This window comes from Sphingomonas sp. YR710 (genome assembly GCF_900101455.1).
Taxonomy (GTDB): Bacteria; Pseudomonadota; Alphaproteobacteria; order Sphingomonadales; family Sphingomonadaceae; genus Rhizorhabdus.
In genome coordinates, this window is sequence record NZ_FMZJ01000002.1 from 279,275 (window position 1) to 336,945 (window position 57,671).

Annotated in this window: 36 protein-coding genes and 1 tRNA gene (2 of these 37 running past the window's edge); 17 read left to right on the plus strand and 20 right to left on the minus strand. The window is 63.8% G+C overall.

Annotated features, from left to right (window positions below):
• The 3 genes from hppD to fahA form a co-directional block, all read left to right on the plus strand.
• Window positions 1-126 carry the 3' end of a 4-hydroxyphenylpyruvate dioxygenase gene (gene hppD, locus BLS13_RS03840; RefSeq protein ID WP_093449931.1) on the plus strand. Its footprint begins 930 nt before the window's first position, so only the last 126 of its 1,056 coding nucleotides appear in the window; the start codon falls outside the window, past its left edge; the stop codon is at window positions 124-126.
• A gap of 153 nt (window positions 127-279) precedes the next feature.
• Window positions 280-1,557: a homogentisate 1,2-dioxygenase gene (gene hmgA / locus BLS13_RS03845; RefSeq protein ID WP_093450153.1), complete on the plus strand. Its 1,278-nt coding sequence runs from the start codon at window positions 280-282 to the stop codon at window positions 1,555-1,557.
• A complete protein-coding gene (gene fahA, locus BLS13_RS03850) occupies window positions 1,554-2,834 on the plus strand; it encodes a fumarylacetoacetase (RefSeq protein ID WP_093449932.1) in 1,281 nt (426 codons plus the stop codon). Before hmgA ends, fahA begins: the two co-directional genes overlap by 4 nt.
• A gap of 19 nt (window positions 2,835-2,853) precedes the next feature.
• On the opposite strand, the gene BLS13_RS03855 is transcribed toward fahA, so the two are convergent.
• Window positions 2,854-3,954, minus strand: coding sequence for an HD domain-containing phosphohydrolase (locus BLS13_RS03855; protein WP_093449934.1), 1,101 nt, complete (start codon window positions 3,952-3,954; stop codon window positions 2,854-2,856).
• A 146-nt stretch (window positions 3,955-4,100) separates the two neighbouring features.
• Window positions 4,101-4,334 (minus strand): hypothetical protein, encoded by a 234-nt coding sequence (locus tag BLS13_RS03860; protein WP_093449935.1) that lies wholly within the window; start codon window positions 4,332-4,334, stop codon window positions 4,101-4,103.
• A gap of 338 nt (window positions 4,335-4,672) precedes the next feature.
• On the opposite strand from BLS13_RS03860, the gene BLS13_RS03865 reads away from it, so the two are divergent.
• Together BLS13_RS03865 and BLS13_RS03870 are read left to right on the plus strand one after the other, a co-directional pair.
• Window positions 4,673-5,458, plus strand: a complete 786-nt coding sequence (locus BLS13_RS03865; protein ID WP_093449937.1) for an SDR family NAD(P)-dependent oxidoreductase — start codon at window positions 4,673-4,675, stop codon at window positions 5,456-5,458.
• A gap of 235 nt (window positions 5,459-5,693) precedes the next feature.
• A complete protein-coding gene (locus BLS13_RS03870; RefSeq protein WP_093449938.1) occupies window positions 5,694-7,505 on the plus strand; it encodes an N-acyl-D-amino-acid deacylase family protein in 1,812 nt (603 codons plus the stop codon).
• Window positions 7,506-7,611: 106 nt separating this feature from the next.
• Here BLS13_RS03870 and BLS13_RS03875 read toward each other — a convergent pair whose 3' ends face one another.
• From BLS13_RS03875 to BLS13_RS03885, 3 genes are all read right to left on the minus strand, one after another.
• Complete coding sequence (locus BLS13_RS03875; protein WP_176943423.1) at window positions 7,612-8,448, minus strand: TauD/TfdA dioxygenase family protein; 837 nt, start codon at window positions 8,446-8,448, stop codon at window positions 7,612-7,614.
• Window positions 8,449-8,587: 139 nt separating this feature from the next.
• Window positions 8,588-9,991, minus strand: a complete 1,404-nt coding sequence (locus tag BLS13_RS03880) for an acyl-CoA reductase (RefSeq protein ID WP_093449941.1) — start codon at window positions 9,989-9,991, stop codon at window positions 8,588-8,590.
• A complete protein-coding gene (locus tag BLS13_RS03885; RefSeq protein WP_218123227.1) occupies window positions 9,988-11,352 on the minus strand; it encodes a hypothetical protein in 1,365 nt (454 codons plus the stop codon). The genes BLS13_RS03880 and BLS13_RS03885 overlap by 4 nt, the downstream gene beginning before the upstream one ends.
• Before the next feature lie 111 nt (window positions 11,353-11,463).
• On the opposite strand from BLS13_RS03885, the gene BLS13_RS03890 reads away from it, so the two are divergent.
• On the plus strand, window positions 11,464-12,114 hold the full coding sequence (locus BLS13_RS03890) for a TetR/AcrR family transcriptional regulator (protein ID WP_256325703.1): 651 nt from the start codon (window positions 11,464-11,466) through the stop codon (window positions 12,112-12,114).
• Between the two features lie 39 nt (window positions 12,115-12,153).
• Here the strand turns inward: BLS13_RS03890 and BLS13_RS03895 are convergent.
• Window positions 12,154-12,230, minus strand: a tRNA-Pro gene (locus BLS13_RS03895).
• 116 nt (window positions 12,231-12,346) lie between these two features.
• Window positions 12,347-13,603 carry an MFS transporter gene (locus BLS13_RS03900; RefSeq protein WP_093449944.1) on the minus strand — a complete coding sequence of 419 codons (1,257 nt, stop codon included), beginning with the start codon at window positions 13,601-13,603 and terminating at the stop codon, window positions 12,347-12,349.
• Window positions 13,604-13,745: 142 nt separating this feature from the next.
• On the opposite strand from BLS13_RS03900, the gene pnuC reads away from it, so the two are divergent.
• The 3 genes from pnuC to lepA all read left to right on the plus strand — a co-directional run bounded on the left by pnuC (window position 13,746) and on the right by lepA (window position 16,770).
• Window positions 13,746-14,342 (plus strand): nicotinamide riboside transporter PnuC, encoded by a 597-nt coding sequence (gene pnuC / locus BLS13_RS03905; protein WP_256325693.1) that lies wholly within the window; start codon window positions 13,746-13,748, stop codon window positions 14,340-14,342.
• Window positions 14,339-14,878 carry an AAA family ATPase gene (locus tag BLS13_RS03910; RefSeq protein WP_093449947.1) on the plus strand — a complete coding sequence of 180 codons (540 nt, stop codon included), beginning with the start codon at window positions 14,339-14,341 and terminating at the stop codon, window positions 14,876-14,878. Before pnuC ends, BLS13_RS03910 begins: the two co-directional genes overlap by 4 nt.
• An 80-nt stretch (window positions 14,879-14,958) precedes the next feature.
• Complete coding sequence (lepA, locus tag BLS13_RS03915) at window positions 14,959-16,770, plus strand: translation elongation factor 4 (protein WP_093449948.1); 1,812 nt, start codon at window positions 14,959-14,961, stop codon at window positions 16,768-16,770.
• 547 nt (window positions 16,771-17,317) lie between these two features.
• Here the strand turns inward: lepA and BLS13_RS03920 are convergent.
• On the minus strand, window positions 17,318-17,767 hold the full coding sequence (locus BLS13_RS03920) for a pyridoxamine 5'-phosphate oxidase family protein (protein WP_093450157.1): 450 nt from the start codon (window positions 17,765-17,767) through the stop codon (window positions 17,318-17,320).
• 338 nt (window positions 17,768-18,105) lie between these two features.
• Window positions 18,106-18,858, minus strand: coding sequence for an SDR family NAD(P)-dependent oxidoreductase (locus tag BLS13_RS03925; protein WP_093449950.1), 753 nt, complete (start codon window positions 18,856-18,858; stop codon window positions 18,106-18,108).
• A 113-nt stretch (window positions 18,859-18,971) separates the two neighbouring features.
• Here BLS13_RS03925 and BLS13_RS03930 point away from each other — a divergent pair, with 113 nt between their 5' ends.
• The 4 genes from BLS13_RS03930 to BLS13_RS03945 all read left to right on the plus strand — a co-directional run bounded on the left by BLS13_RS03930 (window position 18,972) and on the right by BLS13_RS03945 (window position 23,728).
• The gene (locus BLS13_RS03930) at window positions 18,972-19,901 is read left to right on the plus strand and encodes a LysR family transcriptional regulator (RefSeq protein WP_093449951.1); all 930 of its coding nucleotides are present in this window, start codon (window positions 18,972-18,974) and stop codon (window positions 19,899-19,901) included.
• 481 nt (window positions 19,902-20,382) lie between these two features.
• Window positions 20,383-21,504, plus strand: coding sequence for a Gfo/Idh/MocA family protein (locus BLS13_RS03935; protein WP_093449953.1), 1,122 nt, complete (start codon window positions 20,383-20,385; stop codon window positions 21,502-21,504).
• The gene (locus BLS13_RS03940; RefSeq protein WP_093449954.1) at window positions 21,501-22,526 is read left to right on the plus strand and encodes a Gfo/Idh/MocA family protein; all 1,026 of its coding nucleotides are present in this window, start codon (window positions 21,501-21,503) and stop codon (window positions 22,524-22,526) included. The genes BLS13_RS03935 and BLS13_RS03940 overlap by 4 nt, the downstream gene beginning before the upstream one ends.
• Window positions 22,523-23,728 (plus strand): glycosyltransferase family 4 protein, encoded by a 1,206-nt coding sequence (locus BLS13_RS03945; protein WP_093449956.1) that lies wholly within the window; start codon window positions 22,523-22,525, stop codon window positions 23,726-23,728. Before BLS13_RS03940 ends, BLS13_RS03945 begins: the two co-directional genes overlap by 4 nt.
• Window positions 23,729-23,730: 2 nt before the next feature.
• On the opposite strand, the gene BLS13_RS03950 is transcribed toward BLS13_RS03945, so the two are convergent.
• The 11 genes from BLS13_RS03950 to BLS13_RS04000 all read right to left on the minus strand — a co-directional run bounded on the left by BLS13_RS03950 (window position 23,731) and on the right by BLS13_RS04000 (window position 34,560).
• Window positions 23,731-24,021 carry a hypothetical protein gene (locus BLS13_RS03950; protein WP_093449957.1) on the minus strand — a complete coding sequence of 97 codons (291 nt, stop codon included), beginning with the start codon at window positions 24,019-24,021 and terminating at the stop codon, window positions 23,731-23,733.
• Window positions 24,022-24,044: 23 nt separating this feature from the next.
• Entirely contained in the window at window positions 24,045-25,085 is a 1,041-nt protein-coding gene (gene cheB, locus BLS13_RS03955; RefSeq protein ID WP_093449959.1) for a chemotaxis-specific protein-glutamate methyltransferase CheB, read from the minus strand.
• A 31-nt stretch (window positions 25,086-25,116) separates the two neighbouring features.
• Window positions 25,117-25,566, minus strand: a complete 450-nt coding sequence (locus BLS13_RS03960; RefSeq protein ID WP_093449960.1) for a chemotaxis protein CheW — start codon at window positions 25,564-25,566, stop codon at window positions 25,117-25,119.
• A 25-nt stretch (window positions 25,567-25,591) separates the two neighbouring features.
• A complete protein-coding gene (locus tag BLS13_RS03965) occupies window positions 25,592-25,960 on the minus strand; it encodes a response regulator (RefSeq protein ID WP_093449962.1) in 369 nt (122 codons plus the stop codon).
• 89 nt (window positions 25,961-26,049) lie between these two features.
• Window positions 26,050-26,616, minus strand: a complete 567-nt coding sequence (locus tag BLS13_RS03970) for a chemotaxis protein CheD (RefSeq protein WP_093449963.1) — start codon at window positions 26,614-26,616, stop codon at window positions 26,050-26,052.
• Window positions 26,604-27,629, minus strand: coding sequence for a protein-glutamate methylesterase/protein-glutamine glutaminase (locus BLS13_RS03975; protein ID WP_093449965.1), 1,026 nt, complete (start codon window positions 27,627-27,629; stop codon window positions 26,604-26,606). Before BLS13_RS03975 ends, BLS13_RS03970 begins: the two co-directional genes overlap by 13 nt.
• Complete coding sequence (locus BLS13_RS03980; RefSeq protein ID WP_093449966.1) at window positions 27,626-28,489, minus strand: CheR family methyltransferase; 864 nt, start codon at window positions 28,487-28,489, stop codon at window positions 27,626-27,628. Before BLS13_RS03980 ends, BLS13_RS03975 begins: the two co-directional genes overlap by 4 nt.
• Window positions 28,486-30,747, minus strand: coding sequence for a chemotaxis protein CheA (locus BLS13_RS03985; protein ID WP_093449968.1), 2,262 nt, complete (start codon window positions 30,745-30,747; stop codon window positions 28,486-28,488). The genes BLS13_RS03980 and BLS13_RS03985 overlap by 4 nt, the downstream gene beginning before the upstream one ends.
• Window positions 30,744-31,040, minus strand: a complete 297-nt coding sequence (locus BLS13_RS20595; protein ID WP_176943424.1) for an STAS domain-containing protein — start codon at window positions 31,038-31,040, stop codon at window positions 30,744-30,746. The genes BLS13_RS03985 and BLS13_RS20595 overlap by 4 nt, the downstream gene beginning before the upstream one ends.
• A gap of 28 nt (window positions 31,041-31,068) precedes the next feature.
• Window positions 31,069-32,937 carry a methyl-accepting chemotaxis protein gene (locus tag BLS13_RS03995; RefSeq protein ID WP_093449971.1) on the minus strand — a complete coding sequence of 623 codons (1,869 nt, stop codon included), beginning with the start codon at window positions 32,935-32,937 and terminating at the stop codon, window positions 31,069-31,071.
• Window positions 32,938-33,036: 99 nt separating this feature from the next.
• On the minus strand, window positions 33,037-34,560 hold the full coding sequence (locus tag BLS13_RS04000) for a globin-coupled sensor protein (RefSeq protein ID WP_093449972.1): 1,524 nt from the start codon (window positions 34,558-34,560) through the stop codon (window positions 33,037-33,039).
• A 137-nt stretch (window positions 34,561-34,697) separates the two neighbouring features.
• On the opposite strand from BLS13_RS04000, the gene BLS13_RS04005 reads away from it, so the two are divergent.
• The 4 genes from BLS13_RS04005 to BLS13_RS04020 form a co-directional block, all read left to right on the plus strand.
• Window positions 34,698-35,081: a response regulator gene (locus BLS13_RS04005; protein ID WP_093449974.1), complete on the plus strand. Its 384-nt coding sequence runs from the start codon at window positions 34,698-34,700 to the stop codon at window positions 35,079-35,081.
• Window positions 35,082-35,668: 587 nt separating this feature from the next.
• On the plus strand, window positions 35,669-37,498 hold the full coding sequence (locus BLS13_RS04010; protein ID WP_176943425.1) for a ShlB/FhaC/HecB family hemolysin secretion/activation protein: 1,830 nt from the start codon (window positions 35,669-35,671) through the stop codon (window positions 37,496-37,498).
• Window positions 37,498-54,630 (plus strand): S-layer family protein, encoded by a 17,133-nt coding sequence (locus BLS13_RS04015; RefSeq protein ID WP_143011857.1) that lies wholly within the window; start codon window positions 37,498-37,500, stop codon window positions 54,628-54,630. Before BLS13_RS04010 ends, BLS13_RS04015 begins: the two co-directional genes overlap by 1 nt.
• Window positions 54,627-57,671: the 5' portion of a CHAT domain-containing protein gene (locus tag BLS13_RS04020; RefSeq protein WP_093449978.1), read on the plus strand. The gene runs 60 nt beyond the window's last position; the window shows 3,045 of its 3,105 coding nt (coding positions 1-3,045); it begins with the start codon at window positions 54,627-54,629; its stop codon lies off the right edge, out of view. The genes BLS13_RS04015 and BLS13_RS04020 overlap by 4 nt, the downstream gene beginning before the upstream one ends.

A 57,671-nucleotide genomic window follows, 5' to 3' on the forward strand; every position in this document is an offset into this window, starting at 1 on the left:
GTCGGCCCGATCTTCTTCGAAATCATCCAGCGCAAGGGCAATGACGGCTTCGGCGAAGGGAATTTCAAGGCGCTGTTCGAGTCGATCGAGCTCGATCAAATCCGCAGGGGAGTCGTGAAGGTGTGACGAAAAGCCCTCCCCGCCTTTAGGGGGAGAGGGTTGGGAGGGTGGGACCACTCTCCGGCTCTGTCGCGATCCTCTTCTCCTCTGCCCTCTCCCCGACCCTCTCCCCTTAAAGGGGGGCGAGGGAGAAGAGAAAGAAGCATGTTGACCATATATATGCCCGGTTTCGGCAATCACTTCTCCACCGAGGCGATCCTCGGCGCGCTTCCGATCGGCCGCAATTCGCCGCAGCATGTGCCGTTTGGGCTCTACACCGAGCAGCTCTCCGGAACCGCTTTTACCGCGCCCCGCACGGAGAGCCGGCGAAGCTGGCTCTATCGTCTGCGCCCCACCGCAAGCCATGCGCCGTTCCGGCCCTATGACCGCAACCTGTTGATCCGCACCGCGCCGTTCGACGAAGTTCCGCCGACGCCAAACCGGCTGCGCTGGGATCCGCTGCCGCTGCCGGCTGGGCCAATCGACTTTATCGATGGCCTCATCACCTTCGGCGGCAATGGCGATGTCGCCTCGGCCACCGGCATGGCCGTGCATCTCTATGCCGCCAACCGATCGATGGATCGGCGAGCGTTCATGAATGCCGATGGCGAACTGCTGATCGTACCGCAGCAGGGTCGCCTCCTGATCACCACCGAACTCGGCCCGCTCGAGGTCGGCCCGCTCGAGATCGCCCTCATCCCCCGCGGCCTGCGCTTTTCCGTCGACCTGCCGGACGGCACCGTGCGGGGCTATATCTGCGAAAATTACGGCATCCCGTTCCGCCTGCCCGACCTCGGCCCGATCGGATCGAACGGCCTCGCCTCGCCGCGCGATTTCGAGGCGCCTGCCGCCGCCTATGAGGATCGCGACGAGCCGACCGAACTCGTCCAGAAATTCCAGGGGCGCTTATGGTCGACCATGCTCGATCATTCGCCGTTCGACGTGGTCGCCTGGCACGGCAATCTGGCACCTTTTCGCTATGACCTGCGCCGCTTCAACACGATCAATACGGTCAGCTTCGATCATCCCGACCCGTCGATCTTCACCGTGCTGACGGCTCCGTCCGAAATTGCCGGCGCCGCCAATTGCGACTTCGTGATCTTCCCGCCACGTTGGATGGTCGCCGAAGCTACGTTCCGCCCGCCCTGGTTCCACCGCAATGTGATGAGCGAATATATGGGGCTGATCCTCGGCAGCTACGATGCCAAGGCCGCCGGCTTCGTGCCCGGCGGCGGATCGCTACACAATCAGATGTCCGGCCACGGCCCCGACCGGGTGAGCTATCAAACCGGAATCACGGCCGACCTGCAACCGCAGCGGATCGACGACATGATGGCCTTCATGTTCGAAAGTCGGCTCGTCATCCGCCCGACCCGCTTCGCCACCGAAACCCCGCTCGCCCAAAGCGATTATGACGTTTGCTGGGTGGGCTTCCCCAAAGCCGAGGTTCCCGCATGACCCCATATCCGATCGACGAAACCCACGATGCCGGCCGCACGAGCTGGGTGCCGGGGGCCGACGGCCATTCCGATTTTCCGATCCAGAACCTGCCATGGGGAATCTTCAGCCTGGCGGGCGAGGCACCGCGCGCCGGCGTCGCGATCGGCGAACTTATCCTCGATGCGCGGGCCGCGATGCCCGATGTCGCGGCGCTCTCCGGTCCGACGCTGAACCTGTTGTTCGCCCTCGATCCGTCCGAGCGGATCGGCTTGCGGCGCAGGCTCTCGGCGATACTGAGCGATCCCGCGCATCGCGAGTCCGTCACCGCGCACCTGCACCGGGCGGCCGATTGCACGATGCATCTTCCGGCGGCGATCGGCGACTACACCGATTTCTATGTCGGCATCCACCACGCCAACAATATCGGCCGGCAATTCCGGCCCGACAATCCGCTGCTGCCCAACTATAAATATGTCCCCATCGGCTATCATGGCCGTGCCTCGTCGATCCGGCCGTCCGGGGTGCCCGTCACCCGCCCCAACGGCCAGCGGAAGCCGCCGAGCGAGGACGTGCCCAGTTTCGGCCCCTGCCGGCGGCTCGATTATGAGCTCGAGCTCGGGATCTGGATCGGCCAGGGCAACGATCTGGGCCGCCCCTTTCCGATCGGCGAGGCACAACGGCATATCGCCGGCTATTGCCTGCTCAACGACTGGTCGGCGCGCGACCTGCAGGCCTGGGAATATCAGCCGCTCGGGCCCTTCCTGGCGAAAAGCTTCCAGACCAGCATTTCGCCCTGGGTGGTGACGGCCGAAGCGCTCGCCCCATTCCACCTTGCCCAGCCCCCGCGTCCGGAAGGCGATCCGCAGCCCTTGCCCTATCTGTGGGATGAGGCCGACCAGGCATCCGGGGCGCTGGCGATCGATCTCGATGTTCACATCCGCACGCGGGCAATGCGCGCTTCCGGCGCAGCGCCGCATCGCCTGAGCCATGGCCCCGCCACCTCAATGTACTGGACGGTCGCGCAAATCGTCACCCACCATGCATCGAACGGCTGCAACCTCAGCCCCGGCGACCTGATCGGCACCGGCACCCTCTCGGCGCCGACAGAGGATGGATTCGGCAGCCTCATGGAACTATCCCGCGGCGGCGCGAAGCCGCTGACCTTGCCCGATGGCGAAACCCGTACCTTCCTGGAGGATGGCGACGAGATCACGCTTTCCGCCAGCGCGCGGGCTTCCGGCTTCGTGTCGATCGGTTTCGGCGAATGCCGCGCCCTCGTGGCGCCCGCATCCTGAACGACCAAACTGGCCGCGCTTATCGTTCGGCCCTGCTGTCTTCGCTCTCCGGATAGGCTTGGCGGATTGCGTCCATTTCCCCGCGCAGGGCCAGAAAGGCATCGATCAGTTGCGGATCGAAATGCTGGCCCGCGCTGGACCGCAGATAGGCTTCCGCCTGCTCAACGGACCATGAATCCTTATATGGCCGCCGCGACAGCAGCGCATCATAGACATCGCAAATCGCGGCAATGCGCCCCTCAAGCGGAATTTCCTCGCCGCGCAGACCGATCGGATAGCCTGCCCCATCCCAATGCTCATGGTGGGTGAGCGCGATCCGCCGGGCCATGCCGATCACCTCCGACGGGTGATCGGGAATGATCTGGCCGCCGATCAAGGCATGCTGCTGCATCATCGCCCGCTCGGCCTCGTCGAGCCGCCCTGGTTTGAGCAGCACGCCATCCGTGATTCCGATCTTGCCGACATCATGCAGCCGGCTCGCGATCATCATGTTGTTGGCCCAGCGATCGCTCTGCCCGATCGCCCGTGCCAGCCGCCGGCACATCATGCTCATTCGCATCAGATGGAGCCCGGTATCATTGTCGCGAAATTCACCCGCGCGTGCGAGGCTGAAGATCAGTTCCTGCGAGAGCGTTTCGAGGCCCTCGACATAGGTATCGTAATAGACCGAGATCGACAGGCCCATATCCAGAAAAGCAACCTGATTGATCGCCTTCATCGTCCGCCGCTGATCGAGGGGGCCATCCTGACAGGCCTGTTCCACCAGCCGGCTGAGCTGATCGAGGAACACCGAATAGGCGCCGACATAATGCAACAGGTCGACACCCAGTTCATAGTGACGCCGCCCCATCGCGCGCGCGGCAAGGCGATATTCTTCATCGAAACGCGCCCGTAACACATAGTTCAGCCAATGATGGCGCTGCGCGGCGCGCGCCCTCTCCCGCGATTTCGGTGAATCGAACAATGCCGACGCGGCAGCATCCTGATCGATCCTGTCGTAGAAAATATCGAGAACCTCATCGAGGCGCGGCTCGATCAGCGGTAATGCCGCAGCCAGAACGACCTCAGTATCCCTGTCGATATTGAAATAGTCGATCCAGCGCGCAAGCCGGTCAGCCACTCACACCCTCCGCATTATGGATGAATATCATACCCGCCGGTACTACAGGAACATTGACGCCGATCAACAAGGGTCGCCGGCGCCCGTCTTTCCGAAGGCTCGACCCGGGAGAGCCGCAGGCTGCCACCCCCTGCGCAGCGCGCGCGTCAAAATCGCGGGCGAACCAACTCATCCCCGCTCGCAAAGGCCTCGGTGGCGGCAGCCCACAGGTTCCGAAGCGACGAATCTCCCAATGTGGGAAGACTGTCGGCCATCGTTGCCCGCGCAACATCCAGCGAAATTGCGCCACGATCGACCAGATGCCGCAATATGCAGGCGATCGACTCTACAGCGACACGATCGTTCGTCATGCCGCCCTCCATGTCATCCGGCTTGTCCATCTACGCTTCCGCAACTCGGTACATGCGATACGGCTTACCGCAGACGATCCCGCGCATGGCGTGAGCGCCCTCACGTTTTCCGAATTTTTCGGCATTGCGGACAGAGATCCCAATCCATCCCGGTCCTCGCCTAAGCTATTGCAGCGATCCCTTGCAGGACCTGACGGCTCCGGATCAGGGAGGCGGTTTTCTTGCCTTGCTTTCTTGACCCGCCTGCTACGCGGCGGCATCACCCGGGCAAGTCATGAAGAATAGCATAGGAGAAACGTCCTCATGAGTACGCTAAACACCATATCATTCACGGGCATGCCTGCCCTCGATCAGCGCGTGGTTTCGCGATGAGCGGCGAACTTCCGCTTGCGGGCAAAGTCGCGCTGGTCACGGGCAGCGGCCGCGGGATCGGCGAAGGCATTGCGCGTGGGTTCGCGAAGGCGGGTGCCGCCGTCGCGCTCACCGCACGGACCGCGACCGAGATCGACGCGGTGGCGGCCGAAATCCGCGCAGAGGGCGGACACGCGATCGCCATCCCGTGTGATCTCAACGATCTTTCGAGTTTGCCGGGGCTGATCGAGCGCTGCGTCGCCGAACTGGGCGGGCTGGACATTATCGTCAACAATGCCGGCGGCTCGATGTCCCCGGCTTTCGTCGATACGACGGTCGAAGAGATTGAGGGGCATTTTCGCCTTATCGTTTCGGTGACCTTCGAACTGGCGCGCCTCGCCTTGCCGCACCTCCTCAAGCGGCCCGGCGCGTCGATCATCAACATCCTCTCGCCCGGCGCCACCAAAGCCCCGCGCGGGAATCTCGCTTATTATGTCTCGAAGGCCGCACTGGGACAGATGACCAAGCTCATGGCGGCGGATCTCGGCCCGCGCGTGCGGGTCAACGGCATCACACCTGGCCCGATCGTGACGCCGGCGCTCGAAAAAGTTTTCGCGCATAATCCGGCAATTCGCCCTGTTGCCGAGCAGTCGACCCGAATGCGCCGCCTCGGCCTGCCGGAAGATGTCGCAAAGGCGGCAATCTTTCTGGCGTCGTCGGCCGCGAGCTTTACGACCGGCGCCATTCTGCCCGTCGATGGTGGCGATGTCGAGGAGCGCCGGCACGTATCCGACGATCTCTGACCTTAGAAGATTCGGGCGCTGACGGAATCCGCGTCAGCGCCCGCCACGACCAATGCGAAGCCGGCACCTTTTCATCATGCCCGGTGTGATCCGCGACGCTCCCGGCACGTCCCTCCCGGCGTATTGAATCGCGGCAGGTCGAGACTACGTAGCAATACGGATCGATTCAGAATCGGATTGTGGTGTTCAGTTTGAAGAACGGGTCCGCGCCGGAAGCGGCTCCTGTTCATCGCGCATGGGCGCCCGGAAGGTGCGCCCATGCCGGCCCACATCCCGCGTTCCAAAGTCCATCGGAGAGGAATCAGTAATGTCTCAGCCTAACCCCGCCGTCGATCTGATCGTGCGCAATGGCCTGATTGTCGATGGTACCGGCGGGGAACCCTATAAGGGTGACGTCGCGATCAAGGACGGCAAGATCGTCGAGGTCGGCACAGTCAGCGGATCCGGCAAGGAAGAGATTGATGCCGCCGGTTGCATCGTCACTCCAGGCTTCGTCGATCTTCACACCCATTATGACGGGCACGTGCTGTGGGACACGCATCTGAAGCCGTCGTCGAACCATGGCGTGACGACCGCACTGATCGGCAATTGCGGCGTCGGCTTTGCCCCGTGCAAGCCCGAGACGCGGGCCGCGATGCTGAACTTCATGGAGGGCGTCGAAGACATCCCCAAGGAAGTGATGGAAGCGGGCCTGGCCTGGAACTGGCGGACCTTCCCCGAATATCTCGAGGCCGTGGCCGCGCGTCACCTGGACATGGATGTCGCCGCGCATATCGGCCACGTCCCGCTCCGCGCGTATGTAATGGGCCAGCGCGGCATCGATCGCGAACCGGCAACGCCCGAAGAGATTGAGGAGATGAGCCGTATCACCGAGGAGGCTGTTCGCGCCGGTGCGATCGGCTTCTCCACGTCGCGCACCACGCATCATCAGAGCCGCGATGGCTGGAAGACCGCCGGGCTTACTGCCTCGAAAGAGGAACTGGTCGCCATCGCGAAGGGCGTGCAGCGCGGCGGCGGCGGCGCGGTCCAGCTGATCACCGATTTCACGGATCATGAAGGCGAATTCGCGCTGATCGAAGCCATGGCACGCGAGGCCGACTGTCCGGTCTCCTTCACGATGACACAGAAAGACGACAATCTGAAGCGCCATGTGAAGACGATGGAGATGATCGAGAAGGCCAATGCCGAAGGGCTGGAGATTCGCGGCCAAGTGCTGAGCCGGCCGACCACGACTCTGCTGGGGCTTTCGGTCTCCGGCCATCCGCTGGCCTTCTGCCCGAGCTATCAAAAGATCGCGGATCTGCCGTTGCCCGAGCGGGTCGCGGAGATGAAGAAACCTGAAGTGCGCAAGGCGATCCTCGACGAGTTTCCCACGATCACCGAGCATCGCGCATCGAAAGCCTATACGATGCTCGACCGCATCTATGAGCTGAAGGCAGTCGAGCCCGAGCTTGAGCCGTTCAAGGAAAACAGCCTGGCCGCCATTGCCGAGCGGCTGGGCGTGCCGGCCAAGGAATATGCCTATGACCGGCTGATCGATGACGATGGGCTGACGATGTTCATGCTGCCGTCGACCACGATGATCGATCAGGCGATGGATGCCATCGAAAAGATGATGAAGCATCCGAACACCGTGCTCGCGCTGGGTGATGGCGGCGCCCACTCGACGCAGATCTGCGACGCCAGCGCGCAATCCTATATGCTCACCCGGTGGATCAAGGGGCGTCACGGCCGTTCGATCCCGCTGCCCGAAGGAATCAAGATGATCACCCTTGATCCAGCCGTGGCCGCCGGCATGCTCGACCGCGGCGTGATCAAGGTCGGCTATAAGGGCGATCTCAACGTGATCGACATGGACAATTTCGCGCTCTACCGGCCGTTGCGCGTCAACGACATGCCTGCCGGTGCCGGCCGGGTCATCATGCCCACCACCGGCTACCGCGCGACGATCGTCAGCGGCGAAATTACGCGACGGGACGACAAAGAAACCGGAAACCTTCCGGGACGCCTGATCCGCGGCCGGCAACCGGCGCCCGCCGCCGCCTGAAGATCATGCTCGCCCGGGGCGGCCCTGCGGGCGCGCTCCGTGCAGCGTGCGGCGCCCCGCCCCGACGGACTTCCAGCGCCCGCAAAATGCCGGCGCTGGAAATCTTTCAGGTACGGTCGTAAACGGGGCGCTCGTACTTGAGCTTGGGAATCGGCGCGATGACCTTGCGCAGCGTGCGGGTCGGACCATCCAGCGCGACCTCGCCGCGACCATGCTGCACGGCGAGGTTATCCAGGACCAGCAGGTCGCCATTGCGCCACTCATGCTCATAGACGCGGTCCGGAGCATAGAGTTCATCGAACAGTTCCTGCAGCACCGCTTCGCCTTTGTCGCCTGGAAGCTCAACGATTTCGCGCGTGTTCTGCTGGCTGACGTAGAGGATGGGCTGACCCGTGCGCGGGTGCGGGAGCGTGATCGGTGTCACGCGTGAGCGTTCCTGGTCGCGCTTCGGACTGGCCAACTCTGCGCCGCCGCGATTATATGCCTGACCGCTGGCCTGCACAGCGTGGAGGTCCTCGACGCGGTGGCGCAGATCGTCGGGAAGGCGCTCGAAGGCTGAGACACCGCTTGCAACCGAGGTGCTTGCGGAGCCGGGCTCGACATTGGTCGCGTAAAGCGAAAGCACCTTGAGCGGCTCCTCGGCCCACATCATGTCGGCATGGAACAGCAGCCGACCATATGGCGCCGCGCCGTCTTCCTTCTTGTTTGAGACGAAGAAGTTATCCCTCCGCTCAGCTGGCGGCGGACCATCGTCGTCGATGAGCATGCGGCAGAGCTTGTCCTGAAAATCGTAATCGATATCGAGGTCGCGGAAAACCAGAGCGCCGTTCTCAAAAAACGCCGCCTTGAGGAGACGACGGGTTTCGTCGTCGAATTCCTTGCCCGGGTCGAGACCGATGACTTCGGCTCCCACGCCCTTGTCGATTTTGCGGATTTCGAGCACGATTGAGGTTCCTCTTACCATTCACTTTTATCAGCGATATACGCCGACATCCAAACTCCCGCCACCTCCTATTGAGTCCGCTGGGCTCACCCGCAAGAGCAGACAGAAGCGCCCCAGGATCCTGGCCGAAGACCTGGACTTACTCGGCCAGGCCATCCTCGTGCACGATCCAATGAACGAAGCGATGCATAGGATACATGGCGTCATGCGGCGCGCCTATGGACATGCCGCCAGCGTCGCCCAGCCGGACCACCCGCTGCGCGCCCCCGCTCGCCAGGCCGTCGCGCAGTTCGACCTGACGCGCCGGCGGATAGATGCCAACGGTCTGGGTCGCCACGTTCACGAACCTGAGTGCCTGCTTCAGGGACGGGACCATGACCACATTGGCCGTCTTGCCGATAGGGTGGAAGTCCACCGGATCGTCCGATCGGATCACCAGCCCGCTCCCGTCGGCGACGCCCCAGACGCCGAATTCATCGTCCATCATCCGCAGCGTCTCGACCTCCTCGGCCAGGTCGCGCGGCAGGGCCGGCGCCTTGCTCGTGCTGGCGGTGTGTTCCAGCAGCTTCTGGCTCAGCCGTTCGCAGAAGCGGTCGACCTTGTTGCGCTCGCCTTCGATGAAGATGAAGCGGCTGGAGGTGCAGGCTTCCTGGTTGCTCATGCCCACGTCGCGGGCGGCCGCGCCGGCGACCTGGTCAAGGGTTGCTTCCGACTCGAAGACCTCCTCGCCGATCATCGATATTGAGGTCTTGGGGTCGAAGGAGACCAGCTGGAGGCCGGGCATCAGATATTTGATGACATTGCTGATGGCGTCACCGCCGCCCCAGGCGACGATCTTGTCGAAGAATTGTGGCCGGTAGATCGCCCGCTCGACCGCCTCGTCACCGCCCCGCCAGTACACCGCCGACATCGACCTCGGCACCGGATGATCGGGGTCAACCTCCAGCATCGTCCGCAGGAAAGCCACCGCCATGAAGGGGTCGCTCGAGCCCATCTTGAACAGGTTCACCGCCTTCACCATCGCGCCGAAGGCGATCGACTGGATGGCCGCGACGGGCGAATTGCCCGGCAGCACGTGGATCAGCCGCGGCGGAAAGGCACGCACGAAGCTCCGCCGGCCCTGGCTGTCGATGCGCGGGCTCCAGTCGTCGAGGACGCGCGGATCGGCGAAGTTCTGCTCGACATGTTCCATCAGGATGTTCTTGTCGAGGAAGTGGGCCGCGAACTTCAGGTTCGCGTCGAGGACCTTCGGCGTCATGACGTTGGTCATGGCGATTCGGTCGACGCATTCCTGCAGGAACGGGTTCCGGGCGAGATCCATGCGCTGCCCCGTCTCGGCCAGGAAGTCGATGATCTCCGCCAGCGGCACATCGAACAGCGGACCGGGTTGCGTCCTGGGCGCGACGACGGCGTCAAGATCGAGGCCTGGCGTCACGAACTCCACGTCCAGATCGCGCGACCGGTGGCGGGCGTCGGCGCCTTCAACCACCTTGCCCTGGATGAAGAAGGGGGCGCTGACGGCGGTGTCGGCAATCTGGTTCATGACACGCCCCGCACATAAGCGTCGATCGCACCGGCGCAGGCGATCTTGTCGCCGCTTGCGCCGTCGGCGTAACGCTGGATGTCGTCGGCGATCGACGGGCTTCTGGCGCCGCATGCGCAGCGCTCCCAGGTGACGCGGACCTTGTCGCCGGAGATGACCCCGCCCCAGCGGCCGTCAAGCGACAGGTCGAAGAAAGCGGCGCGGCCTTCCACCTCGCCGGTTTTCGGCGGCTCGATCAGCTTCTCCCCGGCCTCGTCCAGCAGTAGCAGCATGGTCCAGGCCGGCATATGGTAGCGACCGCACCGGCAGCGTGGCGCGTTGGAGTTCAGTTCCTGCATGCCGTAGCCCATGATGGTGTTCTGCGGCGACAGGTTGAACGTCTGCGAGATGACCTCGCGATAGTTCGCCGGAACCTGCGCTCGTTTGAGGCCGCCGGTCATGTACACGGTGTTTTCGGGGTGAAAGTCCTTGGCGGCAAAACCGCGGGCGCGCACCCCCTCGGCCAGGCGGTAGAGCGCCGCGAACATGGTGCTGATGTGCAGCTTCTCATGGCGGTGTGCGATGACCGCCTCGACCGTCTGCTCGATCGCCGAGTCCATCGCCTTCTGCCGCGCCGCCGACTCCGCCTCGTAACGGGCGATTTCGCTGGGCGTCGCGATCCCATCGGCCAGCTTCTTGCGCAGCACGATCATTTCCGTGACGGCACCGACGGTGATCGTCGGCGTGTTCGGGGTGAGAGGAGCCAGGCCCTTGGCGGCGATCGCCTCCATCATCGGCCGGCCGCTCGCCCGGGCCCGCGGCGAGGAAGCGGTCTGGCCGATGCCGACGATGCGGCGATCCTGGTTTGGCTTCAGCCCGGCCCAGATCAGCGCCTGCAGCAGGCTCTGGCCGGAGAATTCGAGGTCCCGCGCGTTTGCGGTCATCATCGCGCACTTGCCGGTCGTTCCGCTCGAGCAGGAGACATAGTGGCCCTGGCTCTCCAGGCGACCGAGCCAGTCGTCGAGCCCGTTCACATCGGACGTGTCGATCGGCTCGACGCGGCCAGTGGTGACGGTGTCGAGCCAGCGGCCCATCCGGTCCCACTTCTGTTCGGTGAGCCAGCTTTCGGGATAGCTCTTATACGCCGTGTGCGCGAACAGCAGCGGGACGATGTCGCTCGCCTGCCGAACCTGCGAGACACCGCCGGCCTCGGCCCGATTGCGCAGCAGTTTGATCTTGTCGATCCGGTCCTGAAACCGCTCATTCATCGCCTCGAGCTGCAGGGGCAGCATCTCGGCGATGTCGTAATCGAATGCGGCCTCCGTCCTGGCCACCTCTAACAGCGCGTCCACCTTGGAGGTGACATCCACGGCCGTGTTCATGCATAATCTCCTGTGACGGCTTGCCTCTTGCGGGCTTTGCTCAATAATAGCACCTGATGGTTCTACTTATGGGTGGGCGCCGCCGGGGGCAAGGAGAAAACATTGCAGCAGGTGGATTTGCGTTCCGCGCCGCGCAGCCGCGCCGGGCGCCCGGCCAAGGCCGAGGCCGAGCAGCGGCGCACGCTGGTGCTCGATCGCGCGCTCGAAGTCTTCCTGGAGCGTGGCTATGAGGGCGCGACGGTCGAGCTGATCGCGGCGGCCGTCGGCGCCAGCAAGCGCACCCTCTATGCGCATTACGAAGACAAGACTGCGCTCTTCAAGGCGGCGGTCGAGCGCGCCATCGAGCTCTACGCCGAGCCCGAGGGGCTGACGATCATCGAGAGCGACGACATTGAGGAGACTCTGGTCGCGCTTGGCCGCATGCGCCTGGCGCATGTGGTCTCGCCGGTGGGCATGCGCCTGCAGCGAATCCTGAACGCAGAAGCCTACCGATTCCCCGAGATTTTCGAATGGGCGATCGAACGGGGCAGCCGGCCCATGAACATCCTGCTCGCCGCCCTGCTGCGCCGCCATGCCGCACTCGGCCGGATTGAGGTTGGCAGTCCCGAACGTGCGGCTGCCGTGTTCCTCAGCATGGTGGTCGGCGGGCCGGCGCGTCTGCTGCAAGCCGGCGGCCGGATCGATGAGGCGGAACTCGAGGAATCGGTGCGCTTCGCGGTGCGCTTGTTTCTCAGGGGCGCTCTGGTGCGTCCGGCACCGTGAAGCGGTCACCACTTCAGACCGCTAAGCTGTTTGAAACGATGGTCGGGGAGAGAGGATTCGAACCTCCGGCCCCTGCCTCCCGAAGGCAGTGCTCTACCAGGCTGAGCTACTCCCCGACGGAGTTCCGGTCCTTGAAACGGCTGCGGGAGCCGACCGGATTTGGCCAAGTCGGGGCCGTATAGGTGCGTCGCCGGATCGTTGCAAGAGGCTATCAGCGGCCGCGCGTGCGCAATCAGGCAAGGCGTGGCTGCGCCTGCCGCGCGAGGGCGATAGCCATGACGGCGGCGAGCACGCCGAACAGGCCGGCGATCATGAAGGCGTATTGATAGCTACCGGTCTGCTCGCGGATCAGCCCGGCGCCGAAGGCGGCGGTGGCGGCGCCAAGCTGGTGCCCGGTCATCACCCAGCCGAACACGATCGGCGCGCGCACCTCGCCGAAATGGCGGTTGGCGAGCGCGAGGGTGGGCGGGACGGTGGCCACCCAATCGAGCCCGTACAGCACCGCGAACACGAGCAGGCCGTCGGTGCTGAAATCGAGGAATGGCAAAGCGATCAGCGAGAGCCCGCGCAGCGCATAATAGACGAACAGCAGCCGGCGCGGATCGTAGCGATCGGTGAGCCAGCCCGATGCGGTGGTGCCGAACAGATCGAAGAACCCCATCAGCGACAGCAGCCCCGCCGCCGCCACGGCCGGGATACCATTATCGCCGCAATAAGCGATCAGATGGGTGCCGACGAGGCCATTCGTGGTGAGGCCGCAGATGAAGAAGGTGCCGAACAGCATCCAGAACATCGGTTGCCGCGCGGCATCGATCAGCGTGTTGATCGCCAGCATCGCACCGCGCGGCGGTAGCGCCCTGGCCGGCGCACCCGCTTCCTCGCCATAGCGCGCGATCCCGATCGCCGCCGGGCTTTCGGGTACGAACAGGAACACCAAAGGCATCAGCGCCACCGCGCCCAGGCCGACGAACCAGGCCACCGGCGTCCAGGCGCCCGCGCGGGTGAGCCAGGCCATGAACGGCAGGAAGATCAGCGCGCCGGTCGCCGTGCTCGCGGTCAATAGCCCCATCATCAGCCCCTGCCGCTTCGCGAACCAGCGGTTGACCATGGCGGCGCCGAGCACCGGGGCGATCGCGCCGGTGCCGATGCCGGACATCACGCCCCAGGTCAGGATATATTGCCATGGCCGGGTCATGCCGAGGCTCAGCAGGGTCGAAATCGCCATCAGCCCGAGGCCGAGCATCATCGTCCGGCGAATGCCGAGCGTCTGCATCAGCGCCGCCGCGAAGGGCCCGGTCAGGCCGTAGAGAAAGATACCGATCGCCGCCGCCGCCGAAACGGTCGTGCGGCTCCAGCCGAAATGCAGTTCGAGCGGCAGGATCAGCACGCTCGGCGCCGATCGCAAGCCGGCCGCCACCAGCAGCGCCACGAACGTGATCGCGATGACGACGATGGCATAGGATGGGGCCGAGGCCCGGCGGTAGAGCATGTCGCGTCCTGCTGACGGAGGAGGGCTGGGCATAACCGGATTTCGGGCAGACATCGCCTGGAACAGGAAATGGGGAAATGGCGGGTTTGTGTCAATCCACGCATCTGGCCGGCCGGGTGGGGCGCTGCTATTCGCGATTCCCGTGGACAGTCTTCAATCGCTTGCCGTCACGCTTGGCTTTACCGACCGGCTGGAATTGCTCGCCGCCGCGCTGGGCCTTGCCAATATCGTCCTGCTCGCGCGGCGCAACATCTGGAACTACCCGTTCGCGATCGCGATGGTGATGATCTACGCAGACATCTTCCTGCGCGCCAAATTGTACAGCGATGCGCTGCTCCAGATCTTCTTCCTGATCGTCAATATCTATGGCTGGATCGTCTGGGCGCGATCGAAGGCCGACAGCGGCGCCGTCGTCGCACGGGCCTTGTCGGCGCGGCAGCGCGTAAGCTGGGGCTTAAGCGGCGCCGCCGGCATCGCGCTGTGGGGTGCGGCGATGGCGCGCTTTACCGATGCCGCCCTGCCCTGGTGGGATGCATCGATCGCGATCACCAGCGTCGTCGCGCAGATCCTGCTGTCGCGCCGCTATTGGGAGAATTGGTTGCTGTGGATCGCGGTCGATATGGTGTCGATCGGGGTCTATGCGGTGAAGGGGTTGCGGGCGACGGTCTTGCTCTATGGGATCTTTCTCATTCTATCGGTGTGGGGTTATGTCGGCTGGCGGCGGAGCGCTAAGCGATGATCGGCGGCGTCCGGCTGATCTGCCTGCACGGCCCCGAAAGCACCGGCAAGTCGACCCTGGCCGAGGCGCTGGCGCGGCATTTCGACACGATCTGGGTGCCCGAATATGGGCGCACGTATTGTGAGGAGCATGGCACCGATTTCGCGATGAGCGATCTGGTGGCGATGGCGAAGGGGCAATATACCGCGACGCTGGCGGCGATCCCGCGCGTGCGCCATGGGCTGCTCTTCCTCGATACGGATCCGCTGATGACCGCCGTGTGGGCCGACATGACGTTCGGCAAGCGCGATCCGTGGTTCGATCGTTTTGCCGATGTGGCAGATCTCTATCTGGTGCCGGGGATCGACCTGCCGTTCGCGCAGGACGATCTGCGGCTCCACGGCTCCGCCGAGGCGCGGCAGCTTTTCTACGATCTCAGCGTTGCCGAACTCGATCGCCGCGGCGTGCGCTGGGCGACCGTCGACGGCCCGGCCGGGGATCGGCAGGCCGCCGCACTGGCGGCGATCGGGGCGGCCGGCATCGCGCCGATCGACTGACGGCCCGCGCCGCTTTTGCTTCTGGCGCCGGGGATGCTATGGCGCCCGCAATTCCCTCGCATGCATGAGAATCCCACCCCGTGACCGTTCCGATCGACCGTATCCGCAATTTTTCCATCATCGCGCATATCGATCATGGCAAATCCACGCTCGCCGACCGGCTGATCCAGCAGACCGGCGGGCTCACCGAGCGCGAAATGTCCGCGCAGGTGCTCGACAATATGGATATCGAGAAGGAACGCGGGATCACGATCAAGGCGCAGACCGTGCGCCTGAATTACACCGCCAAGGACGGCATCGAATATACGCTGAACCTGATGGACACGCCGGGCCATGTCGACTTCGCCTACGAAGTGTCGCGGAGTCTCGCGGCGTGCGAAGGCGCTTTGCTGGTGGTCGATGCCGCGCAGGGCGTCGAGGCGCAGACGCTCGCCAATGTCTATCAGTCGATCGAGCATGATCATGAGATCGTGCCGGTGATCAACAAGATCGATCTGCCCGCCGCCGAGCCCGACAAGGTGAAGAAGGAGATCGAGGATATTATCGGCCTGCCCGCCGACGACGCCGTGCTCGCCTCCGCCAAATCCGGAATCGGCATCACCGACGTGCTGGAAGCGATCGTCACCCGCATTCCGCCGCCCAAGGGCGATCGCGATGCGCCGCTCAAGGCGATGCTCGTCGACAGCTGGTACGATCCCTATCTGGGGGTCGTGATCCTCGTGCGCGTGATCGAAGGCGTGCTGAAGAAGGGCCAGCTGATCAAGTTCATGGCCACCGGCACCCAGCATCTGATCGATCGGGTCGGCTGCATGCGGCCCAAGCTGGAGCAGCTGACCGAACTCGCGGCCGGCGAAATCGGCATCATCACCGCGCAGATCAAGGAAGTCAGCCAGACCGCGGTCGGCGACACGATCACCGACGCTAAGAAGCCGACCGCCGAGGCGCTACCGGGCTTCAAGACCGTGCAGCCGGTGGTGTTCTGCGGGCTGTTCCCGGTTGACGCCGCCGATTTCGAGAAATTACGCGACAGCCTTTACAAGCTGCGCCTCAACGATGCCTCGTTCAGCTTCGAGGCCGAGAGCTCGGCGGCGTTGGGCTTCGGCTTCCGCTGCGGCTTCCTGGGCCTGCTCCATCTCGAGATCATCCAGGAGCGGCTGACCCGCGAATATGATCTGGACCTGATCACCACAGCGCCGTCGGTGGTGTACAAGATCAAGCTGGCCCACGGCAAAGGCGAGATCGAGCTGCACAATCCGGCCGACATGCCTGACGTCATGCAGATCGCGGCGATCGAGGAACCGTGGATCGAGGCGACGATCTATGTGCCCGACGAATATCTCGGCTCGCTGCTCAAGCTGTGCCAGGATCGGCGCGGCATCCAGAAGAACCTCACCTATGTCGGCGGCCGCGCGCAGATCACCTATGAACTGCCGCTCAACGAAGTGGTGTTCGATTTCTACGACCGGTTGAAATCGATCAGCCGCGGCTATGCGAGCTTCGACTATCACCAGATCGGCTATCGCGAGGGGGACCTCGTCAAGATGAGCATCATGGTCAACAGCGAACCGGTCGACGCGCTCAGCATGATCGTCCACCGCGGCACCGCCGAATCGCGCGGCCGCGGCATGTGCGAGCGGCTCAAGGATCTGATCCCGCGCCACCTGTTCAAGATCCCGGTGCAGGCCGCGATCGGCGGCAAAGTGATCGCCCGCGAGACGATCGCGGCGATGCGCAAGGACGTGACCGCGAAATGCTATGGCGGCGATGCCAGCCGCAAGCGCAAGCTGCTCGACAAGCAGAAAGAGGGCAAGAAGAGGATGCGCGAGTACGGCTCGGTTAGCATCCCGCAGGAGGCGTTCATCGCGGCGCTCAGGATGGGGGATGAGAGTTGAGCGCCCGCGTGTAGCGAGGGGATTGCGCAGCACTCGCCGAGTAGCACGCGATCAGGCGCCAGCTCGGCCGACGACCGGCGGGACTTTCCCCGGCCGTGTCGTTCGAAGGCGCGGCTTTGCCGCGACGGGCTCGGGTGAATGCAGGCAAGACATCAAGAGGTGATTTGTTAATTCTGTTACAAAATAATGTGCGTTAAGTAATTGTAATAACTCATTTTTCATGGAAATTGCTGCAAAAATAAATTTTGCAAGGCTGGAGGCGCCCGAAGCCCATGCCGGCCACGCCAATATACCCGATCTGCCCCCATCCACACAACCGGTTTGGCAGCGGCCCTCAGGGCAATCGGGTGAACAGCAACTGAGCGCCCAAAAACCTGTCATCCCGACGAAAGTCGAGCTCCATGGACACGAACCGTCGCATTTCCCACCGGAACGGCGCCAATCTTCCTCCTACGCGCGCATCCATGGATCCCGACTTCCGTGGGGATCACCGATATTATGCAGCAAATGAACCAACGGTAATTCACGCCCCTACGCTATCGGGTGGCTACACAAGTGTATCCGAAACGACGGCATGGCTGCCCTCTTCGTCCGCCCTGATCTTGCCTCCGAAAAGCAGCTTCAGCTTTCCGGTCAGCGACATATCGGCCTCCCATAGTTCGGCTTCGTCGATGGAGAAGCGAAGCAGCGCGAGATTGGGATCGGTCTTTCCGCCAGGAAACCACGCCTCGACCGGCTTAGACCAAAGCTTGTCGATCATGGCCGGATTGTTGTCCACCGCGACGCGGCCCGACAGGCAAGCGAAGAAGTCCTGCCCCTTCGACACGAATTGAGCCATCGCTGCCCCACCTTTCGCCAAGCGGTTATCCTTGCCGATGAAGAACCAGATCGTGTCTACCTGGTCCCTGTCGAGCTGCGCGGTCAACGGTTCTGAATGGCTTCGGCCGTCCGCGAGACCGATCATAATAATCGGCCCCTTTTCAAGCTTGTCCCACATATGCTGCTTCAGCTTTTGTGTATTAACCGCCACTTCAATCTCCTCAGGCTGAGCAACAGACAACGCGAGGGATCAATCTGGGTTTCGCGTCACAACGGGCGATAGAAGACAAAAACCGCAATCCGTCCTTTCCTGTGTTTCGCGGATCGGTACACCGGTATGGTGAGCAACTCGCGCGGATAACCTGCCGGTCGGCAATACGCCTCAGTATCGGCCGTTGGAGATCTCTTTATCCGACCTGAAGGCGGCCGTCTGTTTATTGGCTCGCCTTTACCGCTGAACGTGGATGACGTTCTCATGAGGGAGGAACGCCATCCGCTTCACATCGAAGGCCGGGTTCAGATCTGAACCTGACCACCATCAACGAAGAGCTCGACGCCGTTGACGAAGCTCGCATCATCGGATGCCAGGAACAGCACGGCCTTGGCGATCTCCTCCGGCTGGCCGACCCGCCCGGCGGGGATCAGGCTGGCAAGATAATCCTTGGTGCCCTGGGCTTGCTCATCGCCACCGAACAGTTCGTTCAGACCTGCGGTGTCCGTGACGCCCGGGCTGACCGTGTTCACCCGGATGTGGCGGTCCTTGAGGTCGAGTATCCAGGTGCGGGCGAAGTTGCGCACCGCCGCCTTCGTCGCGGAGTAGACGCTGAAAGCGGGCGTACCCGACACGCTGACGGTCGATCCCGTCAGGACCACGGCGGCACCGTCCTTGAGAAGCGGCAGCGCCTTCTGCACGGTGAAGAGGACGCCCTTCACATTGGTGTCGAAGATACGCTGATAGTGCTCTTCGGTGATTGCACCCAAGGGCATCATGTCACCACCGCCCGCATTGGCGAAGACCACGTCGATCTGGGCATGCCGCTGCTGGACCGCGTCATAGAGCCGGTCGATGTCGGTAAGGTTGGACATGTCACCACGCACGCCGGTGACACGGCCCTTGATCTGCTTGATGGCCGCGTCCAGCGTCTCCTGACGGCGGCCGGTGATGAACACCGAAGCGCCCTCGGCGGCGAACGCCTTTGCCGTGGCGAGCCCGATGCCGCTCGTACCGCCGGTTACCACCACCACCTTGTTGTTGAACTTGTCCGTCATCGTCTGTCTCCTTGAGTTTCCGGCGAAGCGCCGGTGCCCCCTCAGATGAGCCAAGAACGATGATGCCTGTAGATGGCAAATATGGCACTTAGCGTTCTACTGGAGGAACGCTGGTGAAGATCGACCTTAACGACTATGCCTATTTTGCCGAAGTCGTGGCCCATGGCGGCTTTGCCGCCGCCGGTCGCGCCCTGCGCGAACCCAAGTCGAAGCTAAGCCGACGCATAGCCGGGCTTGAGGAACGCCTGGGGCTGCGCCTGATCGAGCGATCGAGCCGCCGGTTTCGCGTGACCGACACGGGGCAGGCCTTTTACGAGCGATGCCGCGCTATGCTGGCCGAGGCCGAGCAGGCGGAAGCGCTCGTCCTCCAGGCCCAGTCCGAACCCCACGGCCGCATCCGCTTCAGTTGCCCCACGGGCATGGTGGAGCCGATCTCCGACCTGATCTCTTCCTTCCTTGCCCGCTACCCGAAGGTGCGCCTCCGGCTTGTGGCGACAGATCGCGCGGTCGACCTGATCGAGGAGCGGATCGACCTCGCGCTCCGGGTGCGTGCCACGCTCGACAGCGATGCCGCGCTGACGATGCGGTCGCTAGGCAAATCGACCCGCATATTGGTCGCCAGTCCCCAGATCGCGAGCCGGCTGGCCACCATCGACGAGCTTGCCTCTCTACCGGCGCTGGCAACCAACGACGATGCAGACGATCTCGAATGGCATCTGGAGACGGAAGACGGCCGCAAGCAGGTCGTCCGCATCGCGCCGCGCATGGGATGCGCCGACATGACAGCCGTCCGGAACGCCGCGATCAATGGCCTGGGCGTGGCGATCCTTCCCGATCATGTTTGCCGGGACGCCCTTTCAACAGGGCGCCTCGTGCGCGTGCTACCAGCCTGGCGCGGGCTGCAGGGGATTGTGCATCTCGTCTTTACGACACGCCGGGGTTTGCCACCCGCCGTTCGCGCGCTCATCGACCATCTGGCAGCAGGTTTCCCCCGCGATATTGGAGGTGAGCTACGAGAGGCGGCTATTGGCAAGCAGTCCTGAGTCCGCGACGGTATCACCGATGATAGCCTTCGATCAGCCCTGGGCTGCTGATTAGCCTGAACGGCAGAATTTCCTTTCTTCGGTCATTCCGGAGCGGGCTGGCGAACGTCGTCTTCTGGTCGGGAGCAGATAGAGAAATCGACCGATGGCGAATGGAAGCTGAGCCATTTTCTTCGACCAAAAACCGTCAATCCGCTCACGGTCCAGTCTTCCCGTTCGGAGCCGCCGTTCCGCGCGGGCGCCGAAGCATTCGCAGTCCACCCATGGCGGACATCGCACTTGGTTCAATTGCTACATGGTGCCGGGGATGACGGCGTAGGATGCCGCCACGCCATTCACCCGATGACCCTGAACCATCAGATCGAATCGAAGAACTCGCCGTCCATCGCGACATCCGCCACCGGTCCAACCCAGATCAGCGCCAGCTGCCGATGCAGCACAGGGGCTGGCGCGGTGCGCCTGCGCTGCTAAGTTCGTTGCCATGGCGGGCTCACCAACGAAAATTGCGATCGTCGGCACCGGCTATGTCGCCGATCTCTATATGCCATCGCTGCGCACCTTCCCGAAGCTGCAGATCATCGGCGCGTGGGATATCGATGCCGCCCGTCTTGCGGCCTTCACCGCGCATTGGGCGGTTCCCGCCGCGACCAGCCTTGGCGGGCTGCTGGCCGACGCGCCGGACATCGTCCTCAACCTCACCAATCCGCATGCGCATGTCGCGGTCAACCGGGCGGCGATCGGGGCCGGGCGGCATGTGTGGTGCGAAAAGCCGCTCGCGATGACGATGGTGGAGGCCGAGGCGCTGATGGTGCTGGCCCGGCAGCACGATGTCCACCTCGCGTCGGCGCCGTGCAGCGCGCTCGGGGAGGCGGCGCAGACCGCTTGGATGGCGGTGCGGCAAGGGCGGATCGGGCAACCCCGGCTGGTTTATGCCGAGCTCGACGACGATTTCATCCCCGCCGCGCCCTATCGGAAATGGACGAGCGCGAGCGGCGCGCTTTGGCCGGCGGAAGACGAATTCCGCACCGGCTGCACGCTCGAACATGCCGGCTATTATCTGAGCTGGCTGATGGCGATTTTCGGGCCCGTCGACCGTGTGGTCTCCGGTTCCGCGCGGCTGCTCGATGCTGCGCAGACCGGCGCGCAGCATGACACGCCCGATTATGCGTCAGCCAGCCTGTTCTTCGCGTCTGGCATGGTGGCGCGGCTCACTTGCTCGATCGTCGCCCGGCACGATCATCGCCTGCGCATCTTCGGCGATGCCGGCGTACTCGAAATCGGTGACGCCTGGGCCAATGGAGCGGCCGTGCGGATCCGGCGGCGGCTGACCTTGCGGCGGCGGCTGGTGAACAGCCCGTTCGCTTCGCGGGTGCGGCTGAAGGGACCAATCCACCCGAAGATCGGGCGGCACGGCGCGGCATCGATGAATTTCGCGCTCGGAGTCGCCGAGATGGCCGATGCCATCGCCGAAGGGCGCGAACCCAAGCTTGCCGGCGATTTTGCGCTCCACCTGACCGAAGTGTCGCTCGCGATGCAGGCCGGCGGCGACCACGCCATGCGCACCGCTTTTGCGCCCGTCGCGCCGATGGACTGGGCCTTGTGATCGGTTTCGGAATTATCGGCACCGGCGCGATGGCGCACCAGATGGCCCGCACCATCGCGCTGTCGAAGCGCGCCCGCATCGTCCGTGTCGCTTCGCGTTCGGCAAGCCGCGGCACCCGCTTCGCAAGGCAGCACAAGATCGCGGCGTGGGGCGACGAAGCCGCCTTGCTGGCCGACCCGACGGTCGACGCAGTCTATGTCGCCGGCCGAAATGGTGAACATGCCGCCGCCAGCATCGCCGCGCTGCGCGCCGGCAAGGCCGTCTTGTGCGAAAAGCCATTTGCCTGCTCGTACGAAGAGGCGGTGGCGGTGATCGAGGCCGCGCAGACCGCTGGCAGGCTGTTCATGGAGGCGATGGCGACGCCTTTCCTGCCCGCCGTCACCGAAGCGATTGCACGGGCGACCTCAGGCGAATTCGGCGCGCCGCGGCATCTGGCGGCGTCGTTCGGCTACAAGGTGGATCGACACAGCCATCGCGGCCTGTTCGCCGAAGATGGCGGCGTGCTGCTCGACCGGGCGGTCTATCCGCTGAGCCTGGCGCTGCTCGCGCTTGGCCCCGCGATCGCCAGCGAGATCGACGGCGATCTTTATACCGACCGGAGCGGCCTGGACGTCGCCGTGCATATCCAGCTTGCCCATGAGGGCGGAGCGCGATCGGACCTGGCCGCTTCGCTGGTCGAGCGCCTTCCCAACAGCCTCTCGATCGGTTGCGAGCATGCGCAGATCAGGGTCGATGCGCCGCTGCTGACCGGCCGCCGGGTGACGATCGGGCCGCCCGTGCACGATCTCGCCGCGGCAATTGCCGATCGGCCGTTCGCGCAAAACCCCGTCGTCCGCCGCGTGGCCGACATGCTGGCCCGCCTGACCGGGAGTTGGCGCCCTTACGGCGCCAGCCCCTATCTGCCTGAACTCGAACATTTCTGCGCGCTGCTGCGCACAGGCCAGATCGAAAGCCCGATCCTCACGCATCGCCTGATGCTCGAAGTGCAAGCCATTATCAGCCGGGTGCGTTCGCCAAAATGACGCTGGCCTATCTCCTGAACAGCTATCCGATGACGAGCACGACCTTCATCCGGAGAGAGATTGCCGCGATCGAGGCCGCCGGCGTGCCGGTCAAAAGGTTCGCCGTTCGCCATTGGGCCGAACCGCTCGTTGATCCACGGGATCGCGCCGAACAGCGCAGCACCGAATATCTGCTGACCGGCCATGCCGCCGCGCTGATCGCGATGGGAATATGCGAGGCATGCACCCATCCGCTTCGACTGGCTCGGGCGGTGCCGTCGTTGATGCGTCTGATCCGGGCGGCAGGTGGCGGCGCGATTCGCCACATCGGCTATTTGCTGCAGGCCGTTCGCCTGCGTCGCCGCTGCGCCGAACTTGGCATCGACCATATTCACGCACATTTTTCGACCAACGCCGCGGCGGTCGCGATGCTCTGCCGCCTGATGGGTGGTCCGGCCTATAGTTTCACCGTGCACGGCCCGGACGAACTGGTGAATCCCGCAGCAAACGGGATCGTCGAGAAAGCGCAACACGCGCGCGATATTATCGCAATTTCGAATTACTGCCGAACGCGCCTGATGGAGGTGCTGCCGCCCGCCCAGTCGGCGCATATCGCCACGATTCCTTGCGGCGTCGATCTGGCCGAATTTGCCCGCCCCGCCGAAATAGCCGAGGACGCCGGTTCGCTACTGTGCGTCGGGCGGCTATGTCCGCAAAAGGGCCAGATCGAAATCCCGGTTGCCCTCGCGGCTTCCCTGAAGCGATTTCCCGAGCTTCGGATCGACCTGATCGGTGACGGAGAAGATCGTACCGCGATCATGGCGCGCGCCGCCGCGCTGGACGTGGCCGATCACGTCATATTGCACGGATGGCGCAGCAATGACGCCGTCCGATCGATGCTGCGTGTCTCCCGCGCGCTGCTGCTGCCGAGCCATGCCGAAGGGCTGCCGATCGTCATCATGGAGGCGTTCGCGATGGGGCGCCCCGTCATCACGACGCGGATCGCCGCCATTCCCGAACTCGTCGACGAGACGTGCGGCTGGCTGTTCGATGCCGGATCGGCCGAAGGCCTGCAGCAGGCGATCGCCGATGCGATGACGGCCGATGGCGCCCAACTCGCCCGCATGGGCGCGGAAGGGCGGCGTCGGATCGAGCAGCGGCATGATCTGCGCGATATCGCCCCACGGCTGATCGCGCTGTTCGGAACACCCCCGACACGCTGAAATCAGTGTGCCCGACGCTCCGTGAGCCCTTCGATCAGCGATTCGAGCCGGCCGGTTATGCTCTCCAGCGTCGCGGCATGGCTGGCAGCATGCATATCGTCCGACCGCAAGATCGCTCCGACCGACGCGCAGCGCTGGCCGACATAATCGAGCGCCTGAAGCTCGTTCATATGATGGCGCGCAATTTCGAAATTGCTGCACAATTTGACGCCGAGATCCTCGAGCTGCAGCCGGGCGGCGTCGAGTTCGTCGGCAAGCATCGACAAGAGCTTATCCTGGCTGATCGAGGTCATGCGGCCACTCCGTTTTTGATTTGTTAGGCTGCGTTGGCAATGCGGCGGCACGCGTCGAGCGCTGCTGCAGCAATGTCACCGAGGGGTAGTTCAAGTTCGACGGCGCCGGCGGCCTTTGCCGCGGCTGGCGCTTCATGGACCACCGACGTGGCGGCATCCTGACAAATGGTGCGGGCGCCTGTGGCGCGCAGCGCTTTCAGGCCAGCCGCGCCATCGGTCCCCATTCCGGTCAATACCGCGCCAATCGCATTCGCCCCGGCGGTTTTCGCGATCGTCGCGAACAGCAGGCTCGCCGAAGGCCGCACGCCATTCACCGGATCGGAGCGCAGCAAGCGCAGCGAAGGATTGGGCCAGCGATCGACGACGGCATGGCTGCCGGAATCGGTGACGATATAGATCGTCCCCTGCTGAAGCGCGAGACCGTCTTCGGCGAGCACCACGCCCGCAGAGCAGGATGCCTTGAGACGGCTGACCAGCGGATCGACGAAACCTTGTTCGATCTGCAGCAGGACAATCGTCGGCGGACAATTTTTCGGGAAAGTGGGCAGGAGTTGCAGCATCGCGTCGACACCGCCGACCGATGCGCTCAACGCAATGATCTTGCCGTTCCAATCGAAATGGGCGACCGACGCGACCGGGCGGGCCACCTTGACCTGCTTCACGCCGCCGGTGGAGGCGGCGATCACCAGGGCGGCGAGCTTCGGCGCAAGCGCGTTGAATTCGTCGGGCGTCGCGCTTTTCGGCTTCGGAAAGCAGTCAACCGCACCCAGCTCCAGCGCGCGAAACGACGTTTCGGCGCCTTTCTGGGTCAGTGTCGACAGCATGACCACCGGGGTCGGCCGCTCGCGCATGATCTCCTCGAGAAAATCGAGGCCGCTCATGCCCGGCATTTCGACGTCCAGCGTCACCACGTCGGGCTTCAGCCGGATCATCAGTTCACGGGCTTCGTCGGCATTTGCGGCCATACCGACCACGTCGATGCCACGCGCGCGCTCGAGCACGCCGCTGAACAGGGCCCGCATGGTCAGCGAGTCATCGACGATCAGGACACGGGCATTGCTCATTGGGGATTCCTGTCGAAGCGGAAGCGGTAATTCAGGCGGCGGCGGCCAACGGGATGCCGGCGAGATCGAAGGACAGCTGCTCGAGTTCGAGCACCATCACCATGCGATCCTCGACCGACACGAGACCTTCAAGATAGGAGGCCGTCGAATCCGCACCCAGGCTGGGTGGTGCCTGCAGATCCTCTTCGTTGATCGAAACGATGTCGTTGACGGCATCGACGATCAGACCGTGAAGCTGGTCCGCTATACGGACCACAATGATCACGTGCCGCGCCGTCGGATCGGTCAATCCCCATCCCAGCCGTGCCGACAGGTCGATCACCGGCAGCACCGTGCCGCGAAGATTGACGACACCGCGGACATGGTTGGGAACGTGCGGCAGCATCGTCGTCGGCGTCCAGGCGCGGATCTCACGAATCGCCATGATGTCTACGCCGAGATATTGTTCGCCGATCTGGAAGGTAATGAGCTGGCGGGCCATAAGACGACTCCTGCGGTCTGTTGGATCAATGCGAAACGCGACGTATGGCGGAAGCCAGCTTCTCCGGATCGAACGGCTTGACGATCCAGCCGGTGGCACCGGCTTCGCGAGCACGAGCCTTCTTCTGGTCCGAACTCTCGGTGGTGAGCACGAGGATCGGCAAATCGCGATGGCCCGGACGGGCCCGCAATGCTTCGATCAAACCGAAACCATCCATGCGCGGCATGTTGATGTCGGTTATCATAAGGTTAGGCTGCTCGTTCTTTTCGAGCCATTCCAGCGCCGCGAGGCCATCTTCGGCCTCGTGGACCGCATAGCCGCGCTCAACCAATGCGCTGCGCAGCAGCATCCGCATGCTGGGCGAATCATCGACTGTCAATATCGTCTTGGCCACAAGCGTATTCCCCGAAATCGGGCCCTTGGCCCGCGTTCTTCCTTGCTACGCCCTCCGGGTTAACACCCGGTTGCCGCAGCGCGATTTCGTCAGAAAAGTTCGACTTCGCCGATCTTGGCCGCGGCGATCGCCGGACGGCGGACCTCCACGGGCACTTCACTATCGACGACCCGGCAGCGCGCCTGACCAAGCGCTGCACGAAAATCCACACGGCGCGCGGACGTGCCCCCGAGATGACTGTGACTGAGCTGGATGCCGTCATCGTCGAGGAATTTGCGCGCGAAGCTGGCATTGCTGGTGCCGATCGCCTGCATACCGCTATGCAGATTGGCGCCGCCGTAAAGATGTGCCCGCATCCGCCCGCGAGTCGCGCCATGTTTGAGCATGTCGTTGACCAGCAGCTCCATCGCATAAAGGCCGTAGCGTTCCGCCTCGGCCGAATCGCGGACCATGCCGGCGCGCGGCTCGGACAGCAGGAAATGGTTCATCCCGCCCACCTTTGCGAAAGGATCGTACAGGCAGCAGGCGACGCAACTGCCCAGCACCGTCGTCAGCACGACCTGGCTGTCATCGGTGACATAGGTCGTCCCCTGGATGACGTTGATCCGCCGTTCCTGAGCGAATGCATTTTGCTTGTCTTGATTCAACGGCTGCATAGATCGAGCACCGCCTTGGAAATGCGATCGAGCGGAAGCGCCTCTTCGACGGCGCCGACTTCCTGCGCAGCGCGCGGCATACCGTACACGACGCAGCTGGCTTCATTCTGGCCGATCGTGCGGCAGCCGCCTTCGCGCATCTCGAGCAGCCCCGCGGCGCCATCGCGGCCCATCCCCGTCAGGATCACCCCCACCGCGGTATCGCCGACGGTCTGCACGACGGAACGGAACAGCACGTCGACCGACGGGCGGTGCCCACTTACCGGATTCGCCTCTATCAACCGGATCGCCGGCAGCTTGGCGCCCCGAATCATCAGATGACGCGTGCCACCTGGCGCAATATAGACATGACCTTGCTTGAGCGGTTCATCATGGACCGCTTCGGTGACCCGTGGCGGACATTGGCTATCGAGCCGGGCCGCGAAGGACGATGTGAAGGTCGCCGGCATATGCTGAACGACCACCGTAGGCGGGCAATTTTCCGGGAAACCCTGCAGCAACTTCATCAAGGCCTCGACCCCACCGGTCGAGGCGCCGATCGCGACGATTTTCCCGTTGGAATGAAAGGAGTCCTCGGACCGCTTCACAACCGGCGCCGCGATCGATGTCCGGCGTCGGCTGCGCGCAGCCTGCTTGACCATCTCGGCGAGCGTACCGTCATCGGTAGCGAGAACGTCATGCAGCCCGCCCCCAGGCTTGGCATAACAATCGACGGCCCCGAGTTCGAGCGCCCGGAGGGTGGCATCGGCGCCCTTCTTGGTGAGCGAGGAACACATGACGACCGGCGTGGGACGCAGCCGCATGAGCCGCTCGAGAAAATCGAGCCCGTTCATGTGCGGCATTTCAATATCGAGCGTGATGACATCAGGATCCAGCTCACGGATCATTTCACGTGCCATATGGGCATCGTGCGCCGAACCGATCACCTCGATCTCCGGGTCCCGGCCCAGCAGAGCCGCCAGCATCGCGCGCATGGTGGGTGAATCGTCAACGACTAGGCAGCGTACGCTCATGCGCGATCCTTTCGGTAGATCGTCTGTCCTATGGATGTGAACTTGTCGGCCGCAGGGCCGATGAACCGCTCGGAGTGGCCGATATAAAGATAGCCGCCGACCACCAGTTGATCGGCCAGGCGATCGAGCAGGCGCTCCTTGGTCGGCTCGTCGAAATAGATCATGACGTTGCGGCAGAAGATGACGTCGAACTGGCCCTTCAGCGGCCAGGCGTTCAGCAGATTGAGTTTCCGGAAACGCACCAGATCGCGGACCGGCCTGGCAACCGTCACACCGCCTGTACCCGACGTCGTCCAAAGCTGACCGTAACGCGCCGGAATATCGGCACCGTTATTGCCAGGATAGATGCCCGTCTCAGCCGCCCGCAGGACATGATCGGCAAGATCGGTGGCAAGCAGCGCCACGTCGCTCTCTGCGATCCGCTTGGCCTGGCTCTTGTCCGTGCCCAGCAGCACCATGGCGAGCGAATAGACTTCCTCGCCGCTCGACGCCGCCGACGACCACATTCGAAGCTTGCCGCCCTTCATCAGCCGTTCGATGAACGGCTGGCGCAGATGCTGCTCAAAATGTTCGAAATGGTGGTTTTCGCGAAAGAACTTGGTGTGGTTGGTGGTCAGCGCCTCGATCGCACGCGTGCGTTCGGCTGCGTCGGTACGGATCAAAGCGGTGTAGTCGTGGAATGATCCGATACCCTTCTCGCGCAGCAATTTGGTGAGCCGCGAATAAATGAGCATCGCCTTGCTCTCAGGCATGCAGATCCCGGCATGCGCATGGACCATATGGGCGATCGCTTCGAAATCGGCGCGCGTATAAGGGTATTCGCTGGGGCCATCGAAAGCCCGCGGGCTGAGCTGGTTCATGCCGACATCGCCACCTGCCAGCCGCGACCGGCCGAGCGTTCACCATGGGCACGGCGCGCGGCCGTAACCGCCTCGACATCGAGGATCAGCGCCACGCGGCCATCACCGAGGATCGTGGCGCCGGCGACGCCATCGACCTGCCGGTAGTTGGTCTCGAGGCTCTTGATCACCACCTGGCGCTGATCGCGGATCGCATCGACCATCAGCACGGCCTGGCCGGCAGCTTCGGAGTCGACGACAATCAGCACGGCCTTGGTCGGGTCCGTCTCGCCGCCCGGAATATCAAGCTCGCGCGCGACGGACTGGATCGGCAGCCATGTACCGCGGACATTGAGCATCGGCTGATTGGCGCCCATCTGCTTGACCTCGCCCGGTTTCGGCCGGAGGCTTTCGATGATGTGGGTCAGCGGGATGACATAAGTCTGTTCGCCGACCGACACGATCATGCCGTCGAGAATTGCCAGGGTCAGTGGCAAGGCAAGGGTGAAGGTCGATCCCTGACCAAGCTTCGACGAGATCGTGATCCGGCCGCCCAGCGACTGGACGTTACGACGAACGACGTCGAGGCCGACACCGCGGCCGGAAATATTGGAAATGGTGGCCGCCGTGGAGAAGCCTGGTGCGAAGATCAGATTTTCGATCTCTTCGTCGCTCAGCTTGGCATCCGGCGCAACCAGGCCGCGATCGACCGCCTTGGCGAGAACCTTCTCGCGATTGATGCCGCGGCCGTCGTCGGAAACGCAGATCAGGATCCGGCCAGAACGGTGTTCGGCCGACAGACGGACCCGGCCTTCCGGATTCTTGCCGGCAGCAATCCGCTCCTCCGGGCCTTCGAGCCCATGATCGATCGCATTGCGGATCAGATGGGTCAGCGGTTCGCCGATGCGCTCGACAACGGTCTTGTCGAGCTCGGTGGCTTCGCCGTCGACCTCGAGATGGACGCGCTTGCCGGTGCTCGCCTGCAGTTCGCGCACCATGCGGGGCACGCGGCTGAACACCGAACGGATCGGCTGCGCACGGATCGACATCGCACTGTCCTGCAACTCGCGCGTGAGGTGATCGAGATCGGTCAGCTCGGTGATCTGGGCGAGGCCACAATTGAGCAAACGCTGCGCCAGCATGGCCTGCGTTATGACGAGCTCGCCGACCAGATTGACCAGACGATCGAGCTTTTCAAGATCGACCCGGATGGTCTGCGTAACGCCCACCGGCGTGCCTGCCGCACCCGTCTTGTCAGGATCATTCGCGGCCGGGGTCGGCAATGCGGCCGCGTCCACCACCGGAGGCGGAGGCGCCACGACCGGGGCGGGGCTCACGGTAGGAGCCGGCGCAGCCGTTGCAACGGGCAATGGAACGATGACATTTTCGATGGGCGCGGCAACAGCCGCCTCAGACTCATGCGAATCTTGGTTTTCGGCCTGATCGCGGATGGGATCGACCGCCGCCGGGGCGCCGAACGACAGGGTGCAATCATCGGAAACGAATTCGAAAATCTCCTCGATCGTACCACGTTCAACATTGCCGGGCATTTCGATATGCCAGCTCAGATAAGCTTCTTCGGGATCGAAGCGATCGATCGTGGGGACAGCGGTCCAGTCGACATCGCGCACCTTGCCGCCAAGATCGATCAACTCGCGCAGCAGCAGCAACGGCTCACCGCCATGTGCCATAGCGCCGCGTGTCGGCCGCATGAACAAGGCCGTAATCTCGGGCATACCTTCGGCCGAGGCGTCGGTCTCCTCCCAATCGGCGCCCGGCGACGTCCCATCGTCCAGCGCACCCATCAGATCGGCCAGATCGAAACCCAGCGCTGAATCCGCACTGTCCTGGACTTCAGCCCCGGCTGTCTCGACGACGGCCGCAACATCCTCGCCAATCGGCTTGCCGGCCGCGACGTCCTGCAGCTTCTGCAACATTTCAGCATCGTCGGGCGCAGGCTTCTCGCCGCGGATCGCGCCGACATGGTCCGCCAATATATCAAACGCTGCCAACAACACGCCGACCAGTTCGGGGGTCAGCTTATGCTCACCGCCACGCACCTGATCGAGCAAGGTTTCGAAATGGTGCGTAAAATGCTGGAGGAGTGTGAAGCCGAACGCGCCGGATCCACCCTTGATCGAATGGACCGAACGAAAGATCGTGTTGATCGTCTCGTCGTCATGCTGGCCCGATTGCAACGCGAGCAGGCCGGATTCCGCCTGGACGAGGCCTTCGTCGCATTCCTGAAAGAAGATATCCTGAATTTCTTCGAGCTTCATAGCGTATCTCCGTTACCGGATACGGCGGCCGCACCGAAAATCACCCGCCCCATGCCCGCAAGCCTGACGGCGGCATCCAACGCTGAGCCGCTATTGATTGAAAGCTCGATGCCGCGGTGCTGACTTGTCTTGACCGCGCTGGCGAGCAATTGGAGTCCGGCCTGGCCGATCTGTTCGACATCCTGGCAATCGATTTCGATCGGGCCGCCACCGGCAAAAGCCGTTCGCAACCCTTCGACGTGCCGGGAGACAGCCGTGCTGTCCATGATCGGCGACAAGCTCATCCGCGTCATTCTGCTGATCCTTCTTGAAGTGCCGCTCTCAGAACTCGGTCCAGTCCCCGTCCGGCTCTTCGACCTTGAGCGCGAGATTGCCGATGGACTGCCGTGGAGCGGCCTTGGCCGTCGCCCTTTTCGCCTTCGGCGCGTCATACCGCGCGACCCCCGCGCTGGCATCCACACCGAGCTGGAACCGCCCCACGAGACGGCCGAGCTGATCGGCCTCGGACGTCAGGCTGCGCGCGGCCGCCGTCGATTGTTCGACCATTGCAGCGTTTTGCTGCGTCGTGCGATCCATCTCGCTGACGGCTACGTTGACCTGCTGGATGCTGCTGGCCTGGGCGTCCGAAGCCTGCGAAATGCTCGCTGCGAGCGAGCTGATCTCGGCAACCCGCGTCAGGATGCGATCGAGGGCCTCGCCGGTCTTGCCGACCAGCTGAACGCCACCGGTCACCTGCCGGGTGCTGTCGGTGATAAGATCCTTGATGTCCTTGGCCGCATCGGCCGAACGCTGCGCCAAGGCCCGTACCTCGTTTGCGACGACGGCAAAGCCCTTACCCGCGTCGCCAGCCCGCGCCGCTTCGACACCGGCGTTCAGCGCGAGCAGATTGGTCTGGAAAGCGATGCCATCGATCAGGGTCACGATCTGGCTGATCTTCTGCGAGGAGGAGGCAATGCCATCCATCGCGACGATCGCTTCGCGGACAACCTTTCCGCCTTCTTCGGCGTCACCATGTGCAATTCCGACCAGCTGGTGGACCTGTTCCGCACTGCGGGCCGATTTTTGAACCGACTGGGTGACCTGGTCCATCGCCGCGGCCGATTCCTCAAGGCTCGCAGCCTGTTGTTCGGTGCGACGCGAGAGGTCATCGGATGCCGCGCTGATTTCGTTCGAGCCCACGCCAATGCCGTTGGCCGACGCATCGAGCTGCCGCATGGCCGACAACAATTCGCTGGTCGCGGCGTTGAAATCGTCCCTCAGGCGCTCATAGGCGGGCAGGACCGGTTCGGTGATCTGCACGGTGAGATCGCGTTCGGCGAGGCGGCGGAGGCTGTCTGCCACCAGCGTCACCACACGATCCTGCTCGGCATCGGCTTCGGCCTTGGAGGCTTCGATCTGTTCCTTGGCGATCGCCGCGGAGCAGAATACTTCGACAGCCCGAGCCATCGTGCCGAGTTCATCCTGGCGGCCATAGCCGGGGATACCGCTCTTGTGATCGCCTTCCGCCAGATCCGTCATACGCTGGGTCAACCGAGCGACAGGCTTCGAAATTCCGACGCGGGCGATGAACAGACCGAAAGCCATGCTGAGAACGACACCGGCCACGCCGCTTGCGATTACGATCTGCAACGTCTTGCGCGATTCAGCCTGGAGCTCCGCCGTTGCCTTGGCCGCCGTCGCCTGATGCTGATCGTTGAACGAGACCATCGCATCGGAGAAGTCGGCAATGCCCATATCGACATCGACGAGAACGGCCCGCGCCTGATCGTCGAGATCCTGCATGCCGAGGGTCACGGCCTGCTGATTCTTCTCGTTCAGCTGATCGAGCTGTTCACGTAGCGGCGCGACCTCCTTGGCGATCATCGGATCGGATTTGATGGCCTCATCGAGGCTCTCGACAGCTTCCTCATAGGAGGACTTGGCCATCACCCTGGCGATCTTGGCTTGTTTCGAAGTGCCGTCATAGGCTTCAGCGCGATAGCCGGCATAGGCCATCTCGACAGCGAGTCGATTTGCCTTGGTCACCTGCTGGATCGCCGGAAGCACCGAGGTGGTGAGCTTCGAATAATCGGCTGAAAGCGAACGAAGTTGAAACGCCGCCATCGCGGTGATTCCCAGTGCAAAGATCGCCAGAAGTCCGATCGCGGCTGCAATCTTCGTCGATATCTTGCTGTTTTCGAGCAGTCTCATCTTTCAGGCCCTCAATATCCGCAAACCCAGTGCGGCTCGTGCCGCGATATCGGCCGGGTTTAGGCCCGGTCCGTAAAGATTCGGTTTAGCAAAACGTCGTCAGAACTCGGCCCAATCCTCATCGGCGGGCGCGATCGCCAGATTACCGCGAACGCGTGTGGATATGGCGACCGGGCGGCTAGCCGCGGCCTTTCTGCGCGGTGATGATGGCTCGGAGCGTTTGATGTTGAAGCGGGCAACCAGATTGCCGAGTCGATCCGCTTCGGTGGACAGGGAATGGGCCGCAGCTGTCGCCTCTTCGACCATTGCGGCATTCTGCTGAGTCGCCTTGTCCATTTCGCTGACCGCGGCATTGACCTGCTGGATACCGCTTGCCTGACCCTCAGAAGCCGTCGAGATATTGCCCGCCAGCCCGCTGATCTGGGAAATGCCGGAGACGATCCTCTCGAGCGCCTGGCCGGTTTGCCGAACGAGTTGAACGCCCGATTCGACCTGGCGCGAACTATCCGTGATCAGCGTTTTGATGTGCTTCGCCGCGTCCGCCGAACGCTGCGCAAGCGCGCGCACCTCGTTGGCGACCACGGCAAAGCCTTTACCGGCGTCCCCGGCGCGGGCCGCTTCGACGCCAGCGTTGAGGGCCAGCAGGTTGGTCTGAAAGGCAATGCTGTCGATCACCGTGATGATCTGCGCGATTTCTGCCGAGGATTTTTCGATTCCGTCCATCGCCACCACCGCGTCGCGAACGATCTGGCCTCCGCTCCGGGCGTCGTCCTGCGCCTTCTCGACGGTGACGCAGACCTCACGCGCGCCGCTGGCCGATGCTCGCACGGTCGTCGTGATTTCATCCATTGCCGAGGCTGTTTCGGTGAGACCCGCCGCCTGTTGTTCGGTTCGTTGCGCCAGATTGTCGGATGCATGGGTGATTTCGGACGCGCTCGTGCGGATGAGATCGGCGGCGCCCGCAACCTCGCTGAGCGCAGAGGCCATTCGCTGCCGCATCGCCTCAAAATCCTTGGCAAGGCGCTGATATTCGACCGGCAGCTCGCCCAGCTGTATATCGAAATCGCCCTCCGCGAGGCGACCGAGCGCCGCGCCGAGCTCTTCGATCACCGTCGTCCTGCGACTGCTTTCGATTTCCGAATAGGTCGAGATCGCGACATTCATGTCCATCAGACTGACCTTGACGAGCGTCGAGATTGCCTGAGCCAACGCCTTTCCGCCAATGCGGCGGCGCACCGATTGCGCCATCATCCCTTCGATAAGCGCTTCCAGCACATTGGCGTATCCGCCGATATACCAAGCCGGCTCGAGGCCGATTCGCGCATGAACCTGGCCAATCGTTTGCGCGCGTTTCAGATAGTGGCTGTCGAGTCCCTGGGAGAATAGCTTGCGCCAGTGCAACAGCTGCTGCTTACGGGCGTGCTCCATTCCGGCGGGTCCACCGAACATTTTGGCCAGATCCGGTTTCGAGTCGATCCGGTCATAAAGCGCCTGCAAAGCGGAGTCGGCATGATGATCGATCCCGTCGAGGATCGTATCAAATGCGGTTTTCATGTCCGAGCCAAGCCCGTAAAATGCCAGATGATCTCGGAAAGTCTGATCCGTATTTACTGTCGAGGTCATCACATACTCCCAATCTGTTGGGGGATTCTTGCAACAACATAGTTAATATTGTTTTTAAAAAGGTCTTCCACGGCAGCCGTCAGCACTAGGTAGTTCACCGGGAAGCGCGCATCGGCGAAGGGGCATAGAAGCTAACAATGCCGCCGCCCGCTCAGCCATCCGCGCTCGTCGTCGACGATGATGACTCCATCCGATTGAGTACCGCGATGCTGCTATCCGTCATGGGCGTTACTCCCGAACTGGCGGGGAGCGGCCACACCGCGTTGCAACTGATGCATGATCGGCATTACGATCTCGCAATCGTGGATCTCAGCCTTCCCGACATCGAAGGCAGCGATCTGATAGCGAAGTTTCATGCACTCGCACCGGATATGCTTATCGTGATCATGTCCGGCGACAATGATCGTATCAACCGCGTCCGGCATCTTGCCGATCATTGCGTGGAAAAGCCGATGTCGGCACATGCGCTGCGTTCCGCCATCGACAAACTGCTGCTTGCGCACCAGGAGATGCCCCTTTGATCTATTGGGCGTTGCGCGGGACTAAGTAAAAGAACGCGCTTCGCCCCATGCCGGTCCCCCGCTACAAGCGATCATGTCAGGCATGTCTTCCCCGCATGCGACGCGATCTCTGCTTCGTTCCCCAATCCGTCGCAGCGATCCCGACCGCAGACGCCCCCCCTGGGACGAAATGCCTGATTGACGGGAATCGGTGGCCCTCCCCCGCAGGGCGCCGATTCCCGCCCCGATTGGGATTATGTTCCGACTGGCACGCGGCGTCCGTACCACGGATATGCGCTTGGGCATGGATTCCATGCTAAAGTGTTGAATCAAGCTGCATCCATCGCATCGCCACCGACCGGCAAGATCTTGGTTCAGTGCGACATCGAAAAATGGGCCTGACAGGCTGAGTATCCCGCATCCCTTGCTGCAGGTGCAAAAAATCTCTGTGGCAACTCTCCCATCGTCAGGGGAGAAATTGCGCTGGATCGTGACAGTGAGCACAGTCAATGTCTTGATGACAATATATGGAAAGCGTCCTAATGACGGCGATCCGGGGCAACCGGCGAGGGGGATCGCTGGCCTGGAGCTACGTTGGAGGGGGTCGTTTGCGTACAGCGAATCTGTTCGGCTCGGGAATTTGCGCCCTGGCCTATGCGGCAGTCATCGTGCCGACGGCGGCGCTTCATGCCCAGGCTGCTCCGCCCGCTTCATCCGCGATAACTCCCGATCTCCGTTCATCGGCCGTTCCCACTCGCGAAGAACTCGACCGCTCCAAGCCAAAGGAAGCCCCGAAAACCGGCCGTTTGACGGTCGACGGGGATATCGAGCGAGCACCATGTGCGCTCGACGACCCGGCTTATGCCAATATCAAGGTGACGATCACCTCCGCCCAGTTCAACAATCTGCAGGGGCTGACGGCCGACGAATTGCGCCCGGCTTATGCCGCCTTCCTCGGCCAATCGCGATCGATCAGCACAATTTGCACGATACGCGATGCCGCAGCGACGATTTTGCGACGCAAAGGCTATCTGGCGGCTGTCCAAGTGCCGACCCAGCGGATCGAAAATGGTGTCGTGAAATTCGAGCTGTTGTTTGCACGCGTCGTAGCCGTCCGCGTCCGCGGCGATGCGGGCAGATCGGAAAAGATGCTCGCAGGCTATTTGTCTAAGCTCACCGCCGACAAGATCTTCAACCGTTTCACGGCGGAACGCTATCTGCTGCTGGCGCGCGACCTGCCGGGCATGGAAGTGCGGCTCTCGCTAAAGCCAGCCGGCACCGCGCCAGGCGAACTGGTTGGCGAGGTCAGCGTGATCAGGACGCCGTTCGACGCCGATATCAATTTCCAGGATTATGCCGCGCACGGCACCGGGCGCTGGTCCGGCATGCTGCGCGGTCAGGCTTACGGCCTGCTCGGCCAGGGCGATCGCCTTAGCGTGTCGACCTCGAGCACCGCCGATATCAAGGAACAGCAGATCGTTCAGGTCGGCTACGACATGAAGGTCGGCCATGAAGGCCTGAATCTCGGCGGCAACTTCACTTATGCCTGGACCCAACCCGATCTTGGCCTGGATCCGACTGCTCCGACCATCACGCTGAAGGCACGGACCCTTCTGGCGACAGTCGACGCCAGCTATCCGGTCATTCGAAGCCAGGCGTTCAGCGCGACGACGACGGCCGGCATGGATTTCCTCAACCAGTCGGTCTTCTTGGGCGCTCCGGGCAGCGCGCTTGCGGAGATTTCGAAGGACCATTTGCGGGTCGCCTTCGCACGAATCGATTTCGACGCCACCGATGTGTCCGAGACACGTTCGGCCAAATGGCGCGCATCGGGATCGATCGAATTCCGGCACGGACTGAATATTCTGGGGGCGAGCCATGATGGCTTCACGGGGTCGGTCGACGTAAGCCGCAAGCTCGGCAACCCGCAAGCATCGCTTATTCGCGCCGCCGCCGTGTTCGAATATACGCTGGGCGGCATCACCTGGCCGCAGTTCCTGCCACGCGTGGTGGCAATCGCACCGCGCGCACAATATGCGTTCGACCCTTTGCTCGGATTCGAACAGTTTTCGGCCGGCAACTATTCGATCGGCCGCGGCTATGATCCGGGCACGATCAGCGGCGACAATGCCGTCGGCACCTCCGTCGAACTGCGGTGGAACCGCCTGGCGCCGTTCCCGAAAATCAATTTCGGAATCCAGCCGTTCCTGTTCGAGGATCTTGCCTGGACCTGGCTGAAGCAGCCATTGGCCTCCGAAATTTCGCATGACAGGATCGTTTCGGCAGGCGGCGGTTTCCATGCCGCGCTCAACAACCGCTTCCGGCTCGACGGTACGGTGGCCGTGCCCCTGCGGAGAGCAGGGCTGCAAGGCGCGCTCCACCATCCGCGCTTTCTGATTTCGTTCACCACCAAGCTTTGGCCCTGGGGTAACAAGTGATGCGTAAACGCTTTTCCCAAACCGCGAAGGACATCCTCTCCTCGCGGAGTTGCACGTCGGCGGTGGCCATGGCCGCGGCGATCTGTGCGCACATGGCCAGCGCAACCGGGTTTGTGGGCAGCGTAAATACCAACACGACCGTCGGTGCTACCGTCAATGGCACCAACGACGTTATTACGGTCGGCAATTCCGACAGTACAGGAGCGATCACAGCCGTCGTCAACTGGTCGACGAACAACAGCCAAAGCGATTTTCTGCCCAGCGGCAACAGCGTGATATTTGAAGGCGGCAGCAACAATATCAGCGCCTATACCGTCCTGAATCGCATCAGCCCGACCGACAGCGCTTCTCCGGTCGTCCTCAACGGCGCAATTCAGAGCTACCTGGATTCGTCGCATAACACCACCGGCGGCAGTATCTGGTTCTACAGCCCCAGCGGCATACTGGTCGGCAGCAATGCGGTCTTCAACATCGGCAGCCTGCTGCTCACGGCCAACGATCCCGGGAACAACACGAGCTTCCTGAGTAACGGGCACTTCTCGCTGGCGCAGGCGAACGCCGGGACCGCGATCAATATCGCTTCGGGCGCACAGATCAACGCCTTGTCGCCCGGCAGTTATGTCGCCCTGGTCGCGCCGAAGATCGTCCAGAACGGCACCGTCACCGTCAACGGATCGGCGGCCTATGTCGCGGCCGGCGCCGTCGACATGACGATCAATCAGGGCCTGTTCGACATCGCTGTCACGGCCGGTACCGACGAGACCGACCCGATCAATCATGGCGGTACGACAACCGGCCCGGCGAGTACCGGATCGGGCGACATCCATCGCATCTACCTCGTTGCCGTGCCGAAGAACGACGTGATCACGCAGCTCTATATTGGCGGCGGATCGCTGGGCTTCGACATCGCGGGCGCCGCCGACGTGCAGGGCAATGCGATCGTCCTTTCGGCCGGCCGCAACATTTCGGGCGGCGCGATCAATTTCAGCGCGCCGGCGCCGGTCAACAATGCCGATATCACCATTTATGGCGGCACCTTCACGTCCGCGGTCTATGGCGGAGCCAACCGCTATATTTCGGTATACGACTATTATGGGCCGTCGAACCCGAATGGCGCCTCGACGCCATTCAACATGTTCGCCTCCGATCTCAATCTGCGCGGGGATGTTCAGGTCACCCTCGGCGGCACGCGCACGACCGACACGCTGGGTATCGGCGGCTCGGTCACCCTCAGCGCCAGCAAGGACGCGACCATCGCCGGCGAAAGCGTGCAGGCCGGATTTGTGGGCGTGTACGGGCAATATGGCGGGACGCTCAAGATTGGCGGCAACCTGTCCATGTATGCCGAGGCAACCGGCGCGGGCAGCGACGGCAACAGTGGCGTACCGGTCAGTGCGCATGGTGGCCAGACCGAAATCGTAACGCCGGGCGGAACGGTCGATGTCGCCGGCTCTGTGACGATGAGCACCAAGGCATTTGCGGGTTCGTCGGACTTCGCTCCCTCGACGCAACTGAGCGTCACCGGCGGTACGATCAGCCTGAACTCAGACACCAATTCGGGCCTGCCGGGGTCAATTCATATTGGCGGGGCGCTGACCGCGAATTCATCAGCTGACGGCGGCCAGGATGTGTCGGGCAACAGCGTCGCCGGTACCAATGGCAATGCGGGACCGATCTATTTGCGTGCCGGCTCGACCAGCGCATTGACGATCGACGGCACGACGACCCTCCATGCCGACGGACAGGGTGCATCGGTTCAATATGGGCCCTCCGGCGGCGCCGGCAACGGCGGCTTCATCAGTGTGGAAGCAGCAGCTGGTACGCTCACCCTGACCAACGGCCTGACGATCACCGCCGATGGCACAGGCGGCACGGCCTTCAGCACCGATGGACATGGCGGCGCCGGGGCTGGCGGAACGGCGGTAGCCGGCAGCGACTCCGGTGGTACGCTCAGCGTCGGCAGCTTCTTGGGGGCTTCCGCGCAGGGTGCAGGCGGATCGGCAAATTCGGGGAATAGCGTTGGCGGCGCCGGGACCGGCGGCTACGCCCAGCTCAGCGCCAGCTCCGGCACGGTCGCGATTACCGGAACGACATCGCTGGTCAGCAACGCGTTCGGCGGCAACGGCGTAACCGGCGGCAATGCCTCCGGCACCTACGCCAGCATCAATTCCAATGCCGGCAACATCTCCATCACCGGCGACGTTTCGCTTAGCGCCAGCGCCACGGCCGGCGGCAGTTACGATCCGTCACAGACGTTCACGCCCCAGTCCGGCAATGCCCATGGTGGCACGATTCAGCTTACCCAATCTGGAACGGGATCGGTTTCCATTACCGGCAATGTCGATACCTACGCTTCGGCATCGATCGGCAACGACTATCCCACCTATAATGGCGGTGATGCGACGGGCGGCAACGTCTATGTAGCGACCGATACCGGTGGCACCATTCACGTCACCGGACATCTTGCTGCCGACGAGCTTTCGGCGCAGGGCGGCGATAATCAGATCCTCACCGGTGCCACGGGCAGCGGGACCGGCGGCAATTTGACGATCGGTGCCGCCGACACCAGTTCGATCACGATCGATGGCGCGCTAACGGCTACATCCCACGGAACCGGGGGTAATGCCCATGGCACGGCGCTCGCGACCGCACTCGGCAGTCTTCAGGGCCTCAGCACCAACGCCGTAACCGGCGGCCATGGCATGGGCGGCGTGCTGATCATCGGCGGCGGCGCCGGCGGCGTGTCGATCGGTTCGGTCAACCTGACCGCGGACGGAAGCGGCGGCGACGGCCTGCTCGCGGGCGGCGTCGGCACCGGCGGCTCGTCGATCATCCACAGCCTGACGAGTGGCGGATCAGTGGCCATCGGCACCACCGCCACCTTAAGCGCGGACGGCACGGGTGGAATTGGCGATCCCTACGCAGAAACGATGGCCGGCGTCATGCCGACCGGGGGCGCTGGGCATGGCGGCGCCGTCACTGTGCAAGTCATTGGCGGCGCAATCACGATCGGCAGCGGACTGTTCGGACACGCAACCGGCAACGGTGGCAATGGCCTTGCGGGCGGCGGAAGCGGAACGGGCGGAGCCGCCAATATTACAACCAACGGCGGCTCGATCGGTGTCATGGGCGGTGCGACCATCCGGGCCGATGGTTATGGCGGCAGTGGCAATGCGGAGGGCAGTGCCGACACATTTGCCGGCGGTCAGGGGACCGGTGGCCAGGCGACGATCGAATCCGATGTCGGAACGATTACCATCCGCTCGCTCGCCAATGTCGAAGCCTATGGTCAGGGCGGCGCCGGATCGACCGGCGGCGCGGGTCAAGGCGGCAGCGCCCTCCTAAAAGCTGCGGGAGGCACGGTGAGCGTGACAGCGCCTCCGCAGGATTATTCGGGTTCGACGGGTGCCGTTGTCACCGCCGACGGTGTCGGCGGGGCCGGGCAGTCAACCCGACTCGGCATTGCCGGCGACGGTGGTGCGGCGACAGGCGGTGCAGCCGAGATCTCGGCGCGGACCGTTTCGGGCAGTAGCAGCACCATCACCATTCCGACGGCCTATGTCAGCGCGGTCGGTTTTGCCGGCACGGGCGGTAACGGATCGAACTCCGCCGGTGGCAATGGCGGCATCGGCGCGGGCGGGTCGGTCTATATGCTGGCCGAAGTGGGCAGCGGACATCTCTCCGTCGGTACGACCTCGCTCTATGCCTACGGCCATGGCGGCACTGGCGGCTTCGGCGCCACTGGTGGCGCGGGCGGCGCCGGCATCGGCGGTGGCGTCAATGGGGGCGTCGTCAGCGGCCCCGCATCACAGACGACAACCGGGACAGCGAGCTTCGGCGATTATGCTGTTGCAGCCGGCGGGTTCGGCGGGAACGGCGGCGATGCCAGCGAAGGCGGTACCGGCGGCGCGGGCGGAACGGGCACCGGTGGGGGCGGCAACATCCTGTCGCGCGGTGGGACGGTTACCGCAGCCTCTCTCAATTATGCAAATTATGGTGTCGGCGGCGATGGCGGGTCCGGATCGACCAGCGGCGCTGGTGGCGCGGGGATCGGCGGCGAGTTCGCCGTCATCGCCTCGCCCCGCTTCCAGACCCAGACCGGTGGCACGCTGACGGTCAGCGGAGCCCTATATGGCGATGCTTCGGGCCTCGGCGGTGGCGGCAGCAGCGCGGGCGCGACGACCGCCGGCAGCTACACCGTCCAGGCTCTGACCAACAGTTCGCTGACGGTCGACAGCGCGACGCTGATCAACTTTGGCGCGACGGTATCGGCACAAACCAGCCCGAGCGAAATCGGTGCCGTCGGCGGCACGCTGCATATCAACCACGCGCTGTCCGCCGGAAGTGCCGGCGATATCGGCCTTTTCACCGACGCGAGCGGCGCGATCAGCATCGGCGGCGCTGCGTCAATCAGCGCGCGATCAATCGTCTATGGCGCCGCCAACACGGCACCCACGACGCCCGGGACTGTCCAGGCCGGCAGCTTCAATTTCTCGGTCTTCCAGAATTTCACCAACGCCTCGACCTTCATCACCCCTGCCGATTTCACGCTTTCGGTGCCAGGGTCGATCCTGGTCGGCGGTATCACCAGCAGCGCAGGCTTCGTATCGGTCACCGCAGGCACCAGCCTGACGGCGGGCACGGTCTCGGCCGCGACGTCCCTCGGCCTCACCGCCACGGCCGGCGATCTCCTGCTCGACAGCGGAACCGCCAGCAATGGCCATGCCTCGATCAGCGCATCCGGCAATATCGGTGGGCGTGCCAACGGGACGCGCACCGCCGTAACAGCAGCGGGCACCAATCATAATGTCGCAATCACTGCGGGCGGCCAAGCCTATCTCGGCAATGTCGCGGCAACCGGCAGCGCGACCGTGTCGGCCGCATCGATTGACATATCCTCGAGCGGCGTCAGCCTGACCAGCGCCACCGCGAGCAACGGAGCGCTCTCGCTCGTCGCCACCAGCGGCGATGTCCTCGTCGACTCAGCCGCGGCGACGAACGGAAATACGACGTTGACCGCATCCGGCAACGTCAAGGGACGCACCAGCAATTCGCGCGCGAACGTCTCGGCAACGGGATCGAACCGCGACGTTGCTATCACCGCGACCGGCGGGCAGGCCTACCTGGCGTCGGTTTCGGCGACGGGCAGCGCGACGATAACCGGCGCCTCGGTCGATGTTTCGTCCTCAAGCATCAGCCTGACGAGCGCGACGTCCACCAATGGTGCGCTCAACCTCGCCGCCACCGACGGCGACCTGCTCATCGATACGGCAGCGGCGACGGGCGGCAACGCGACCTTGACCTCGGTGGGCAATCTCACCGGCCGCACCAGCAACGGCCGGGCGGCAATCTCGGCCGCGGGCACCAGCCGCAATGTTTCGATCACGACCAGCCTGATCGGCTATCTGGGCACGGTCAGCGCGACAGGAACGGCCGACGTCACGGCGGGATCGCTGGATGTTTCTTCAGCCGGCATCAGTCTGAACAGTGCGACCGCGACAAACGGGTCGCTCCAGCTCACGGCCACGAGCGGCCAATTGCTGGTCGACAGCATATCGGCCACCAACGGCGATGTAACGCTGAGCGCGCTCAGCGACATCTTCGGCCGCACGAGCGCCGGCCGCACGACAATCACCGTCAGCGGGACCGGCCAGAATATCGGCGCCACCGCCGGCGGCCTGATCTATCTCGGCAGCGTCACCGCGCCCGGCGCCGTGAGCTTCACCGGCGGGTCCGTCGATATTTCGTCGTCGAGCGTGAGCATCGATTCCGCGACGGCGACCAACGGCGTCGTGTCGCTGGTCGCGACCGGCGGCGACGTCCTCGTCGATTCGGTCTCCGCGACCAACGGCAATGCCACGCTGACCGCATCCGGCAACGTTACCGGACGGGCCGGCGGCGGACGAACCGCGGTGACGACCGCCGGCACCAGCCGGAACATCGCGATCACGGCGACGTCGGGGCAAGCCTTCCTCGGCACGATATCGGCAACCGGCACGGCAACGGTTACCGGCGCGTCGGTCGATGTGTCGTCGAGCGCCGTCCACCTGACTAGCGCGACTGCTACCAGTGGCACCCTATCGCTCACCGCGACATCGGGCGCGATCTCGACCGGCGCGCTGGCCGCCACGCAGAACGCAACCCTGAATGCGGCAACCGACATCACCACCAGCACGATCGTCGCCGGTGATTCGGTGTTCGGACAGGCCGGCGGCAATATCACCACCACCAATCTGACCGCAGGCCGCACCAACCCCTCGCAATCGAGCAACGCGATCTATGCGATCTCGCTGAGCGGCGCCAATTCGGTCAGCACGGGTACGTTGAGCGCGAAAGGCGACATCCGTCTGGTCGCCACCAGTGGGAGCCTCAACGTCGGCAATCTCACCGCCGATCTCAACCTGCTCGCGCTGGCGGGGCAGAATCTGACGTTCGGGTCGATCACGACCTCTGCCACAGGATCGACGCTGATCGGCAGCAGCAGCATGGATTCGCAATTCCCGCTGCCGCTCGACAAGTTTGCGATGCAGGCCGTCACCCCCGATCCGGCTGCCGGCGTGATCCAGATCAACGGCGCGGTAAGCACCGGTCTGGCATTTCGCGCAGCTTCGACCGGCGATTTCACGTCGGTGGGGATCTCGACGAATAGCGGTCTGCTGGATGTCGCAACCGGCGGCGCCTTTTCGGCTACGACATTGTCGGGTTCGACGGCAGCTACGATCACGGCTGCTTCGACCCTGTCAGCGACCAGCATCACCGGGCCGACCCTGGCAACCCTCACCTCCGGCGGTGCAATGTCGCTGGGAACCGTATCGATCTCATCGAGCGGGAACTTCACCTCGAACAGCGACATAACGCTGGGAACGGTCAGCGCCAGCGCAATCAATATCCAGGCGGATAACGGCATCACCCTGACAAGCGCCAGCGCGTCGGGCGGATCGCTGATGCTGTCGGCCGGCAATGGCGACGTGCTGGCCAATTCGCTGTCGGCGACGAACGGCAGCACGACCATTATCGCTTCCGGTAATATCAAGGGCCGCACCAACGGCACCCGTACCGCCGTGACATCGACCGGCGTGGGGAATAATCTCTATGTCGAGGCGACCGGGGGCCAAGCCTTCCTGGGCAACGTTTCCGCCGTTGGCACGGCAAATGTTGTGGGTCAGTCGGTCGACGTGCAATCGACCGGCGTCAGCCTGACCAGTGCGACCGCCACCGCCGGTGCGCTCAGCCTGGTCGCAACGACCGGCGCCGTGCTGGTCAACAGCGCGACAGCGACCGATGGCAGCATAACCGTCATGGCCGCGACCAACGTCAAGGGCCGCACGGCGAGCTCGCGCGCGTCGCTCACGGCTACCGGCACCAGCCAGAGCGTCGCGGTCACGGCAACCGGCGGCCAGGCGTTCCTCGCCACCGTGGCCGCAACGGGAACGGCAACGGTCACCGGCGCGTCGGTCGATGTGGCCTCGACCGGTGTCAGCCTGACCAGCGCAACTGCGACCAATGGCGCGCTTTCGCTCGTTGCCACCAGCGGCGATGTCCTGGTCGACAGCGTTTCGGCAACCAATGGCAATGCGACGGTTACCGCCTCCGCCAATGTTGGTGGACGCACCGGTGGCCGCACCGACGTGACGACAGCAGGCACGAATCGCAACCTGACGGTCACCGCCACCGGCGGGCTCGCCTATCTCGGTAATATCTCCGCAACAGGCACGGCATCGGTAAGTGGCCATTCGGTGGATGTGTCGGCGGCGAATGTAAGCCTTACCAGCGCGACCGTCACCAACGGCAACCTGTCTCTGGTCGCCACCAGCGGCGACGTACTCCTCGATACAGGATCGGCTGCCAATGGTAACGCGACCTTGCTTGCCGCAGGCAATGTCCAGGGCCGTACCACCAGTGGCCGCACTGCGCTGAGCACGACCGGTACCAGTCGCGATATCTCAATTACGGCAACCGGTGGACAAGCCTTTCTCGGTGCAATTTCGGCGACCGGCAACGCGACCGTCACCGGTTCATCGGTCGATGTCGCGTCAACCGGTGTCAGCCTGACCGGCGCGACAGCGACCAATGGCGCTCTCTCGCTGGTCGCCACGAGCGGCGACGTGCTCGTCGACACCGCTTCGTCAACCAATGGCAATGCAACGATCACCGCGTTCAACGCCGTCAAGGGACGTGTGAACGGCGCGCGTGCCGCGATCTCCGCCGCGGGTACCAACCGCAACGTGGCGATCACCGCCACCAACGGACAGGCATTCCTCGGCGCCGTCTCCGCCACGGGTAATGCCGATGTCACCGGTTCGTCGGTCGATGTCTCATCGTCCGGAGTCAGCCTGACCAGCGCCACCGCGACCAACGGCGCGCTCTCACTCGTCGCCACCAGCGGCGATGTCCTCGTCGATACCGCATCGGCAACGGGTGGCGACGCCACCCTCACCGCGTTCAGCAACGTCAAGGGTCGCACCAGCGCCGGCCGCGCGGCGATCTCGGCGAACAATATCGCCGTCACCGCCACCAACGGCGTCGCCTTCCTCGGCGCGGTCTCCGCGCCCGGCAGCGCAACCGTCACCGGTTCGTCGGTCGATGTTTCTGCGGCCGGCATCAGCCTCGACAGCGCAACCGCGACCAACGGCGCACTCTCGCTGGTCGCCACCAGCGGCGACGTCCTTGTCGACACCGCCTCCGCCACCAACGGCAATGCGACGATCTCCGCGTTCAACACCGTCAAGGGCCGCACCAGCAACGGACGCGCCACTGTCTCCGCCGCCGGCACCAGCCGCAACGTCGCGATCACCGCCACCAACGGACAGGCATTCCTCGGCGCCATCACCGCCACGGGTAATGCCGATGTCACCGGTTCGTCGGTCGATGTCTCATCGTCCGGAGTCAGCCTGACCAGCGCCACCGCGACCAATGGTTCGCTCTCGCTGGTCGCCACCAGCGGCGATGTCCTCGTCGATACCGCATCGGCAACGGGTGGCGACGCCACCCTCACCGCGTTCAGCAACGTCAAGGGCCGCACCAGCGCCGGCCGCGCGGCGATCTCGGCGAACAATATCGCCGTCACCGCCACCAACGGCGTCGCCTTCCTCGGCGCGGTGTCCGCGCCCGGCAGCGCAACCGTCACCGGTTCGTCGGTCGATGTCTCGGCCGCCGGCATCAGCCTCGACAGCGCGACCGCAACCAACGGCGCGCTCTCGCTGGTCGCCACGAGCGGCGACGTCCTCGTCGACACCGCCTCCGCCACCAATGGCAATGCGACGATCTCCGCGTTCAACACCGTCAAGGGTCGCACAAGCAACGGACGCGCCACTGTCTCCGCCGCCGGCACCAGCCGCAACGTCGCGATCACCGCCACCAACGGACAGGCATTCCTCGGCGCGGTCTCCGCCACCGGCACCGCCGATGTTACCGGTTCGTCGGTCGATGTGCAGTCAAATGCCGTGAACTTGACGAGTGCAACATCGACCAGCGGCGATGTTCTGCTGGTTTCGACAAGTGGGTCGATTGCCGCAGGTACGATCAACGCGGCAGAAAACGCCCTCTTCACGACGGCCGTCAACGCCGTCCTGGGCTCTGTGGTGGCTGGTAACAATATCAACACCCAGGCCAATGGCGGCAACATCACCCTCAACAGCGCCAGCGCCGGGCGGATCAATCCGTCGAACGCCAACGGCGCAACCTACAATATCGTGTTGGGCGCGACCGGTTCGATCTCAACCGGAACGCTCGACGCCAAGGGTACCGGTTCGCTCCGCTCAAACACCGGCAGCATCGCGACGGGCAACGTCGCAACCGATCGCAACCTCATCATATTCGCGCGCCAGGATGTGACACTGGGCTCGGTCACCACCGGAAGCGGCGCGAACGGAATTTACATCGCTAATAGCAGCATGTTGCCCACTCCGCAGGGCGTGCCGCTCTTCACGATCGCGCCTGTTCGCGTGGCCGGTGCGATCACGATCAACGGCGCGGTTTCCACCGGTCTGATCGGCGCCGCCGCGACCGGGGCGCTCACCACGCAGGCCATCACCGCCTCGTCGAACATCAATCTCGATGCGGGCGGCGCGATGAACACCGGCGCTTTGACCGCCGGAGGTAACATCAACCTGAACGGCGACGCCGCCATCACGACGGGCGCGCTGACCGCTGGCGACTCGATCGCCATCGGCGCGAACGGCCAATTGACGATAGCCAGCGCAAGCGCCGGCCGGGTCAATCCTTCGGCCGCACAAGGCGCCGAATATAAGATCAAGGTCCGCGGCGACGCCGGTCTCACCCTGGGCGCGTCGACCGCCAAGGGCCTGATCGGCCTTCTCTCCACCAACGGCAGCGTATCGGCCGCCGATGCCATCTCCGATGACAGCGTCATCGTGCTTGCCGGCCAGAACGTGAACCTGGCTTCGGTTACGACCGGAACCGCCCTTGGCAGCGGCTTCTATGTCGCCAACAGCAGCATGTACTCCCCGATCCAGAATCAGGATAACGGCAAGGCGCTCCTGTTCGCGCAGACCCCGGTGCGCATCGGTGGCGCGCTCAATCTGAGCGGATCGGTTTCGGCCGGCCTGGTCTCGGTTGCCGCTGCGGGCAATCTGACCGGCGGCGCCATCACCGCCTCGGGGACGCTCTTTGCCGATATCGGCGGCGCGACCAGCCTCTCCGGCGCCTTGTCGGCCGGCCAGGCGACGATCAACACCGGCGGCGCGCTGACAGCAACCACCGTGACGTCGCCCGGGAGCATCCTGTTCACCAGTGGCGGAACGGCCACTCTGGCCTCGCTGACCGGTGCCAGCGCGGCATTGACCGCCAGCGGGACGATTACGGCGACGAGCGCCACAACGACTGCGGGCGCCCTGTCGCTGGTCTCGACCGGTGGCGATATCCTGGTCGACGCAGCTTCGGCGACGGGCGGCGACGCCACCCTGACCGCTTTCAACAATGTCAGGGGCCGCATCAACGGCGGCCGCACCGCGATCGACGCGAGCAACGTTGCGGTAACCGCCACCAACGGGGTCGCCTTCCTCGGCGCTGTATCCGCGCCGGGCAGCGCAACCATTGCCGGCTCGGCGGTCGATGTCCTGGCAGGCGGCGTCAGTCTGACTAGTGCGACTGCGACCAACGGATCGCTCTCGCTCGTTGCCTCCAGCGGCGACGTGCTCGTGGACACCGCATCGTCAACCAATGGCGATGCGACGATCACTGCGCTCAACAACGTCAAGGGCCGGGTGAGCGGCAGTCGAGCCAGCGTCTCGGCCGCCGGCACCACCCGCAACGTCGTGATCACCGCCACCAACGGCCAGGCCTTCCTCGGGGCCGTTTCCGCCACCGGCAGTGCCAATGTCACGGGTTCGACCATCGATGTCGCCTCGGCCGGCGTCAGCCTGACCAGCGCCATCACTACCAACGGCCCGCTCTCGCTCGTCGCCACCGATGGCGATGTTCTGGTCGATACCGCTTCGGCAGCCAATGGTGCCGCGAACCTGACGGCGCTGAACAACGTCAGGGGTCGTACCAGCGGCGGGCGTGCCGCGGTTGGCGCCAGTGGCACCAACCGCAACGTCGTTATCACCGCAACCAACGGCCAGGCATTCCTGGGTGCGGTTGCCGCCACGGGCACGGCGAATGTCACCGCCGGCTCGATCGACGTCCTTTCGAACAGCGTCAATTTGACCGGCGCGACCGCCACCAGCGGATCGCTGGCACTGGTTGCCAGCAGCGGCGGGCTGACCCTCGGATCGGGTAATGCGGCAACATCGGCCACGATCAGCAAGCAGGGCAGCACCGGCATCCTGCAGATATCGAATCTGACCAGCGGCGGCAGTTCGACGCTGGTCTCATCAACCGATGCCACGCTCGGCCCGATCGTGGCTGGCGATGCAATCAACGTTCAGGTGCTCGGCAATGTCTCGCTGGTCAGCGGTAGCGCCGGCCGGGTGAACCCGTCGACCTCGCCGAACGCCAATTTTGGCATCTTCGTCCGCGGCGGCAATTCTGTGTCCACCGGCAACCTCAATGCCAAGGGCGGAATCCGACTGATCGCGAACAGCGGTAATATCGGTGCGGGCGACATCCTCACCGACCGCGGCTTCGTTGCCCTCGCCGGCCAGAATGTGACGACCGGCGGGATCACCACCAGCACAACTGCCGGCGGCGTTTACATCGGCAACAGCAGCATGGCGCAGCTGCCGAACACGACCCTGTTCGCTTCCGATCCGATCCGCGTTGGTGGTAATATCCTGATCAATGGGCCGGTGACGACGACCGCCTTCCAAGCCGCCGCCGCAGGGACGCTGACCTCCCAGGCGATCACATCGGGTTCGAATCTCTATGCCGATGCCGGCGGCGCTATCGCGACAGGCGCGATCCTGGCCGCATCCAACATCGATATCACCGGCAACGGCGCGATCACCATCAACAGCCTGACCGCAGGCGATTCGATCGACATGGGCGGCGATGGTATCGTTGCGATCGGCAACGCCAGCGCCGGGCGAGTCAATCCATCGAGCGCAACCGGCGCCGGCTATCAGCTCACGATCAGGGGGGATGGCGGCCTGACGACTGGCGATGTTTCGGCCAAGGGCCTGATCGGGTTGCTCGCGTCAAACGGCAGCATCACCAGCGGCAGTCTGACATCGGACAGCAACGTGGTCATCTTCGCTGCAAACAATGCCAATCTCGGCGCGGTGACTACCGGTTCAGCGAGCGGCACCGGCTTCTATGTTGCCAACAGCAGCATGTATCCGCTCGTGAAAAATGCGACCAGTCCGTTGCAATTGTTCTCGATGGATCCGGTCGCGATCGGCGGCGCTTTATCCATCAACGGGCCGGTCTCGGCCGGCTTCGTCAAGGCCGCCGCCACCGGCGCGCTGACAGCCGGCGCAATCACCGCCACCGGCGATGTCATTGCGACCGCAGGCGGGGCGGTAACCGCTGGTCCGATCACGACCCTTCAGACGATCAAGATCAGCGGATCGACTGACACGCTTGACGCGCTTGTCGCCGGCAACCGGATCACGATCAGTGGCAGCGGCAATGTCACCATCGCCAGCGCCAGCGCGGGTCGAGTCAACCCATCGACCGTCACCGGGGCCGATTATCAGATCGGCATCCGCACCGACGGCTTGCTGACGCTCGGTTCGGCAACCGCAGCCGGCAGCATCGGCTTGCTGTCGACCGCCGGCAGCATTGCCGCCGGCAATGTAACGAGCGACAAGAGTGTCGTGCTGCTGACCGCGAACAATGCCAGCCTGGGGACGGTTACCGCCGGGGGCGGGCAAGACGGTCTCTATATCGCCAATGCCAGCATGTATCCCATCGTGGCCGCCAATCTCGATCCGTCGCTCCTCTTTGCCAAAGCGCCGGTGCGAACGGGCGGATCGATCACGATCACCGGCCCCGTCTCAGGCGGCAGGGCCACGCTGGCGGCCGGCACCGCGCTGATAACGAACAGCTTCACGACATCCGACTATACAACGCTCGATAGCGGCGGAGCCCTGACCGTAGCGTCAATCGCTGCCGGTCAGAGCATCAACCTGACCAGCGACGCGGCCGCGACATTGGGGGCCCTGATCGCCGGGAATCGGATCACGGTCCAGGCGACCGATGCCACGATCACCAGCGCCAGCGCGGGCCGGGTCAATCCGTCGACCGTAACCGGCGCCGCATACACCATCGGCCTGTCTGCGAAGAATTCGCTGTCGATCGGTGCGCTCGATGCCAAGGGCGTGATCGGCGTGCTGGCGACCAATGGCAATGCCACGACCGGCGCCATCACGACCGATCAAAGCGCGTTCCTGTTCGCCGGAAACAATGTGCGAATGGCATCGGCAGCCACGGGCACCGGCAGCAGAGGCCTCTACATCGCCAACAGCAGCATGTATGGTCAGTTCTCGCAATCATCGATCAGTGCCTTCCAGGCGACGACGCCAGCGCGGGTCGGCGGGACCATCACCATCGACGGCGCGGTTACGGGCGGCTTCCTGAAAGGCGCATCGACTGGGAATTTTGCGGCAACCGCGATCAATACGACAAGTTCGAGCTATATCGATGCCGGCGGGACGCTGAGCGCTACCGATATCACCGCGACCGGCAATATCACATTGTTGAGCGGTGGCGCCGCGACATTGGCGACGATCACAGCCGGCCAGGCCGCCAATTTGACCGCCGACGGCAATATCGCGCTGACCAGCGCCGCGACCAACGGAGCACTGACCCTGGTATCGTCCGGTGGCAGCATCGCCGTCGATACCGCGCTGGCGACCAATGGTTCCGCCACGATCACAGCCGCGCAGGCGATCGGCGGCAACACCGCAGGCGGCCGTAGTTCGGTTTCGAGCACCGGCGGAAATGTCGCGATCACTGCCACGAGCGGCCAGGCACTGCTTGGAACGGTATCAGGGTCCGGGAACGCGACAGTGATCGCCGGATCGGTCGACATTGCTGCGAGCAGCATCAGCCTGACCAGCGCAAGCGCCACCAATGGCGCACTCTCGCTGGTGGCGACCAACGGCAGCGTGCTCATCGATTCGGCATCGGCGGCCAACGGCAACGCTGCAATATCGGCGACGAACAGCGTGCAGGGTCGGACAAGCAATGGCCGCTCCGCAATCACAGCCACCGGCAGCAATGCGAATGTGATGGTGATCGCGACGGGCGGGCAAGCCCTTCTCGGGGCCATTTCCGCGACCGGCAGCGCCAACATCACCGGCGCATCGGTGAATGTCTCCTCCGGCAATATCAGTCTGACGAATGCAACGGCTACCAACGGCGCGCTCAGCCTGACGGCGACTAACGGCAATATTCTGATCGACAGCGCCGCATCGGCCGGTGGCAACGCGACGCTGACGGCGTCCAACGCCGTGATCGGCCGCACAAACGGCGGGCGGGCTTCGATTGCCGCAACCGGCGCCAATCGGAATGTCACCGTCTCGGCCTCGGGCGGTCAGGCCTTCCTCGGCACCGTGATCGCCACCGGTCAGGCCAACGTCAGCGGTGCATCGGTCGATGTCGCTGCGAACAGCATCAACCTGACGAGCGCCGCAGCCTCCAACGGCGCGCTCTCTCTCGTCGCCACCAGCGGCGATGCCCTGATCGACACCGCTTCGTCGAACAATGGCAACGCCGTCGTGATGGCATCGGGCAATGTGGCGGGCCGCGCGTCGGGTGGCCGCGCGGCGATCGCTGCAACCGGCACCAGCGGAAATGTCAGTGTTGCCGCCGGCGGGCAGGCTTTCCTCGGTACCCTTTCGGCAATCGGCACAACCGCGATCAGCGGCGCGTCGATCGACGTGGCAACAACCGCGGACCTCACCTTGGCCAATGCGGTGACGACGACGGGCGATCTGCTGCTCGCTACCTCGGGTACGCTGACCGCCGGCACATTATCGTCGGGCGACCTCATCGGCTTGAGTGCAGGCAAGGACCTCTCGGTCGGTGCCACGTCCGCGGCAGGCACGATTGCCATGCTTGCCCAAACCGGAAGCATCTCGGCCGGAACGGCATCGACACAAGGCGGCTTTGCCGCCCTGGCGTCGGGCAACATCGCCTTGTCGTCGGTCACCACCGGGACCGGTTCGAACGGCTTCGTTTATCTCGCCAACAGCAGCATGCTCGGGTTGGTCGGCAACGATCCCAACCTTCCCCTGTTGCGGGCCGCCACACCGGTTCGCGCGGGGGGCGCGATCAGCATTTCGGGCAATATCGTCACCGGGCAGTTCAATGCCGCATCGGGCGCCGCCTTTACGGCGGCCGGCCTCAATGCGGCATCGGGCATCACCGTCGACAGCGGTGGCCTTGCAACCTTCAACGGCGCCGTAGTGGCACCCTCGATCGCGATCGGCTCGCTCGATCTGACCATCGGCTCTTCGGCGACGATCGGCAACAGCGCTACCAGCGGCCTCAAGCTGACGAGTGGCGCGACGCAAACGACGATCGGCGGATCGGGCTCGGCGACAGGCTACCTGCTCGACAATGCCGAGGCCGGGCGGCTGCGTGCCGCGCAAATCGACATCGCGGCGACCGGCGGGATCACCCTCGCGGCTCTCAACCTCACCGGCTCTGGCAGCAGCACGGGCAATCTCGTCGGATCCAATGCACGTTTCCAGGTCCAGACGCCGGGCAATGTCCGCGTGACGGCCTCCGTTGACCTGAGCAACGCCGCGGCCACCGACGCCTTGAACATCATCGCCGGCAACCGCTTCGAAATCGCAACCGGCACCGGGCAAATCCGCTTGCTCGGCGCCGATTCGAAGCCCAGCGGCATCGCCGCGATCACCGCGAATAACATCGCGGTAGCTCAAGCCAGCCTGCTCGATCAGATCGCTGCAAACAACCGGTTTAGCGGACGGGACGCGGCGCTGAGCGCGGCGCAAACCGGCAGCGGCGTCAAGGCCGAGGGCTATCTGCAGGCGGGCACATTGGCCTTCACCGTCGGCGACACGTTGCTGATCCAGAACTCGGGCACGGACACCACCTTCGGCGGCTTCACGGTGGGCACCGGCGGCGTGCAGATCGCGGCACTTGGTAGCGGCAATACCCCGATCGATACGACCATCTACGGCCGATCGATCGACGCGACCGGCACGATCGTTGCCGATAGCACGGTTCGGTCCTCGATCAGCGTGGCCGTACCGGCGGCGGCCCGCCTGAGCGCGACCTCCGCTATCAATGGCTGCGCGCTCGCGACCGCAAGCTGCACGATGCTGATCGGTGACAAGCCGGTTACCGTCGTCGCGCAGACCCAGGTCACCACGATCACGGCCAGCGTCCAGGCGGCGGTGTCCGGCGGCTCCACAACGGGTGGCGGCACGACGAGTTCTTCGAGCAGCAGCAGCAGCAGCGGCGGCGACAGCGGCGGAGGCAGCAGCGGCGGAGGCGGCGGCGGAGATAGCGGTGGCGGTGGTGCCAGCGGCGGTGACGAAGGCGGGGATGACAGCGGCGGCGGCGGTGAGAAATCGTCTGCTGGCGGCGGCAATGCAGCGGGCGCGATGCATGGCAACCTGCTGATCGATACCAACAATATCGGCAGCACGCAGCAGCAGATCGATACGCCGGTGACCAGCAGCGGCAATACCAGCCTTTGGAGCGGTGAGGACGGATTGAGCGATATCGGACCTACGGGGGTTAATCCATGATCCGCGCACGGGCATTCGCGCTCGCGTTGGGAATAGTCGCGTCGACGGCCGGATCCGTTCCCGGTTATGCCGCCGGCAAGACCAGCCTCAGCCTGCGCAACAGCTTTCGGATCGGCAATAGCGGGGTGCTGTGCACTGCGCAGAGCAAGGCTATCGGCCCCAATCTCGTCGATATGTTCGATCGCGGCTATTCGATCGTCTGCCGTGACGCGGCATCGGCGGTTGGCACGCTTCAGGCCTTGCGCAAGGGCAAGGATGATCCGCTCGCGCGTATCGCAAAACATCGTAGCGCCGATCTGAAGTGCGAGGCTCCGAAGCCCGCCAAGATCGACGGCCTTGGTACGGTTTCCGCAAGCGACTGTATCGATCAGACGAACCAGCTCGCCTATAAATTCTATTCGATCCAACGCGGCAATGTGATCTTCACCGCCGAAGGGCTGGGCGGCTATGACAGCGCGCTGCAATATGGATTGCGGACGATTGTCACCGATGCGCCGGTGAAGGGCGAAATTCAGGTCGCCTCCACCTCGGCCGGCGATCCGGCCGCCTTCGCCCGCGTCCAGGCAGGCGCGCTCGACTCGGAGAGCGCGCTGGCGGAAGCCTATGCACGCAACAATGACGGAAGCTATGCCGAGGCTTCGGAATTCTTCGAAGCCTTGGTGGAGCGTGATTCATCGGGTTCGAAAGCCGATCTTCGTTTGTCCGAATATCTCGCCAATCAGGCTTTGCAGGAATCGAACCAGAAGAATTTCTCGGCGGCAGATGCTCTGTTCGCGCGAGCATCGTCACGTGCCGCGCTCGCCGACCCGATCGTCGGGCGGCTGCTGCGCAATTTTCACGCTATTCACGAACTGAACCAGAACAGGGTCAAACAGGCCGTCGATGAGCTGTCCAAGCCGGTGGCTACGATCGAGACCGCGGCGACGGCGGACCAAGCGCTTGCTGAAGGCACGATCTCGCAGGATGTCGCCGATCAGATCAATCGCGACAACAAGGCGATGGAGCAACTGGCCGGCGCGCTCGACAACCAATTGCAGCCATTCGAACGCGCCCAGATTCTGGATGCGCAGGCGCTGCAGCTACGCGGCGTTGCCCATCGTATCGACAAGGACAATTCAAAGGCCCGCGAATCCTTCGCCGAAGCCGTCAAGGCCATGACCCAGGTTCGCGATGGCAAGCTCAACAGCACCGGCTGGCTTCGCTCAAGCATCCAGACCGAATATGCGCTGCTTGCCGAAGAAGAAGGCAATGTCGGTGAAGCCGAGCGGCTCTACGCCGATGCGTTGCAGATCGTCGAGATCGAACATCCGCAGACCGCCCTGCTGTTGGGTGCCAAGGCGCGCTTTGCAGGATTCCTGAGCCGCCACGGCCAGGGCGACCGGGCAATGAAGATGTTTGCCGAGGTGATTACCACCGGCGAACAGGTTTCCGGCGCGATGGCGTCGATCCGCAACCTGTTACGGCCCTATTTCCGCCTTCTGGCCGAACGGGCTGCCACCGATCCAACCGCCGTGTCGGCGATGTTCGCGGCGAGCCAGGTGATGTTGCGGCCCGGTATTGCCCAGACGCAGGCACTGCTCGCTCGCGAACTATCGGGCGGCGACGACGAAGCATCGAGCCTGTTCCGCCAGGCGGTCAACCTCACGCGCGAAATCGCGCGGGCCACTGGCGATGTCGCCCGCATGACCGCCCAGCCGAAGCCTGAGGAAAAAGACGCGCTGGAAGGCGCCAAGCGCCGCCTCGCGCGGTTCGAGCGCGATCAGACCGTGCTGCAGGCCCAACTGTCAAAATATCCACGCTATCGCGTGATTGCACCACAAACGATGCAGATCGGCGAACTTCAGAAAGTTCTGAAGCCCGGCGACGCCTATTTCAAGATCACGCTCGTGGCGCAGGATGTCTATGGGATGTACGTCACGAAGGACGGGGCCCGCGCATATCGCATCGACACCACGACCAAGGATCTTGAGGATACCGTCGCCCGGATCCGCGATTCGGTGGTGAAATTCGAAAACGGTGCGCCAGCCACCTATCCCTTCGATGTCGTGCTCGCGCGCAAACTGTATCTGACGCTGTTCAAGCCGATCGATGGCGCGCTCAAGACCGTCAATAACTTCATCTATGAACCCGATGGTCCGCTGCTCCAGCTTCCCGCCAACCTGCTGCCGATCTCCCAGCCTGGGGTCGACGCCTATCTGGAGCGCATCAAGAAGCCGAATGGCGACGAATTCGATTTCCGCGGGGTCGATTGGCTTGGCCGCGACCGTGACGTATCGACGGTGGTATCACCACGTTCGTTCGCCGATGGCCGCGACGTCGCCTCATCAAAGGGCACCAGGGGTTATCTGGGCATGGGCGAGAATGCCCGCCCTGCCCTCAACCCCTTCTTCGTCGCGCCGCCGTCCATGGCCGACGATTGTGCCTGGCCGCTCGGCAACTGGAATAATCCCATCTCCTCATCCGAGCTATTCCTGGCCGCCAGCATCATTGGTAAAGACAAATCGACCGTGATCACCGGCGCCGATTTCTCCGATTCGACGATCGCGGGACGCTCCGATCTGGCTGACTATCGGATCATCCATTTTGCTACCCATGGCCTGGTCACCGCTCCCAAGCCATCCTGCCCCGCCCGCCCTGCACTGTTGACGTCATTCGGTGGCGGCACATCCGATGGCCTGCTGACGTTCAAGGAAATCTTTGACCTCAAGCTCGATGCCGACGTCGTCGTTCTATCGGCCTGCGATACCGCCGGCATGGCCACCGTGTCGGCCACGCGCGAAGCCGGCATTACGACGGGCGGCAATTTCGCGCTCGACGGCCTGGTGCGTGCGTTCGTCGGCGCTGGCGCCCGCACGGTGATCGCAAGCCACTGGCCGGTTCCGGACGATTTCAACGCGACCAAGCGGCTGATCACCGGTCTGTTCACGGCACCCGCCGGCACGCCGATGGCGACCGCCATGCGCAACGCCCAACGCGGCCTGATGGACGATCCGAACACATCGCATCCATATTACTGGTCCGCTTTCGCGATCGTCGGTGAC

Coding starts and splice junctions, on each gene's coding strand:
- hmgA (WP_093450153.1), top strand. CDS start 280: ATGCCCGGTTTCGGCAATCACTTCTCCACCGAGGCGATCCTCGGCGCG.
- fahA (WP_093449932.1), top strand. CDS start 1,554: ATGACCCCATATCCGATCGACGAAACCCACGATGCCGGCCGCACGAGC.
- BLS13_RS03860 (WP_093449935.1), bottom strand. CDS start 4,334: ATGGACAAGCCGGATGACATGGAGGGCGGCATGACGAACGATCGTGTC.
- BLS13_RS03865 (WP_093449937.1), top strand. CDS start 4,673: ATGAGCGGCGAACTTCCGCTTGCGGGCAAAGTCGCGCTGGTCACGGGC.
- BLS13_RS03870 (WP_093449938.1), top strand. CDS start 5,694: ATGGGCGCCCGGAAGGTGCGCCCATGCCGGCCCACATCCCGCGTTCCA.
- BLS13_RS03880 (WP_093449941.1), bottom strand. CDS start 9,991: ATGAACCAGATTGCCGACACCGCCGTCAGCGCCCCCTTCTTCATCCAG.
- BLS13_RS03885 (WP_218123227.1), bottom strand. CDS start 11,352: ATGAACACGGCCGTGGATGTCACCTCCAAGGTGGACGCGCTGTTAGAG.
- BLS13_RS03900 (WP_093449944.1), bottom strand. CDS start 13,603: ATGCTCTACCGCCGGGCCTCGGCCCCATCCTATGCCATCGTCGTCATC.
- BLS13_RS03910 (WP_093449947.1), top strand. CDS start 14,339: ATGATCGGCGGCGTCCGGCTGATCTGCCTGCACGGCCCCGAAAGCACC.
- BLS13_RS03920 (WP_093450157.1), bottom strand. CDS start 17,767: ATGTGGGACAAGCTTGAAAAGGGGCCGATTATTATGATCGGTCTCGCG.
- BLS13_RS03925 (WP_093449950.1), bottom strand. CDS start 18,858: ATGACGGACAAGTTCAACAACAAGGTGGTGGTGGTAACCGGCGGTACG.
- BLS13_RS03935 (WP_093449953.1), top strand. CDS start 20,383: ATGGCGGGCTCACCAACGAAAATTGCGATCGTCGGCACCGGCTATGTC.
- BLS13_RS03945 (WP_093449956.1), top strand. CDS start 22,523: ATGACGCTGGCCTATCTCCTGAACAGCTATCCGATGACGAGCACGACC.
- BLS13_RS03950 (WP_093449957.1), bottom strand. CDS start 24,021: ATGACCTCGATCAGCCAGGATAAGCTCTTGTCGATGCTTGCCGACGAA.
- cheB (WP_093449959.1), bottom strand. CDS start 25,085: ATGAGCAATGCCCGTGTCCTGATCGTCGATGACTCGCTGACCATGCGG.
- BLS13_RS03960 (WP_093449960.1), bottom strand. CDS start 25,566: ATGGCCCGCCAGCTCATTACCTTCCAGATCGGCGAACAATATCTCGGC.
- BLS13_RS03970 (WP_093449963.1), bottom strand. CDS start 26,616: ATGCAGCCGTTGAATCAAGACAAGCAAAATGCATTCGCTCAGGAACGG.
- BLS13_RS03975 (WP_093449965.1), bottom strand. CDS start 27,629: ATGAGCGTACGCTGCCTAGTCGTTGACGATTCACCCACCATGCGCGCG.
- BLS13_RS03980 (WP_093449966.1), bottom strand. CDS start 28,489: ATGAACCAGCTCAGCCCGCGGGCTTTCGATGGCCCCAGCGAATACCCT.
- BLS13_RS03985 (WP_093449968.1), bottom strand. CDS start 30,747: ATGAAGCTCGAAGAAATTCAGGATATCTTCTTTCAGGAATGCGACGAA.
- BLS13_RS20595 (WP_176943424.1), bottom strand. CDS start 31,040: ATGACGCGGATGAGCTTGTCGCCGATCATGGACAGCACGGCTGTCTCC.
- BLS13_RS03995 (WP_093449971.1), bottom strand. CDS start 32,937: ATGAGACTGCTCGAAAACAGCAAGATATCGACGAAGATTGCAGCCGCG.
- BLS13_RS04000 (WP_093449972.1), bottom strand. CDS start 34,560: ATGACCTCGACAGTAAATACGGATCAGACTTTCCGAGATCATCTGGCA.
- BLS13_RS04005 (WP_093449974.1), top strand. CDS start 34,698: ATGCCGCCGCCCGCTCAGCCATCCGCGCTCGTCGTCGACGATGATGAC.
- BLS13_RS04015 (WP_143011857.1), top strand. CDS start 37,498: ATGCGTAAACGCTTTTCCCAAACCGCGAAGGACATCCTCTCCTCGCGG.